The sequence below is a fragment of the Candidimonas nitroreducens genome (assembly GCF_002209565.1).
In the GTDB taxonomy this organism is placed as follows: Bacteria; Pseudomonadota; Gammaproteobacteria; order Burkholderiales; family Burkholderiaceae_B; genus Candidimonas; species Candidimonas nitroreducens.
On sequence record NZ_NJIH01000003.1, the window covers coordinates 686,576 to 742,441 of the forward strand.

Annotated in this window: 56 protein-coding genes (2 of these 56 only partly in view); 29 read left to right on the forward strand and 27 right to left on the reverse strand. The window is 61.9% G+C overall.

Annotated elements, in window-relative coordinates:
- The 5 genes from accC to CEY11_RS06800 form a co-directional block, all read right to left on the reverse strand.
- On the reverse strand, positions 1-1,206 hold the 5' portion of the coding sequence (accC, locus tag CEY11_RS06780) for an acetyl-CoA carboxylase biotin carboxylase subunit (RefSeq protein ID WP_088602577.1). Its footprint begins 171 nt before the window's first position; 1,206 of the gene's 1,377 nt are visible here — the first part of the coding sequence; it begins with the start codon at positions 1,204-1,206; the stop codon falls past the left edge of the window.
- Between the two features lie 69 nt (positions 1,207-1,275).
- On the reverse strand, positions 1,276-2,772 hold the full coding sequence (locus CEY11_RS06785; protein WP_088602578.1) for a CoA-binding protein: 1,497 nt from the start codon (positions 2,770-2,772) through the stop codon (positions 1,276-1,278).
- A gap of 4 nt (positions 2,773-2,776) precedes the next feature.
- Positions 2,777-3,493, reverse strand: coding sequence for an acetate--CoA ligase family protein (locus CEY11_RS06790; RefSeq protein WP_158215218.1), 717 nt, complete (start codon positions 3,491-3,493; stop codon positions 2,777-2,779).
- Positions 3,494-3,531: 38 nt separating this feature from the next.
- Positions 3,532-3,753 (reverse strand): acetyl-CoA carboxylase biotin carboxyl carrier protein subunit, encoded by a 222-nt coding sequence (locus CEY11_RS06795; protein WP_088602580.1) that lies wholly within the window; start codon positions 3,751-3,753, stop codon positions 3,532-3,534.
- Positions 3,754-3,803: 50 nt separating this feature from the next.
- Positions 3,804-5,339 carry an acyl-CoA carboxylase subunit beta gene (locus CEY11_RS06800; protein WP_088602581.1) on the reverse strand — a complete coding sequence of 512 codons (1,536 nt, stop codon included), beginning with the start codon at positions 5,337-5,339 and terminating at the stop codon, positions 3,804-3,806.
- A gap of 192 nt (positions 5,340-5,531) precedes the next feature.
- Between CEY11_RS06800 and CEY11_RS06805 the strand changes: the two genes are divergently transcribed.
- Positions 5,532-6,452, forward strand: a complete 921-nt coding sequence (locus CEY11_RS06805; protein ID WP_088602582.1) for a TrmB family transcriptional regulator — start codon at positions 5,532-5,534, stop codon at positions 6,450-6,452.
- A gap of 376 nt (positions 6,453-6,828) precedes the next feature.
- Positions 6,829-7,809 (forward strand): tripartite tricarboxylate transporter substrate binding protein, encoded by a 981-nt coding sequence (locus tag CEY11_RS06810; protein ID WP_088602583.1) that lies wholly within the window; start codon positions 6,829-6,831, stop codon positions 7,807-7,809.
- A 143-nt stretch (positions 7,810-7,952) separates the two neighbouring features.
- Here the strand turns inward: CEY11_RS06810 and CEY11_RS06815 are convergent, their stop codons facing one another.
- The 7 genes from CEY11_RS06815 to CEY11_RS06845 all read right to left on the reverse strand — a co-directional run bounded on the left by CEY11_RS06815 (position 7,953) and on the right by CEY11_RS06845 (position 14,964).
- The gene (locus CEY11_RS06815; protein ID WP_158215219.1) at positions 7,953-8,918 is read right to left on the reverse strand and encodes a Bug family tripartite tricarboxylate transporter substrate binding protein; all 966 of its coding nucleotides are present in this window, start codon (positions 8,916-8,918) and stop codon (positions 7,953-7,955) included.
- A 197-nt stretch (positions 8,919-9,115) separates the two neighbouring features.
- A complete protein-coding gene (locus CEY11_RS06820) occupies positions 9,116-9,715 on the reverse strand; it encodes a thiamine pyrophosphate-dependent enzyme (protein WP_088602585.1) in 600 nt (199 codons plus the stop codon).
- Positions 9,716-9,719: 4 nt separating this feature from the next.
- Positions 9,720-10,259 (reverse strand): thiamine pyrophosphate-binding protein, encoded by a 540-nt coding sequence (locus tag CEY11_RS06825; RefSeq protein ID WP_088602586.1) that lies wholly within the window; start codon positions 10,257-10,259, stop codon positions 9,720-9,722.
- 25 nt (positions 10,260-10,284) lie between these two features.
- Positions 10,285-11,730 (reverse strand): aldehyde dehydrogenase family protein, encoded by a 1,446-nt coding sequence (locus tag CEY11_RS06830; RefSeq protein WP_088602587.1) that lies wholly within the window; start codon positions 11,728-11,730, stop codon positions 10,285-10,287.
- Positions 11,731-11,891: 161 nt separating this feature from the next.
- Positions 11,892-12,272, reverse strand: coding sequence for a citrate synthase family protein (locus CEY11_RS06835; RefSeq protein WP_143322720.1), 381 nt, complete (start codon positions 12,270-12,272; stop codon positions 11,892-11,894).
- A gap of 26 nt (positions 12,273-12,298) precedes the next feature.
- Positions 12,299-13,894 carry a class I adenylate-forming enzyme family protein gene (locus CEY11_RS06840; RefSeq protein ID WP_088602588.1) on the reverse strand — a complete coding sequence of 532 codons (1,596 nt, stop codon included), beginning with the start codon at positions 13,892-13,894 and terminating at the stop codon, positions 12,299-12,301.
- Between the two features lie 92 nt (positions 13,895-13,986).
- The gene (locus CEY11_RS06845) at positions 13,987-14,964 is read right to left on the reverse strand and encodes a Bug family tripartite tricarboxylate transporter substrate binding protein (protein ID WP_088602589.1); all 978 of its coding nucleotides are present in this window, start codon (positions 14,962-14,964) and stop codon (positions 13,987-13,989) included.
- A gap of 282 nt (positions 14,965-15,246) precedes the next feature.
- Between CEY11_RS06845 and CEY11_RS06850 the strand changes: the two genes are divergently transcribed.
- Positions 15,247-16,791: a DHA2 family efflux MFS transporter permease subunit gene (locus CEY11_RS06850; protein ID WP_088602590.1), complete on the forward strand. Its 1,545-nt coding sequence runs from the start codon at positions 15,247-15,249 to the stop codon at positions 16,789-16,791.
- 75 nt (positions 16,792-16,866) lie between these two features.
- On the opposite strand, the gene CEY11_RS06855 is transcribed toward CEY11_RS06850, so the two are convergent.
- The gene (locus tag CEY11_RS06855) at positions 16,867-17,637 is read right to left on the reverse strand and encodes a GntR family transcriptional regulator (protein ID WP_198958844.1); all 771 of its coding nucleotides are present in this window, start codon (positions 17,635-17,637) and stop codon (positions 16,867-16,869) included.
- A 180-nt stretch (positions 17,638-17,817) separates the two neighbouring features.
- Between CEY11_RS06855 and CEY11_RS06860 the strand changes: the two genes are divergently transcribed.
- The 4 genes from CEY11_RS06860 (at position 17,818) to CEY11_RS06875 (ending at position 20,960) form a co-directional block, all read left to right on the forward strand.
- A complete protein-coding gene (locus tag CEY11_RS06860; protein WP_088602764.1) occupies positions 17,818-18,678 on the forward strand; it encodes a fumarylacetoacetate hydrolase family protein in 861 nt (286 codons plus the stop codon).
- Between the two features lie 43 nt (positions 18,679-18,721).
- Positions 18,722-19,300, forward strand: a complete 579-nt coding sequence (locus tag CEY11_RS06865) for an amino acid synthesis family protein (protein WP_088602592.1) — start codon at positions 18,722-18,724, stop codon at positions 19,298-19,300.
- Positions 19,301-19,326: 26 nt separating this feature from the next.
- Positions 19,327-19,875, forward strand: coding sequence for a VOC family protein (locus CEY11_RS06870; RefSeq protein ID WP_088602593.1), 549 nt, complete (start codon positions 19,327-19,329; stop codon positions 19,873-19,875).
- A gap of 119 nt (positions 19,876-19,994) precedes the next feature.
- Complete coding sequence (locus CEY11_RS06875; protein ID WP_088602594.1) at positions 19,995-20,960, forward strand: tripartite tricarboxylate transporter substrate binding protein; 966 nt, start codon at positions 19,995-19,997, stop codon at positions 20,958-20,960.
- A 271-nt stretch (positions 20,961-21,231) separates the two neighbouring features.
- On the opposite strand, the gene CEY11_RS25685 is transcribed toward CEY11_RS06875, so the two are convergent.
- From CEY11_RS25685 to CEY11_RS06895, 4 genes are all read right to left on the reverse strand, one after another.
- Positions 21,232-21,441: a PIN domain-containing protein gene (locus CEY11_RS25685; protein WP_233154745.1), complete on the reverse strand. Its 210-nt coding sequence runs from the start codon at positions 21,439-21,441 to the stop codon at positions 21,232-21,234.
- On the reverse strand, positions 21,441-21,674 hold the full coding sequence (gene vapB, locus CEY11_RS06885; protein WP_088602595.1) for a type II toxin-antitoxin system VapB family antitoxin: 234 nt from the start codon (positions 21,672-21,674) through the stop codon (positions 21,441-21,443). Before vapB ends, CEY11_RS25685 begins: the two co-directional genes overlap by 1 nt.
- A gap of 122 nt (positions 21,675-21,796) precedes the next feature.
- Entirely contained in the window at positions 21,797-22,669 is an 873-nt protein-coding gene (yghU, locus tag CEY11_RS06890) for a glutathione-dependent disulfide-bond oxidoreductase (protein WP_088602596.1), read from the reverse strand.
- 92 nt (positions 22,670-22,761) lie between these two features.
- Positions 22,762-23,937: a M20 aminoacylase family protein gene (locus CEY11_RS06895; RefSeq protein ID WP_088602765.1), complete on the reverse strand. Its 1,176-nt coding sequence runs from the start codon at positions 23,935-23,937 to the stop codon at positions 22,762-22,764.
- A gap of 271 nt (positions 23,938-24,208) precedes the next feature.
- Here CEY11_RS06895 and CEY11_RS06900 point away from each other — a divergent pair, with 271 nt between their 5' ends.
- Entirely contained in the window at positions 24,209-25,036 is an 828-nt protein-coding gene (locus CEY11_RS06900) for a LysR family transcriptional regulator (protein ID WP_233154746.1), read from the forward strand.
- A gap of 154 nt (positions 25,037-25,190) precedes the next feature.
- Positions 25,191-26,204 carry a tripartite tricarboxylate transporter substrate binding protein gene (locus CEY11_RS06905; protein ID WP_088602598.1) on the forward strand — a complete coding sequence of 338 codons (1,014 nt, stop codon included), beginning with the start codon at positions 25,191-25,193 and terminating at the stop codon, positions 26,202-26,204.
- Positions 26,205-26,270: 66 nt separating this feature from the next.
- Here the strand turns inward: CEY11_RS06905 and CEY11_RS06910 are convergent, their stop codons facing one another.
- Genes CEY11_RS06910 through CEY11_RS06920 form a run of 3 tightly spaced genes read right to left on the reverse strand, consistent with a single transcriptional unit; the run spans position 26,271 to position 28,844 of the window.
- Positions 26,271-27,245 carry a Bug family tripartite tricarboxylate transporter substrate binding protein gene (locus tag CEY11_RS06910; protein WP_088602599.1) on the reverse strand — a complete coding sequence of 325 codons (975 nt, stop codon included), beginning with the start codon at positions 27,243-27,245 and terminating at the stop codon, positions 26,271-26,273.
- A 52-nt stretch (positions 27,246-27,297) separates the two neighbouring features.
- A complete protein-coding gene (locus CEY11_RS06915) occupies positions 27,298-27,660 on the reverse strand; it encodes a DUF4387 domain-containing protein (RefSeq protein WP_088602600.1) in 363 nt (120 codons plus the stop codon).
- Entirely contained in the window at positions 27,657-28,844 is a 1,188-nt protein-coding gene (locus CEY11_RS06920; RefSeq protein WP_233154769.1) for an acyclic terpene utilization AtuA family protein, read from the reverse strand. The genes CEY11_RS06915 and CEY11_RS06920 overlap by 4 nt, the downstream gene beginning before the upstream one ends.
- A gap of 22 nt (positions 28,845-28,866) precedes the next feature.
- Here CEY11_RS06920 and CEY11_RS25690 point away from each other — a divergent pair, with 22 nt between their 5' ends.
- From CEY11_RS25690 to CEY11_RS06990, 15 genes are all read left to right on the forward strand, one after another.
- Positions 28,867-29,052 (forward strand): hypothetical protein, encoded by a 186-nt coding sequence (locus tag CEY11_RS25690; protein ID WP_233154774.1) that lies wholly within the window; start codon positions 28,867-28,869, stop codon positions 29,050-29,052.
- 122 nt (positions 29,053-29,174) lie between these two features.
- A complete protein-coding gene (locus CEY11_RS06925; RefSeq protein WP_158215221.1) occupies positions 29,175-29,843 on the forward strand; it encodes a GntR family transcriptional regulator in 669 nt (222 codons plus the stop codon).
- Between the two features lie 118 nt (positions 29,844-29,961).
- A complete protein-coding gene (locus CEY11_RS06930; RefSeq protein WP_158215222.1) occupies positions 29,962-31,014 on the forward strand; it encodes a TauD/TfdA family dioxygenase in 1,053 nt (350 codons plus the stop codon).
- A gap of 2 nt (positions 31,015-31,016) precedes the next feature.
- Complete coding sequence (locus CEY11_RS06935; RefSeq protein ID WP_088602603.1) at positions 31,017-32,414, forward strand: MmgE/PrpD family protein; 1,398 nt, start codon at positions 31,017-31,019, stop codon at positions 32,412-32,414.
- Between the two features lie 139 nt (positions 32,415-32,553).
- On the forward strand, positions 32,554-33,618 hold the full coding sequence (locus CEY11_RS06940) for an ABC transporter substrate-binding protein (RefSeq protein WP_088602767.1): 1,065 nt from the start codon (positions 32,554-32,556) through the stop codon (positions 33,616-33,618).
- Positions 33,615-34,385 (forward strand): ABC transporter ATP-binding protein, encoded by a 771-nt coding sequence (locus CEY11_RS06945; RefSeq protein WP_088602604.1) that lies wholly within the window; start codon positions 33,615-33,617, stop codon positions 34,383-34,385. Before CEY11_RS06940 ends, CEY11_RS06945 begins: the two co-directional genes overlap by 4 nt.
- A 61-nt stretch (positions 34,386-34,446) precedes the next feature.
- Complete coding sequence (locus CEY11_RS06950; RefSeq protein WP_088602605.1) at positions 34,447-35,364, forward strand: ABC transporter permease; 918 nt, start codon at positions 34,447-34,449, stop codon at positions 35,362-35,364.
- Between the two features lie 358 nt (positions 35,365-35,722).
- Entirely contained in the window at positions 35,723-37,033 is a 1,311-nt protein-coding gene (locus CEY11_RS06955) for an ABC transporter substrate-binding protein (protein ID WP_233154747.1), read from the forward strand.
- A gap of 129 nt (positions 37,034-37,162) precedes the next feature.
- Positions 37,163-37,906: an SDR family NAD(P)-dependent oxidoreductase gene (locus CEY11_RS06960; protein WP_088602607.1), complete on the forward strand. Its 744-nt coding sequence runs from the start codon at positions 37,163-37,165 to the stop codon at positions 37,904-37,906.
- Positions 37,907-37,981: 75 nt separating this feature from the next.
- Positions 37,982-38,851, forward strand: coding sequence for a carbohydrate ABC transporter permease (locus tag CEY11_RS06965; protein WP_088602608.1), 870 nt, complete (start codon positions 37,982-37,984; stop codon positions 38,849-38,851).
- Positions 38,852-38,860: 9 nt separating this feature from the next.
- Positions 38,861-39,673 (forward strand): carbohydrate ABC transporter permease, encoded by an 813-nt coding sequence (locus tag CEY11_RS06970; protein WP_088602609.1) that lies wholly within the window; start codon positions 38,861-38,863, stop codon positions 39,671-39,673.
- Between the two features lie 17 nt (positions 39,674-39,690).
- Positions 39,691-40,665 carry an alcohol dehydrogenase catalytic domain-containing protein gene (locus CEY11_RS06975; RefSeq protein WP_088602610.1) on the forward strand — a complete coding sequence of 325 codons (975 nt, stop codon included), beginning with the start codon at positions 39,691-39,693 and terminating at the stop codon, positions 40,663-40,665.
- Positions 40,666-40,674: 9 nt separating this feature from the next.
- Complete coding sequence (locus tag CEY11_RS06980) at positions 40,675-41,751, forward strand: ABC transporter ATP-binding protein (RefSeq protein ID WP_088602611.1); 1,077 nt, start codon at positions 40,675-40,677, stop codon at positions 41,749-41,751.
- Positions 41,752-41,853: 102 nt separating this feature from the next.
- On the forward strand, positions 41,854-42,807 hold the full coding sequence (locus CEY11_RS06985; protein WP_233154748.1) for a PfkB family carbohydrate kinase: 954 nt from the start codon (positions 41,854-41,856) through the stop codon (positions 42,805-42,807).
- Positions 42,804-43,856, forward strand: a complete 1,053-nt coding sequence (locus tag CEY11_RS06990; protein ID WP_088602613.1) for a tagatose 1,6-diphosphate aldolase — start codon at positions 42,804-42,806, stop codon at positions 43,854-43,856. Before CEY11_RS06985 ends, CEY11_RS06990 begins: the two co-directional genes overlap by 4 nt.
- Here the strand turns inward: CEY11_RS06990 and CEY11_RS06995 are convergent.
- The gene (locus CEY11_RS06995) at positions 43,844-44,872 is read right to left on the reverse strand and encodes a LacI family DNA-binding transcriptional regulator (protein WP_088602768.1); all 1,029 of its coding nucleotides are present in this window, start codon (positions 44,870-44,872) and stop codon (positions 43,844-43,846) included. The two genes, CEY11_RS06990 and CEY11_RS06995, sit on opposite strands and share 13 nt — an antisense overlap.
- Before the next feature lie 48 nt (positions 44,873-44,920).
- Positions 44,921-45,826 (reverse strand): LysR family transcriptional regulator, encoded by a 906-nt coding sequence (locus CEY11_RS07000; RefSeq protein ID WP_088602614.1) that lies wholly within the window; start codon positions 45,824-45,826, stop codon positions 44,921-44,923.
- Between the two features lie 236 nt (positions 45,827-46,062).
- Here CEY11_RS07000 and CEY11_RS07005 point away from each other — a divergent pair, with 236 nt between their 5' ends.
- Positions 46,063-47,055 (forward strand): Bug family tripartite tricarboxylate transporter substrate binding protein, encoded by a 993-nt coding sequence (locus CEY11_RS07005; protein WP_088602615.1) that lies wholly within the window; start codon positions 46,063-46,065, stop codon positions 47,053-47,055.
- A gap of 107 nt (positions 47,056-47,162) precedes the next feature.
- Here CEY11_RS07005 and CEY11_RS07010 read toward each other — a convergent pair whose 3' ends face one another.
- The gene (locus CEY11_RS07010; protein ID WP_088602616.1) at positions 47,163-47,951 is read right to left on the reverse strand and encodes an SDR family NAD(P)-dependent oxidoreductase; all 789 of its coding nucleotides are present in this window, start codon (positions 47,949-47,951) and stop codon (positions 47,163-47,165) included.
- A gap of 195 nt (positions 47,952-48,146) precedes the next feature.
- Positions 48,147-49,076 carry a LysR family transcriptional regulator gene (locus tag CEY11_RS07015; RefSeq protein ID WP_088602617.1) on the reverse strand — a complete coding sequence of 310 codons (930 nt, stop codon included), beginning with the start codon at positions 49,074-49,076 and terminating at the stop codon, positions 48,147-48,149.
- A 150-nt stretch (positions 49,077-49,226) separates the two neighbouring features.
- On the opposite strand from CEY11_RS07015, the gene CEY11_RS07020 reads away from it, so the two are divergent.
- From CEY11_RS07020 to CEY11_RS07035, 4 genes are all read left to right on the forward strand, one after another.
- Complete coding sequence (locus CEY11_RS07020; RefSeq protein WP_088602618.1) at positions 49,227-50,315, forward strand: Ldh family oxidoreductase; 1,089 nt, start codon at positions 49,227-49,229, stop codon at positions 50,313-50,315.
- A 72-nt stretch (positions 50,316-50,387) separates the two neighbouring features.
- On the forward strand, positions 50,388-50,798 hold the full coding sequence (locus CEY11_RS07025) for a cupin domain-containing protein (RefSeq protein WP_088602619.1): 411 nt from the start codon (positions 50,388-50,390) through the stop codon (positions 50,796-50,798).
- A 90-nt stretch (positions 50,799-50,888) separates the two neighbouring features.
- Entirely contained in the window at positions 50,889-51,854 is a 966-nt protein-coding gene (locus CEY11_RS07030; RefSeq protein WP_233154749.1) for a Bug family tripartite tricarboxylate transporter substrate binding protein, read from the forward strand.
- 183 nt (positions 51,855-52,037) lie between these two features.
- Positions 52,038-53,249 (forward strand): MFS transporter, encoded by a 1,212-nt coding sequence (locus CEY11_RS07035; RefSeq protein WP_088602620.1) that lies wholly within the window; start codon positions 52,038-52,040, stop codon positions 53,247-53,249.
- Between the two features lie 174 nt (positions 53,250-53,423).
- On the opposite strand, the gene CEY11_RS07040 is transcribed toward CEY11_RS07035, so the two are convergent.
- From CEY11_RS07040 to CEY11_RS07050, 3 genes are all read right to left on the reverse strand, one after another.
- Positions 53,424-53,705 (reverse strand): peptidylprolyl isomerase, encoded by a 282-nt coding sequence (locus CEY11_RS07040; protein ID WP_088602621.1) that lies wholly within the window; start codon positions 53,703-53,705, stop codon positions 53,424-53,426.
- 71 nt (positions 53,706-53,776) lie between these two features.
- The gene (locus tag CEY11_RS07045; protein WP_088602622.1) at positions 53,777-55,237 is read right to left on the reverse strand and encodes an amidase; all 1,461 of its coding nucleotides are present in this window, start codon (positions 55,235-55,237) and stop codon (positions 53,777-53,779) included.
- On the reverse strand, positions 55,227-55,866 hold the 3' portion of the coding sequence (locus CEY11_RS07050) for a D-amino acid dehydrogenase (RefSeq protein ID WP_088602623.1). The gene runs 620 nt beyond the window's last position; the window shows 640 of its 1,260 coding nt (coding positions 621-1,260); its start codon lies beyond the right edge, outside the window; it ends in the stop codon at positions 55,227-55,229. Before CEY11_RS07050 ends, CEY11_RS07045 begins: the two co-directional genes overlap by 11 nt.

A 55,866-nucleotide genomic window follows, 5' to 3' on the forward strand; every position in this document is an offset into this window, starting at 1 on the left:
GGCCTGGTTGCGATCCTTACCCCAGACGATCAGCTTGGCCAGCAACGAGTCATAGTTGGTAGGCAGATCGTAGCCTGGATATACATGAGTATCTACCCGGACACCGGGGCCGGATGGCATATGGAATTGTGTGATAGTCCCTGCGCGAGGTATGAAGGCCTTGTTGGGATCTTCGGCGTTGATCCTGACTTCGATGGCATGCCCGCGTAGTTTGACGTCATCCTGTTTGAGCGAGAGGCGTTCGCCCGCCGCAATCGCCAGTTGCATCGCTACCAGGTCGGTGCTGGTCAGAAGCTCGGTGACGGGATGCTCGACCTGAATGCGCGTATTCATTTCAATAAAGTAGAACTCGCGCGTGCGGGGATCGACGATGAACTCGACCGTTCCGGCGCTGCGGTAGCCCAGGGACTGGCCCAGTTGTCTTGCTGCGTTGCGGATGTGTTCGCGTGTTTCGGGATCGAGCACGCTTGCGGGGCCTTCTTCGAGCAGTTTCTGATGCCTTCTCTGGATCGAACAGTCGCGATCCCCCAGATGAATGACTTCATTACCGTCGCCGAAAATCTGCACTTCTATGTGGCGAATACGTTCGAGGAACTTCTCGATATACACCGCGCCCGAACCGAAGGCGGTCTCCGCTTCTTTTATGGCGCGGCCTATATTGTCTTTGAGTTCCGCCTCGTTGCGCGCCACGCGCATACCGCGGCCGCCGCCGCCAGCCGCGGCCTTGATCAGCACCGGGTAGCCTATGCGGTTTGCGATGTCGATCGCCTGCTCATCCGATTCAATCGTGTCTGGTGAGCCCATGCTGACAGGAACGCCGGCTTCTTGTGCGCATTGGCGCGCCTTCACCTTGTCGCCCATCATCCGTATGATTTCGGGCTGGGGGCCGATATATACCAGGCCGGCTGCTTCGACCGCCTGGGCGAAGTCGGCGTTTTCGGAAAGAAAGCCATAGCCGGGATGCACCGCATCAGCGCCGCTGTGCCGGGCCGCGTCGATCAGGGCGGTGGCGTTCAGATAACTGTCGGAGGGCTTGGGGCCTCCGATGCAAATGGATTCGTCGGCCATATGGACGGCGCTGGTTTCGCTGTCTGCGGTCGAATAGGCCTGCACCGTCTGAATACCTGCATCGCGGCAGGCGCGGATGATGCGTACGGCGATTTCTCCACGGCTTGCAATGAATACTTTGTTCAAGGGCTTTGTCATGCTACGAGATCGAATGAGTCGGGTTGCGGATAGAGGATGGGAGCGGAGCCGTGGGGCCATGGAAAGGCTTTATGGCTTGGGGGCGCCTGTGCCTGACAGGCCGCGATGGCGCAGGAACCTGCCGTGTTTTTTCAACGCCCCCAATGCGCGAGCTGCCGAGCTCAAGTCGGGAAACGTGGGTATGCCGCGAGCCATGGCCAGGCTGACACATTCCTGTCTCTTGGCTTCATAGACCGTTCTGCCTGAAGATCGCAATACAAGGAATAATCGCGTGCCCTGCGGCAGTGAGTCGTTCAGGTCGAGCGCCATGTGCATGAGCTCGTCCATCAGCGCCCCATTGCGATACGGCAGGATAACCGGGAGATTGATATGCAGGAGAACGATCTCGGGGCGTTCGCCTGCCACAGTAGTTCTCAATACTCGTTCCGGCAGCCGCTCTTGATTACGGTTCAGGATATTGGCCGGGAAGTCCAACGGGTTGTCGAGGCTGGCGCCGGGCGGGATACCCAAGGTTTTCAGTGCCTGTACGGTAGAGGGCTTGATGGCCGGAAGCTCTATGTCCTGGCGCCCCAGTGCGTCCGAGGCCAGGACGCTGGCGCCGCCGCCATTGCCGAACAGCAGTACTCGTCCATCGAAGGGAGGCTGTGTAGGGTTCCAGCTTTGGAACGCGACGAGGGTGTCGATGAAGTCTTCCAGGCTGTTGGCCAGAACCGATCCGGTCTGGGCCGTAAGTGCCTTCCAGATTCTGTCGTTTCCAGCAAGCGAGCCCGTATGAGACGCGGCCGCACGTTGTCCTTGAGCCGTGCGCCCACCTTTGAGAATCACAACGGGCTTTTGGGCGCGCGCCGCGCGCAGGGCTTCGAAGAAGCGGCGCCCTTCGTTGACCGTTTCCAGATAGGCGCCGATGACCCGGGTCTGCGGGTCGGACAAGTAATATTCGAGCAACTCGCAGGGCCCGATGTCGAGGCAATTGCCCAGGGAGACAACGCCGCTGAAGCGCAGGCCGCGGTATTCGCCATTGTTGATTATGTCTACCGACAAACCGCCGCTTTGAGAGAAAATACCTACCGAGCCGGCTGTTCCCATCGGGCTGTCGACGAAGGTGATGCCTGCTGAGGGGGAATATATACCCAGGCAGTTGGGGCCGAGCAGGCGCACGCCGCCGGTGCCCAAGGCATGGATCAACGCTGTCTGCAGCGTCTGGCCGCGGCCGCCTTCGCCAAAGCCACTGGACATGACTTGGGCGAACTTTACATGGCCGCCCGCCTGGGCCAGGAGATCCGGCACCCCCTGCGCGGGAATCGCGATGAAGGCATAGTCGATGGGCTCGGGCGTTTGCGCCAGCCCGGGGTAGGCGGGCAGGCCTTCCAGCTCGGCCTCATGTGGGTGAATTGGGTAGATGTTTCCTTGGTATCCGCCTTGACGCAGCCGGCGGATGAATTTGTTCCCTTGTCCATCGGCCTTGCTTGACACGCCGGCCACGGCGATGGCGCGGGGGTGAAACAGGGCATGAAGTTCAGCCGCGCTCAGGGTGTTTTGTACGGCCGGCCTGGCTGTGGTGCTCATACCTTTAATCCCCTGCGAAAACGATGCGAGCGTCTAGAGCCGTCACCCCTTGCGCGCCGGCAAGCAGCGGGTTGATGTCTAGCTCTTTGACCAGATCCGCCAGTTCGACTAGCAGCCCGTGCTGGCCGCCGACCGCCAGCAGTGCATTGACGAGAATCTGGCCGGGAACGGCTATACCGCCGCGGGCGCCTTGCAGCAGGGGCGCGCCGCGCAGCTCTTCAATCATTTCCTTGGCATCGATTTCGGTGATGGGGCAGATGCGGAAAGTGACATCTTGCAAGATTTCAACGAATACGCCGCCCAGACCGAACATGATGACGGGTCCAAAAGCGTCGTCCCGGTATCCGCCTATGACGATCTCGTGGCCATGGCCGATGGTTTCTTCGAGCAGAAAACCATCGACTTCATAGCCATGTTCCAGGCATCGCTGTGAGATGTCCCGCATGGCGCCGGCAATTGCCGGCGCATCGCTGAGGCCCAGTATAACGGCACTAAAGTCCGACTTGTGCAGGACGTCCGGTGATATCAGCTTGAGTACCACCGGTGTCGTGAGGCCTTGCAATGCTTTATCGATGTCGTCGGCCGATTGGATGACCGCTGAACTGGGTGTCTTTATGCCGAAGGCTTGCAGTACGCGCTTGGCTGCCGGCTCGTCGAGTGCGTCGCGTTTGGCGGCCTTGGCCTGTTCTATCAAATGGCGTGCTGTCTTGACAGCGTCCATGCTGGCTCCGGGTAGGTTGCAGAGGCCAATGGCCGTGGTCATATCTTGAGCTTAACCACTGCGTCGCCTTCGGAAATGGCCTGTCCTTCCGTCACCAGGACTTCTTCGACCACGGCTGCCTCGGTCGCGGTGACGGGGATTTCCATTTTCATTGATTCCAGTATGACGAGTTCGGTGTCTTCTTCCACTGCGTCGCCAGGCTTGACCAGGACTTTCCAGACAGTGCCTGTGATGTCGCTGGGAATAGAGATTGTGGCCATGAAAAACTCCGTGAGATCGTGCGTCGTAGGTGGCTGGTGTAGAGGGCGATTCAATAGCTGGTCGGCCAGTTGGACAGTCGATGTTGTCCTATGCCGCCCGTAGGCGCTCTGGAGTTTATGGCCAATATGGACTTCAGATAGTCACGTGTTTCCAGCGGGGTGATGACGTCCTGAATCTCATATAGTGCCGCAAGCGCCCATGGCGCATTGTCCTGGGTGACACTGTCGGCCAGTTGCTTGAAACGCTCGGGCTCGTCTTCGTAGCGTATCCCGTGCAGCACGTTTACTGCGGTGCCGGCGTCCATGAATCCATAGTCTGCTTCGGGCCACGCTGCAGCTACGTTGCTATTGCGCCCGCCTCCCATGTTCAGGTAGGCCTGCCCATAGTTTTTCCGCAGGGTAATAGTGATTTTCGGGACGGTTACTTGCGTCAGTGCGTTCATCCAATTCATGATGCGTCCGGGCGCACCACGCTTTTCGCCGTCGATGCCGATGAGAAACCCCGGTTGATCTACCAGAAAAACCAGTGGAACGTTGAACGAGTCGCATAGCACCAGAAAACTGGTGGCCTTGGCGCAAGCGTCCACGTCGATGGAGCCACCTTTGAATTTTGGGTTGTTGGCTATGATGCCAACTGTTTTGCCGTCGATGCGGCCCAGCGCGGTGACTAGCGATTTACCGAATCTGGGCTTGAGTTCGAACAGTGAATCTTTATCGAGTATCCGACAGATAGCTTCACGGATGTCGTAGGTTTTTGTGCGAGACTGCGGCACAATGTCCAGAATGTCTTTGATCGCATCGTCAGAGCCCGCGGGCACAGGCGCTACCGGAGGGGCTTCGCCATTATGGCTGGGCAGATAGCTGAGAAAGCGTTTGACTTGTTCGAGTGCTTCTTCGTCCGTATCGACCGCGACGTCGACGAGCCCGGTGGTGCTGGTGTGCAGCTTCCAGCCGCCTAGTTCTTCGGGGTCGACACTTTGCTTGATGGCAAGTGCGGTAACTCGGCTGCTCGCCACAGCCATGGTTGCTCCTTTTCGCATCACCACGAAGTCGGACAAGCATGAATACCAAGTCGATGAGCCGTAGCAACTGCCCAGCAGCGCCGATACCCAGGGCGTGCGGCGATCACGCAGATACTCGATCGGATCCTGTCCCAAGATGGCACGGCCTTCCGCACCCATGCGGTCAGGCATGCGTGCGCCGGCCGATTCGCCAAGCAAGATGAGCGGCATGCCGGAATCTTTGGCTATGGCGCGGATGTGCTTGATTTTTTTACCATTGACTACGCTGCTCGAGGCCCCCAGAACGGTGAAATCGTTTGAAACCACGGCGACGGGGCGCTTTTTTATCGTGCCGAACCCGGCGATTTTGCCGTCGGCCGGAGTCTTGTCGCGTACCGCAGGGCGGTACGAGGCAGATAGCAGCCCGAATTCGCGAAAGCTGTCCTGGTCGAGCAATAGGTCGAGTCGTTCGCGTGCGTTCAGCACGTTTTGAGTGCGCCGCTTTGCGAGACGTTCCGCGCCGCCCATGGCCAGCGCCTTGGCGCGCCGTTGTTGCAGTTCGGTATAGTGTGAGTCTTGGCTCATGGTCGTTGCTTGCCGGTGGTCAATTTTTATACAATAAATTGTAGTAGTGATTGCTACTACTGTCAATTTGTGAAATGCCCCTGGCGGCTTGCTCGGTGCGGGGGCCAGCAGCTTTCGTTGGCATCCGGTTTACGATGGAATCACCTTCTGTTTACACGGTGATCTGGCATATAGAATGGAAGAAATACTCTTATGGCAAAACAGCGTGTTGTAACGAAAACCAGTCTGAGAAAACGCAATGGCGAAGCTGTAGATCCGGTGCATGATTTGCAGCGTCTTGGTTTTTCCGAGTACGAGGCATGTACCTATCTGAGCTTGTTGCGCGGTAGCCCGGCTACGGCGTACGAGGTGAGCAAGAATGCAGGCCTGCCGCGCGCCAATACTTATGCTGCGCTTGAAAGCCTTGCAAAGCAGCAAGCTGTTCAGCCCGTTAGCGAGAATCCTGTGCGCTACGTGCCGGTCGAGCCGGGCGTACTGTTGCAAAGAATCTCTTCCGACGTCAGCGATCTGTGTGATCGCCTGCAGAAGCAGTTCGAGGAGCTGGAGCCACAAGAGAGTTCCGATGTGGTGTGGAGCCTGGAGGGGGATGACAGAATCACGGCGAAAATTGATGAGTTGATCGACACGGCAACTCGCCATGTCTGGATCAAAGCTTCGACGGAAGTTCTGCGTAAACATGCGCCACGCATGAAGAAGGCTGCGGCGCGAGGCGTCAAGCTGGTATTCGTGGTTTTCGGCGATGACGTCAAATTCCTGCGCTTTGGGAAAAACAGCAAGGTTTACCTGCACGAAGGTAACGGCCTGCGAGTTGGGGGTGCAGACAATCTTTTCACGCTTGCCATCGATTATCACGTGGCTTTAATGGCGAGTCTGGGGCCTGTGTTGACGGGCGCTTACACCACTAATCCAGCTGTGGTGCGTATGGCTGAAACTTTGATCCGCCATGACGTCTACATGGCTGAAATGATGTCGTTCCTCGGCGATCAGATTGAGTCGCGCTTTGGACGTGGCCTGGTGGAATTGAGGAAAGATCTGTTCTCCCCCGATCAGATGGCGCTTTTGTCGGCCAACCTGGGCAAAGACGCCGGGAAGCCCGCTAAGGGCGCTGACTGAAGCAGCCTCCGAGTGGCTTGCTGCTTGTTTGCGTCGGTGCCTGCGTAGCGGTTTCCCCTCTGTAGGCATATAGCCATATAGTCGCGTTTGTGGGCCGGTCAGGCATGGGCGCCGCGATCGAGCCGCGCCTGCGACGGCAAGCCAAAATTGTGCACGAAACTCTTTGGGCATGGCATCGATGTTTGTTCTGATTGACTAGTAGCAGCTATAAGAACTACGATAAAAAACTATAAGAAAAGTGGCGGTGATTGCGCTGCGATGTTGTGGTTCTGTCGCGAAGGCATAGCCGCTTTCACAGAGTGGGGGCGTATGGATACCTTGGCCCTGGTGCGAGCCAATTCGAAGTAGCCCCATACTTCAATCCTGGAGACATGTGATGCGAAAGCTTATCCTTTTGAGTCTGGCTGCTTTTTTTTCTGTTCTGTGCTTGAGAAATGCTGTTGCGGAACCACAGCAGCCGGGACGGGATACGCAATTCATTGTTCCTGCCGGGCCCGGGGGCTCTTTGGATATCGTTGCTAGAAAGCTTCAGGAGCTGTTGCTGAAGAAGAAACTGGTCAGCAGTTTTGTCGTGCTCAACAAACCTGGCGCGGGGGCTCAGCTCGCTTTGAATGTGTTGGATCAGAACTTGGGTAACCCCAACTTTCTGATGACTTTGCCCACTGCCATCATCAACAATAGCTATCTGGGGGTGATCAAGACCACGTACAAGAATTACACGCCGATCGCTATGTTGCTTGATGGCTATATTGGTGTGCTGGTGCGCAGCGATTCCCCTTTCAAGACGGCTAAAGACTTGATCGACCAGCTCAAGAAGGATCCGGACAGCCTGAACATTGCCATTGCCGCCAGCCTGGGCAACGATATTCATGTGGGCGTGGCCAAAGCTTTGATGCTCGCCGGCGTCGATATTTCAAAGCTGACGTTTGTGCCGTTCAAGTCGTCGGGCGTATCCATTACCAATCTCATCGGCGGCAACGTGGACGTCGTCGGGGCGACAACGCCAACCATTATTCCGGCTTTGCAAACGGGCAAGGTTCGTGTGTTGGCCATCGGTTCGCCTGAACGCCTGAAAGGCCCCTTGAGTAATGTTCCGACTTGGAAAGAACTGGGTATCGATACGATTACCTCGTCACCGCAGGGCGTGCTGGCTCCCAAAGGCATTACGCCCGAACAGGTGAAGTTCTGGGAATCGAACTTCAGGCAAGTAACCGAAACTCAGGAGTGGCACGACTTCCTGGAGCAAAACCAGTGGGCGCCCCGCTTCATGGGGGCATCACAAACGGTGGACATGCTTGCTTCGGAAACCAAGTCCATCGAAGAAGTGCTGGACAAGCTGCATCTGAAGAAACAGTGAAAGTAGCCGGCCGGCCGTCGTCCGGGACGAAAGGCTGGCCGGGTAAACTTCAAAGAATTTGCGTTGTCAATGCAAAGGATCGACGTTAATTTCCCGGCCCTGCTGTGTTTTGTCGGATGAGTAGTCGGTGTGGCTTGGTTTCGTTATTGGATCAGGTGCAATTTCTTCACCATGCCACCCCACTTACGCATGCCTTCTTCCACCGACTTCCTGGCCTGCGCGAGCGAGCCCCCCGTGGGCACCGTTCCCTCACTGGCGAGAATGTGTTTGACTTCGTCGTTCTTGAGCGCGGCGTTAATGTCTTTGTTCAAGCGTTCGAGCAAAGGTTTGGGGATGCCCGCTGGCGCCGCCACGCCGAACCAGCTAATGGCCTCATAGCCGGGCAGGCCGGCTTCGGCAATGGTAGGTATCGAAGGCGCCACCGGAGAACGGTGGGCGGATGTAACGCCCAGAACCTTGATGCGGGGGCTGCCGATATATCCCTTGATCAAAGGGAATGGGGCGAAATTGAGGTCGATGATGCCGGACAAGGTATCGGTCACGGACGGGCCACTGCCTTTGTAGGGAACGTGGATCATGGAAATGCCAGCCATCGATGCAAACAGCTCTCCGAATAAATGGTTGGATGAGCCTGTTCCTGAAGATCCGTAATGTAGCTTGTCCGGGTGCGCCTTGGCATAGGCGATCAGGCCTTTGACGTCGCTGTATGGCTGCTTGGCATTGGCGATCAGGTATAGGGGTGGAGCCGCGAGCTGGATGACCGGAACCAGGTCGGTCAATGGTTTGTAGCGCAGTTGGGGGCGTATGGCGTTGGCCACCAACATATTGCCGAATGTGGCGATCCCCAGGGTGTAGCCATCGGGCGGGGATGTCGCGACTGTCTCCAGGCCTATCGTCCCGGTCGCTCCTGGTCGATTTTCAACAACTACGCTTTGATGCCATTTTTTCGATAGCTCAGTGGCGAGTACTCGGGCCAGCGAATCGGTGGTGCCTCCGGGCGAGTACGGAACAATTATCTTGACTGGGTGTGAGGGAAAGATGTCTTGCTTCGCGCCGTGCGCCGGGGCCGGTGTGGAACAAGAAAAAATGCCCAACAGCCCCGCCAGCATCACGGCGGGCCCAGAGGCTTTACGGTTTTGTCGCAAGAAGTGCATAGGTATCCTCCGTTTCAACAGAGCGTCATGCCTTCGAGCCGGTTATGCGTGGCTTTGCAAGACATGCGCTTACACAAAAGCATCTCTTTCAATGCACGCACGGAACCAAGCCGGCCCCGTACAGGGCCGAACGACATCCGTGTGGCGGGTTTTTAGTGTTGGCTTAGAAGGGCATTGCGAAAGCGCAGCTTCATGAGTACACCATCGCGTGTTTTTGCCAGGTGTCCGGGATGCTTGGGTGAAACCTTGAAATTGATTACCACTGGCCCGACACCATGCAGCAAGTCTTTAATGGCCTCGTCCACCTGGCCTTCTTGGTCTACCGTGCGGGCTATTGGTATGCCGCAAGATGCGGCGACTTCACCCAGCTCGACACTCTGGGATGTGGCGGTCAGTTGATCCCCTGTCTCGCCATAAATGCCATTGTCGAAAATGGCCAGCGACAGATTCTTGGCGCCGGATATGGCGCAAGTGGCCAAGGATCCCAGACCGCACAGGACATCGCCGTCGCCCATGAGCACCATGATCCGCTTGTCCGGCTGGGCCAGGGCCAGCCCTAGGCCGACCATGGTCGCGCCGCCGAGCGCGCCATGAAGATTGAATATCAGCGGGTGGTCGGCGCCACGTGCCGCGACGGAGTCATAGGAGGCGCTACTCAGTCCGGTAATCACCGGCATTTTGTCCTGATCCTTGAGAAGCTTCTTGACGATTTCGCGTCGATCCAGGGTGTATGAAGTATGTCGGCTATTCATGTTCTTACCTAAGGAAGCGTTTGACGCCCATCACTCGTTGGCTGAAAAAAACGCCGACGCCGTTCAGGGTATTGAAGGCCTGTTCGGCTGCCGCGGCGACGCTCGGCCCAGCGTCCTGCACATCGCTCACCCGCATGGTGTGAAACCCGGCCATCTTGAAGTAGTCCTGGCAGCGCTGACCCATGGGAACCTGCCAGCGATTCCCTTCCGCCCAACTGGAGCGCCACGAGACCAGAGCCAGCAAGGGGAATTGGCAGACTTCGGACATTGACGCGGTATTGATAATGTTGCCGACCCCAGTGCTTTGCATTATCAGGCAGCCCTTGGCGCCACCCAGCCAACAGCCAGCGAGTAGAGTCGGGCCTTCGGATTCGTTGGTAAGCGGAATGGTCTTCATGTCTTTGTCCGCCAGGCACAAATCAATAATTTCCTTCATGCCGCCGTCCGGCACGAAGGCAACCACGGTTACACCCTGGCTCTTTAAGGCGTTATAGACGTCTTGCGACCAATTGCCGGCCGTGCCGTCCGAAACTTCGCTTGCCATAGTTTTGTTCCTCTTGTTGCTTGCTTTATTGGAATACGATGAGTCGTTCGCGGGTCATGGCTCGAACCGAGTCCGCCGGGCTTTCGCGCCCATACCCTGACAGGCGGTCTCCGCCGTAGGGGATTTGGTCGGGGCGAAAGGTCGACGTACCATTGACGATGATGGCGCCCGCTATGACGCTGCGATGTGCTTGCAGCGCTATGGAAACAGATTCGGTAAACAGTCCGAAGTTGATGCCGTACCCGGTGGCATTCACCCAATCGAACGTCTGCTGGATATTGCAGTATTCATGCACGATCACGACCGGGCCGAAGATTTCCTCGCACACTACTTGGGAGTCGAGAGAGGCTTTGACCAGCACGGTAGGCTCTACCATGGTGCCGTCTCTGTGGCCGCCGGTCAGGCACCGCGCCCCTGCTCGAACAGCAGCTTCGATCCGCTCTACGATGCGCTGCGCTGCGGCCAGGTTGATGACGGGGCCAAGGTCGGTCTGCGGATCGAGCGGATCGCCGACTTTGAGCGCTTCGACTCGCGCGACTAACATTTTTTTGAAGGCAGTGGCGACATCAGTGTGCACGAAGATATTCTGTACCGATGCGCAACTTTGCCCCGCGAGGCGGAAGCCCGACGTGGCGCAGGCGGATGCGGCAAGCTCTAAATTAGCGTCCGAGTGCACGACTGTCGGCCCGAGTCCGCCGAGTTCGAGCGTACACGGGCGCATGCCGGCGGCCTCTTTGACCGCCTTGCCGGCGCGCAGAGAGCCAGTGAATGAAAGAAAGCCGAGCCGCTCGTCGGCAAAAAGCGCTTGCCCTGTCTGAGCCCGCCCTTGCAGCAAGTTGATGGCGCCGTCAGGAAAGCCTGCTTGAAGGAAGTGCCCCACCAAGCGGTCGACCGTTCCCGCTGCCTCGGGAGGGGCCTTGAGAACGCAGGTATTGCCCGCGGCCAGTGCGGGCGACAATTTGTGGCAAGACAGGTTGACTGGCGCGTTGAACGGCACGACCATGCCCACTGTTCCTATGGGGAAACGCTGGGACACTGCGAGCTTGCCTGCGCCGACTGGGCTGGCGTCCAGAGGTATTTGGCGCCCGGCGATGCGCGTAGCTTCTTCTGCGCTCAGGCTGATCACGTCTGCCGCGCGAGCCATCTCCACCCGGCTTTCGCGTATGGCCTTGCCGGTTTCGCGGCTGAGCAGAGCGGCCAATTCTGCAGAGTCGCGCCGCAGGCTTTCGGCCGCGGCGCGTAGACGCCGAGCCCTTTCGAAGCCGGGCAGTTCGGCCATTGCCGGCTGTGCAGCACAGGCCCTGGCCACGGCTTCTTGAACTTCTTTGACGCTTGCCTCGTGTACGCACGTGACTATGGTGCCGTCATAGGGCGAAATAACATCCAGCCTCGAGGCGTCGAGCGCCGACGCGACGGCGGTGTTGTGGCCGACGTAGCCAGAGCTTTGAGAAAGGGAAGGTTTGTCTACCATCGCTGCACCATAGCTTGCAATGAATGCGTGGCTTTAATTGCAAAATATAGTAGCAGCAATGACAACTACTGTCAACGAATTGCTGATGTGCGCCGTCGGCGTAGTAACGACACTGCGGCTTCAACGATGGTGCGCCGTTGCCTGCTCTTCCACCATGGTTTTTATTTCGCGCGCGGATCCACGGGCTTGTGGATGTGGTGGCCGATTCCGGGAATAGAGCGGCCGCCCTTTATGAGCTCGGCAACCACGCGGTGCGCCAGCGCTTCGACATCGGGTGCCGCGGAGGGATCGGGTACGGCTTCTTGCAGCATGCGCGTGGCGATGGCGCTGGGCGTCATGCCGTGTTCGACCAGAATGACCGTCAAGGCGTTGAACATGCGCGATTCGCGCGGGCTGGGCAGGCGATCGGTCAATTCCAGAAAGGCCATGTCCCCGAGGGACACCTTGCCCATGATGTCCCGGCAAAGATCCAGGCCTTTGATCGTGATTTTGTCTTCGGTGCTCCAGCCGATGTCTGTTCTGAGCTGCTTGCGTCTAGCCACGAGTTGTCCTTGGGGTTTGCTGGCGATCAGTGTTGGAAGTCAACGGCCTTGGCGCGAATCTGGGGGTCGTCACGCAGCGCGGCCTTGGCGATCTTGTGCGTGGCCGTGTAGGGCAGGGAATCCAGCAGCACGACGTATCGGGGCACTTTGACCGCAGCCAGCCGGCGCGCGCACCACGCAACGATGTCCGATTCGGTCAGGCTGGCCTGCGGACGGGCTGCTACCGCCACGAATATATCGTCTTCCCCCAATTCGGAGGGCACGGCGAGTGCCGCCGCCTGGAATACGCCGGGGTGTTCGCCGATCACCATTTCCAGTTCGGCGGCGGCAATGTTTTCCCCGCGGCGCCGGATAATGTCTTTCTTGCGCGATACATGAAAGTAGAAGCCGTCGGCATCGCATTTGACCAGATCCCCGGTCTTCAGCCAGCCGTTGTCGAATGCCTTCCGGGTCTGTTCGGGGTCGCGGAAATAGCCTTGCATGACGATGGGTGATTTGACCCACAGCTCGCCGATGGCGCCGGCCGCGACGTCGCGGCCCTCGTCGTCCACTACACGGCATTGCGCCCATGGCCTCGACGGATCCGGATGGCTGCCGACAGTTCCCATGCTGCCTTCCTTGTCGGGCCCGTCATAGGGGTTGCAGGTTACGCCGGGGATCTCGGTCATGCCGAAGCCCGAGAAGAGCTGCGGCACGCCGAAGTCTTTGCGGAACACGGGGGCGGATTTTCTGCGTACGCCGTAGACCGCGCGCAGGCGATGATCCGGCCGGTATTCACTGCGGTCGCGCGCACACAGGATGGTGCCGATCGCTTCGATGATATTGACCACGGTGGCGCCGTTGTCCGCAACCGTGTCCCAGAAGCGGGAGGCCGAGAAGCGCGGCTCGACGATCAGGCTTGCCCCGGCGGCCAGAGTGCCGCCCACGGAGTAGAACAGCGCGTTCATGTGAAAGAACGGCAGGATGACCATTGCCCGGTCTTCGGGCTGCAGATGCACGCGGGCCACGTTTGCCTCGCCGGCGGTTACCAGGTTTTCCTGGCTGTGCATCACGCCTTTGGGGAAGCCGGTAGTGCCCGAGGTGTAAATGATGACGCAGGTATCCCCGGCCGCTGCGTCGGTGGCGGGTGTTTCATCGGGGGCGCTGTCGATGGCGGCGGCCAGTGAGTCCGGCCCTTGGGAATCGGCCTGTCCCCACGTCAGCATCCAGGGCTCTTGGGTGAGACGGGGCGTGCATTGTTCGAGCAGGCCCTGCAAGCTGTCGTGCGCAATGATCCCCTGCACCTGCGCGTGACCCAGCACGTAATCGAGTTCGCGCGTTCCGAAGCCGGGGTTGACCGGCACCATGATGGCGCCCAATTGCGCCAGTGCGAACAATGCCAGCACGTGCACCACGTCGTTCGGGCCGATGACTGCGACGCGATCGCCGTGGCCGACGCCCCGTGCCGCGAGGGCGCTCGCCAGCTTTTTGTAGCGAGCCCCGAATTCACGCCAGCTCAGCTGCACGTTGCCCTGGATGATAAAGCTGACATCGCCCTTGCGGGCGCAGCGGCTGGCGAAGGCATCGTCCAGGGTGCCATTGTGGGGACGATAGCTGCGCAGTACCTCGAGCGGGCTTTTCACGGAAACGGATCCTTGATTATGGGTTGCGTGGGCTTACTTGCAAATGAAGAAGCACGGCCGGCTGAAGCCGGCGCAGCCTGTTGCGCGTTGTGTCACGATGCCGGCGCCTTGACGGGCTTCGGCGCCGACAAGGTGCTCCATCTGGAAATTTCGTCATGCAAGAAACTGCCGAACTCGGCCGGAGATGTCACCTGGACTTCTCCATCGATGACTTCCAGGCGTTGCACGACCTTGGGGTCGGACAGGCTTTGCCGCAGGGCCTTGTTCACCTTGAGAATGATATCGTCGGGAGTGCCCGCCGGCGCCAGAATGCCCCACCATACGAATGCGGCGAAGTCCTTGACCCCTTGCTCCGCAATGGTTTTCGTGTCGGGGGCGGACTTGAGGCGATGCTGGCCGGAGGTGCCCAGCAATTTGACGCGCCGGCTGGCGAGCAGGGGTTTTATCTGAGAGAACCCCGTGAAGGCCAGATCCACATTTCCGCCCGCCACATCCAGCATGGCGGGGCCGGCGCCCCGATAAGAAACGTTGAGCAGATCCAGGCCCGTGGCCTTGCCGAACAACTCCGAAGCGAGGTAGGACGCCGAGCCCAGGCCCGATGTCGCCACGGTAAATGGATGATGGCTTTTCTTGCCCAGAGCCAGCAGTTGCGGGATATTGTCGGCCTGCAGCGATGATCGGGCGGCCAGGCCCATTGCGTAAGTCAGGATCAATCCGACCGGTGTGAAATCGTCGGGCGTCTTGTAGGGCAGATGCGGCTGCAGTGCGGGGTTGGTCGCGAAGCTGGGATTGACAAGTAACAATGTATAGCCGTTGGCCGGGGCCTTGGCGACGACTTCGGTGCCGATGACCGTGTTGCCGCCTCCGCGATTGTCTACGATCACGGGCTGCTTCATGATTTCCGAGAATTTCCCCGCCCAGGAGCGCGCGATGAAGTCGCCGCCGCCTCCGGCTGCGAAGGGGACGACGATGTGGATGGGCCGGTTTGGATAACTGCTGCTGTCGGCGGCTTTCGGCACGCCTGGGAAAACGCAGGCCAGGAACAGGCTGGCCAATATCATCGATTTCATTTTGTCTCCCTATCTTGCTTGGTGTTTTACCAGGTGGTGGAACCTGCGCGGCTTGCACGATATGGTTCCGAAAAGCCGCATGCGGCGGTGATTTCCAGTATTGCCCTTGTCAGGGAATATCATGCTGCACCGGCGGTATTTTTGGAATTGCAACTTTCTGAATATTTATTGCGTTAGGTGCATTAATCGGCAGCAGGCCGCATGCAGATTTGCTTGCGACTCGATACTGATTAAACTGAATGCCGGGATTACTATATCGACACGTGCAAGTACGCTACAGCCATGGAAATCACGCCTGCCACGACAAGCCAGGCAACTGACGCATTCAAGCCCTCAAGTCTAGTGCTGGCGACGCTCGGCCTGTCGCTCGGAACCTTCATGCAGGTTCTGGACATCAGTATTGCAAATGTATCGCTGCCCACCATTGCGGGCAACCTGGCGGCCAGCCAGGATCAGTCGACGTGGGTGATTACTTCGTTCACGGTGTGCCAGGCGATCACGCTGCCCATGACGGGTTTTCTTTCGCGGCGCTTCGGCGAGGTGAAGGTGTTCATCTGGGCGGTGCTGCTGTTTTCCCTGTTTTCGCTGGCCTGCGGGCTGGCGACCAGCCTGCCGATGCTGGTGGCGTTTCGCGCGATGCAGGGCGCGGTCTGCGGGCCCATGTATCCGATCACGCAAAGCCTGATGGTGTCGATCTATCCGCGCGAGAAGCGGGCCATGGCGCTGGCCATCATCAGCATGATCACGGTGGTGGCGCCGATCGTGGGGCCGGTCGCGGGCGGCTGGATCACGGATTCGTACTCATGGCGCTGGATCTTCTTCATCAACGTGCCCATCGGGCTGTTTGCGGCTGGGCTGGTGCTGGTTCAGATGCGTGCGCGTATGGAGCAATTGCGGCGCGAGCGCATCGATTGGGTGGGGGCCGCCACCCTGATATTGGGCGTGGGTTCGCTGCAGGTCATGCTGGATCGCGGCAATGAGCTCGACTGGTTCGGGTCGAGCACCATTGTCGCCCTGGCGGCCGTGGCCGTGGTTTCGCTGACGGTCTTCGTGATCTGGGAATTGACCGACCAGCGGCCCATCGTCGATCTGCGCCTGTTCCGGCACCGCAATTTCGCGGCCGGCACGCTGGCCCTGGTGCTGGCCTTCGGGCTGTTTTTTTCGGTGGCGCTGATGCTGCCGCTGTGGCTGCAGAATACGCTGGGGTACACGGCGATGTGGTCGGGCCTGGCCGTGGCGCCCATGGGCGTGATCCCAATTCTATTGACCTTTTGGGTCGGCAAGTATGCCGCCCGCTTCGATCTGCGCTGGCTGACGGCAGCTTCCTTCATCGTGATGAGCTTCGTCTGCTTCCGCTTCGGCAGCTTCAATACGGAAGTCGATTTCGTGCATATCGCGCTGACCGAACTGGCGTTGGGGCTGGGCATTGCCTTGTTCTTCATGCCGATATTGACCATTCTGCTTTCGGATCTGGACGGCCCCGAGGTTGCCGAAGGGTCGGGTTCGGCGACGTTCCTGCGTACGGTCGGCGCCAGTTTCGCGGTGTCGATCACGACCTATTTGTGGACTCGCGGCGCCGCCGAAAGCCATGCACGCCTGGCCGAGTTCATTACCTTGTCGAATGCCGAAGTGCGCCGCGGCATCGCCGCCAGCGGCGGCTCGCTGCAGCACTATGCGGCCGGCATCAACCAGGCCATTACCCAGCAGGCCATGCAGATTTCCTTCAATCAGATATTCGATGCGCTGGGCTTCTGCTTTCTTGCCCTGATCGCGATTGTCTGGCTGTCCAAGCCGCCTTTCGTCAGGGCGCAGGCGCGCGGCCGGTAGCGCGTGTGCTTTCGCTCTCGTCGTGGGCTTTCCGCCGACAGTGCGGCGGGCCTCGGGCGGTGTACCCGGATGGCCCTAGTGCGCCGGCTTGCCCGCCGCCATTTTCTGCAATGCCTGCGTGACGTTGCGTTCGGTCGCCTGGATATGTTCGCGCAGCAGGGCAATTGAATTGTCCACGTTGCGCTCGAGTATGGACTTCATCAGCACCTGGTGCTCGGAATGCTTGCGCCGCTGGGCCTGCCGGTGCCTGGCCGAATAGCGGCGATAGCGGTCGGCGCGGTCGAACAATTCCATGACCATTGCGTCCAGCAATGGAGATGCGCAGTTCGCGTAGGTGGCCTGGTGGAAGTCGCGGTGCCGTTGCGACCACTCGTCATCGAGGATGACAGCCTGGTCGCCCAGGCGCTGTTCGATGCGCGCCAGGGAATGCGCCGCCGATACGATGCGGGCCTCCCAGGCATCGTCGCCGTGGGAAATCGAGTCGCGTAGCGCCTCGCATTCGATCAGCAGCCGTACGCGCGTCAGGTCGGCGATGCCGGCGATGGTCAGCGGCGCGACGCGAAACCCTTTGTTGTCGATGGAGCGCACGAACCCTTGTTCGGACAGGCGGCTGAGCGCCTCGCGCACCGGGCTGCTGCTGATTTCGAATTGTTTACTTAATGTTTCTACGCGCAGCCTTTGCTCGGGCGCGAATTCGCAGCGAAGTATGGCCAGGCGTATATGCCGGTACGCACGCTCGGCCAGCGGCAAGTCTGCTTGAAGAAGGGTGTCCATTGTTGATCGGTGGGTAACGGCGGGCATAGGCTGGGTTTCCTGGCTGGCCAGCCCATGGGCTGCCAGTGCCATGCCTTACCTTGCAAATTGGCGCTTCCTGGGCATGGCGCTGATACTCGTGCGGGTAGTGTAAGCGCAGACTGAGCTTTGGACTCCTGGGGTTTACACCTATGCATATTCTATTTATTTATGCATTATTATACTTTTTATGCACAAAATGGCGACGCGCCAGAATCGATAGAGGAAACGAAAATGAAACTGATCTCGTATGTCCACAATGGTAAAGAAGCATGGGGGGCCGTGGTGGACGGCAAGGTAATCGACTTGGCGGGCGTCGCCGGCCTGCCGACGCTGGCCGATTTCGTCGGCAGCGATCTTTATGCGCAAAGAGACGACCTGGCCAAGCGCGGCAAGGCGGTTGCAGCGCTTGGCGATGTGACGCTGTTGCCGGTGATCCCGCGTCCGGAAAAGATCGTGTGCGCGGTGCGCAACTACATGGATCACCATAAAGAAGTGCTGGCCGCGGGCATGCAGCGCGAGCTGTCGCAAGAGCCGCCGATTTTCCTGCGCGTATGGCGCTCGCAGTGCGCGCATGATGCGCCCATCGTCTGCCCGAACGTCTCGGACTCGCTGGACTGGGAAGGCGAGCTTGCCGTGATCATAGGCAAGGGCGGCCGCAATATTGCGGAAGACCAGGCCTACGAGCACGTGGCGGGCTATTCCTGCTACAACGACGGCAGCGTGCGCGAATGGCAGTTCCATGCCAAGCAGATCGCCTCGGGCAAGAACTTCGAGTCCACCGGGGGCTTCGGGCCCTGGCTGGTCACGGCCGACGAAATCCAGCCCGGCCAGAAATTGAAGATCGAAACGCGCCTGAACGGCGAGACGGTGCAGTCCAGCGACACCAGCCATATGATCTTCAGCATCCCCAAGCTGATCAACTACGCTTCCACCATCTTCACGCTGGTGCCGGGCGACGTCATTGCCACCGGCACGCCGGCCGGGGTGGGCTGGAGCCGCAAGCCGCCGCGCTTCATGAAACCGGGTGACGTATGTGAAGTGGAAATCGAGGGCGTCGGCGTGCTGCGCAATCCGATCGTGGCGCAGAGCTGATCCCTGCGCCCTGGATTCAATTCATCCATCTTTCGGAATCGACATGTCCCTGATCGAAGTGCGCAAGCGCAGCCTTACCATCGAGACCATTTATCACGAAGGGGGCCCGGTAGCGGATGCCCCGCTCAAGCTGGCCACCGCGGCAGCGGTGGTGCGTAATCCCTATGCGGGGCGCTACGAGCCCGATCTTTTGCCCTTCATGGCCGAGCTGCGCACGCTGGGTGCTGCCTTGGCGCAAGACCTCGTCGACGCCCTGGGCGCCGACAACATCGAGGTCTACGGCAAGGCGGCCATTGTCGGCGTCAACGGCGAACTCGAACACGCCGCGGTCTGGCACGAGGCGGGCGGCTGGGCCATGCGGGCGGTGCTGGGCGAGCCCAAGGCCATGGTGCCGGCGGCCAAGGCGGTGGCTGTCGCGGGTTTTCGCCTGATGATCCCCTTGCACTACATCCATGCCTCGTATGTGCGCAGCCACTACAACACGGTAGAAATCAGCATCCAGGACGCCCCGCGCCCGAACGAGATTCTGTTCGGCCTGGCCATGGGCACGGGGGGGCGTGTGCATGCGCGCCTGGGCGGGCTCGCCAAAGAGCAGGTGTCCGTCCATGATGGGCAGCGCTAAGCGTGCCGACGCAGGAAGGAGTCGCCATGGAGCCGCGTTTTGAGCCCAATCTTTCGCACGTCGGGGTGTGCTGCATCGACCTGGACAAGATGATCGATTTTTATACGCAGGTGTTCGGCCTGCGGGTCACGGACAAGGGGCGCGGGCATACCTTCCCGTACATGCTGGCTTTCCTGAGCGGCAAGGCCGACCAGCATCACCAGCTGGCGCTGTCCCAGAACCGGCCGGCCGATGCGCCCAGCACCGTGATGCAGCTGTCGTTCAAGGTGCAGAGCATCGGGCACCTGCGCGAAGCCCGCAGCCGGGCCCTGCGCCACGGCGCGACGCGGATGCGCGGACTGAACCACGGCAATGCCCTGTCCATTTACTTTGCGGATCCGGAAGACAACACGGTCGAGGTGTATCTGGATACGCCCTGGTACGTGGGGCAGCCGCATGGCGACCCGCTGGATCTGGATCGGCCCGACCAAGAGATCTGGGCCGAAACGGAAGCCCTGTGCAGGAAGGATCCGAGCTTCAAGCCCGTGGCGCAATGGAGCGCGGAGTTCGCGCGCAGGTTGGCGCCGCCGGGCTGAGCAAGCATTACCGCAGTTTCATTATTTTTCACTAAAGGAGAAGGGCCGCATAGCGCGGGCCTGGGGCCGAATACGCATGTAATCGGCGGCCGCGCCCATGCCGCCCAAATGACAAAGCCATGAACGGAAAATTCCTTACCACATGTTTTGCCGCGGCCTGCACGCTTTCGGCGGCGGCCTTCGCCCAAACCTATCCTGATCGCCCGGTACGCATCATCCAGGGCTACGCGGCCGGAGGCAATGCGGACACGATTGCCCGAGTCGTCGGCACCGAGATGTCCAAAGAGCTCAAGCAGTCTTTCATCGTGGAGTCCCAGTCTGGGGCGGGCGGAACGATTGCTGCCGGCTATGTGGCGCGCAGCAAGCCCGACGGCTATACCTTGCTGCTGGCCACGGGCGGCCACGCCGTGGCCGACGCGCTATACAAAAAGCTCAGCTACCACACGGTGGACGGCTTCCACATGATCTCGACGATCACCTTCTTCCCGTTCCTTTGGGTGGTGCCGGCCGATTCGAAGTATTCGACGCTGGCCGAGGTGCTGAAGGCGGCCCGCAGCGGGGGGCAAAGCATCACGTACGGCACCGCGGGGGTCGGGACGACGCACCACCTGGCGGGCGAGCTGCTGAACAAGTCGGCCCAGGTCAAGATGGTACATGTTCCGTACCGCGGCGATGCCGCGTCGGTCGTTGCGCTCTTGGGCCATCAGGTCGATATGATTATTGCGCCGCCCACCGCGGTCATCGGCTACATACAGTCTGGCAGGCTCAAGGCCCTGGCCACCACCGGCCCCGAACGCTGGCCCACGCTGCCCAAGGTGCCCACGGTCGCCGAGCAGGGCGTGCCCGGCTACGACGTCAGATCCTGGGCCGGGCTCATGGCCCCCGCGGGTACGCCGGATTCGGTGGTCAAAGTGCTGAATACCGCGGTACAGAACGCCTTGAAGGTGCCGGCGGTGAAAACCCGGCTCGAAGCCATGGGCGGCGAAGCCAAGGGCAGCACCCCCGAAGAAATGACCACGATGGTGCGCAACGAGGTAAAGAAGTGGGGCACCGTTGCCGCCGGGGCCGGGATCGTCAAGCAGTAGCGGCTTGATGCCAATGGCTGGAGGACTGCGGATATGCGGCAGAATACAAGGATGTGTTCGCCGCTACGCCCAGCCTTCCAGCAACAGCCCTGGTACCTGGGCCAATTCGCGTGAATTGTTCGTTACCAGTACGTAGCCGATGGCCAAGGCGTGTCCGGCAATTGCAGCATCGTTATTACTGATAGGCGTGCCCTTTGCGGCCAATAGGGTACGCAAGCGAGCGGTTTCATCGACCGCATGCGCATCCCGGGGCAAGATGCGCATCCAGGCGCTACACACAAGCGTCTACTATTGTTGCTACTTTCGGAGATGCTTTCGGACTAATTGCGCCGAAGCGCAGCTCGGAATAGGTAATAGCGAACACGACGATCCGCTGCCGTTTGCCTACAGCCTGTTCCAGGCGAACCAATACCGACTGCGGCCTTTCGCGCATTATGAAAGAGCAGATGTTGGTATCGAGCATATAGACGGCCCGGTTCATCAGGAATCACCTGGGAACCGGCCGTCGTCTATCACATCCTGGCGTTGCGCCAGGAAGTCTTCGTCGGCTGCCGGCGTGTCGTGCAGGGAACCCCATGAGGGGCGGACGGGCTGCAGGATCAGTGCGTCGCCCTTGCGTAGGATTTCGAGCTCGGTCACCCCCTGGAATTCCATGTCGCGAGGAATGCGGATAGCCTGATTGCTGTTGTTCCGGAAGATGGATACGGTACGCATGCTAGAGGCTCCTGCCCGGTAGATTCAAGGCACAGTAAGCGTTTCAGCGTAGTTTGGCATATGGTCTGGCATATGTTTTGGCGTGCGCCTGCATATGCCGGTTTTCAGCCTCTGATTCGGGTCTATTTCGCGTCCAGCTTGTCCTGCGTCTTGGTGTCGAAGTCGCTGGCGTCGTGGCGTTCGTGCAGCTGGTCGGCAGGGTCGCCGGACAGGCGGTTGACCTTGCGGCCGCGCACTACCGCCGGCCGCGCCAGGATCTGGTCGGCCCAGCGCTGCACGTTCTTGTAGTCCTGCACCGACAGGAATTCCGCCGCGCCATACTGCCAGCCCTTGGCCAGGCCGCCGTACCAGGGGAACACCGCGATGTCGGCGATCGTGTAGTCGGCGCCGCCCAGATATTCGCTTTCGGCCAGGCGGCGATCCAGCACGTCGAGCTGGCGCTTGACTTCCATGGCGTAGCGGTCGATGGCGTATTCGTACTTGACCGGCGCATAGGCATAGAAGTGGCCGAAGCCCCCGCCCAGGTAGGGCGCGCTGCCCATCTGCCAGAACAGCCAGGACAGGCATTCGGCGCGCGCCGGCTGTTCGGTCGGCAACAGGGCGCCGAACTTCTCGGCCAGGTAGAGCAGAATGGAGCCGGACTCGAACACGCGTATGGGTTCGGGGCCCGAGCGATCCATCAGCGCCGGTATCTTGGAGTTCGGGTTCACGGCAACGAAACCGCTGCCGAACTGGTCGCCGTCGCGGATGCGGATCATCCAGGCGTCGTATTCCGCCCCGCTATGGCCCAGCGCCAGCAATTCTTCCAGCATGATCGTGACCTTCTGGCCGTTGGGCGTGCCCAGAGAGTACAACTGCAGCGGATGGCGCCCGATGGGCAGTTCCTGGTCGTGCGTGGGGCCGGCGATGGGCCGGTTGATCTCGGCGAAGCGTCCGCCGCTGGGCTTGTGCCATGTCCAGACTTTGGGAGGGATGTAGTCGGGGGTGTCGGCCATGAATGAGTCTCCGTGAGTGCTAGTTTGCCATGGTGGCGGCAGAACAGACAGTTTATGCTGTTTGCGTGGCGCCTTCGGCGGCTGGCACCATTTCAGGCCTGGCTTTGGGGCAGAAGCTGCTGGGCCAGTGTTATCCAATAGGCGGCCCCAAATGGCAATGCGTCGTCATTGAAGTCGTAGTATGGGTTGTGCAGCGGAGGGTCGTTGTCGCTGCGCGCGGTGCCCAGCATGATGTAGGCGCCCGGGCGCGCCTGCTGCATGAAACTGAAGTCTTCGGATCCGACGCGCGGGCGGCAGTGGGTATCGACGTTGGCTTTGCCGGCGACGGCTTGCGCGGCGCGTATCGCGGCCTGCGTGGGCGCGGCGGGATTGACCACGGCGGGGTAGCCTTCCCGGTAATCGAGTTCGATACGAGTCGCGCTGCTGAGTGCGATGCCGTCGCAAATCTGGCCGATGCGTTCCTGCGCCAGTTTGCGCACCGGGGCGGCAAATGATCTGCAAGTGCCGCGGATCAGCGCCTCTTGGGGCAGCACGTTCCAGGTGTCGCCAGCCTTGATCTGCGTGACGCTGAGTATCAATGATTCCAAGGGGTCGACATTGCGGCTGACCACGTTCTGCAACGCCGCCACCACATAGGCGGCTGCAACGATCGCATCGGTTCCGGTGTGTGGTGCGGCCGCATGGGCACCCTTGCCGGTGATCTTTATTTCGAAGAAGTCGGACGCCGAGAACATGGCGCCCTCGCGGATTGCGAAAGTGCCCAGCGGAAATTGCGGGAAGTTGTGCAGCCCGTAAACGGCGTCGCAGGGGAAACGCTCGAACAAGCCCTGTTCCACCATGCGCCGGCCACCGCCTTCGTTTTCTTCGGCCGGCTGGAAGATGAAGTGCAGGGTGCCGCGAAATGGCTTGTGCTCGCTGAGATAAGCGGCGGCCCCCAGCAGCATGGCGGTATGGCCGTCGTGGCCGCAGGCGTGCATTTTTCCGGAATACGCCGAAGCGTGCGGACAATCGCCTTTTTCCTGCATGTTCAAAGCGTCCATGTCTGCCCGCAAGCCCAGGCTCGGGCCCGCGCCATTGTGCAAGGTGCCGACGACCCCGGTGCCGGCCAGCCCGCGATCCACTGCCATGCCCATGGCGCCCAGCGCCGCCGCGACCATGTCCGAGGTGCGGTGTTCTTCGAAGGCAGTTTCGGGGTGGCTGTGCAGGTCGTGGCGCCACTCGGCCATTTGTAGGCGCAGCGGCTGGGAAATCAGTTGCAATGGATCCATGGGCGTGCTCGGTGTCATAGTGAATAGACGGTAGGCTGACGGGATGCCTGCCCTGGATTTTCCCGATTGTTCTGGATTGCAACAATGACAATTGAAAATTAATATTGTTGTGAATTCTGAAACAAAGGCATCATGGCTTCGTAAGGGACATTTATGCAGAAGTTGTTCAATGCCCAGCGCCTGCAGTATTTTCTGCAGGTCACCGTGTCGGGCTCGGTGCGCGGGCGCCGCCGAAACGCTGGGCGTGGATCCCTCGTCGATCAGTCGGGCCGTGTCCCAGCTCGAGGAGGAGACGGGTTTGTGCCTGATGGAGCGCAAGGGGCGTGGGGTGGTTCCGTCGGAGGCGGGCAAGATTCTTGCGCGCTATGCTCGGCGCCAGCTCGACATATTGGAAGATTTCCACGAAGAGGTCAGGCAGTCGAGGAATGCCGACCGCGGCCATGTCGACCTGGCCTTGGGGGAAGGGATGCTGGATCTGTTCTTTTACCCGATGATCACGAACTACATGCGCGAGCACGAGAACATTACATTGAGCCTGGCCGTCTCCAGCGTGGATCGGCACGTCATCGACATCGTCGAAGACAAGGTGGACATCGGCTTGCTGTATGGCGAATTCCATGACGTGCGCCTGCGCCATCACGTAAGCCTGCCAGCGCTGCCCATCCAGGCCATCGTGCACCGGTCTCATCCGCTGGCACGCATCGAGCGGCCGCTGATGCTGGCGGATCTGGCCGCCTACAATTCGGCCACGCTGCACGAGGGCTTCGGCCTGCGGCAGTATGTGCGTGCGGCTGAAATCAGCGAGCAAGCGCAATTGCGGCACACGCTGTCCACCTCGTCCTTCCGAGCCTTGTTCCAGTTCGCCAACGCCGGCCTCGGCTATGTCTTGTGCACGCGGGCCTTCATCACCTGGTTCAATATGCCCGAACTCGTGGCGCTGCCCATGAACAATCCGATTTTCAACCAGTGCGGTATTGCCGTCGTCACCCGGGCCGGCCGGCACCTTTCGGCGGCCGCCAAGTCGCTGCTGGAATACCTGGTCAAACATGTTCCGCAAAACACGCCGCCGCCGGGGCAGACCGTGGGCGTTGCGCAATAAGCAAAGTGTCGCGCCGTAATTGTTGCGTAAACCGCATGCATTGATGCTTGCGGCTGTCATTGTTCCCCGGCTGAGCGGCTAATAAGCTGATGATCCGGATCGGGCGTTTGCCGTTCGAGCGTTCCGTTCATCTTGCTTATCAAAGGAAAAGAGCATGGTCAGGAGATATTCCCGCGTTGTGCGGGCCACATTGGCGCTCGCGCTTGCCGCGGGCGCCTGTCTGCTGTCGCCCTTGTCGGCGGCGAGTGCGGCCGAAACATACCCAAGCGCCGGCCCGGTGACGCTGATCGTCCCGTATCCCGCGGGTGGGCCGAGCGACACCACGGCGCGGATATTCGCCGACCCGATCGGCAAGACCCTGCATCAGAAAGTCATAGTGGACAACATCGGCGGCGCAACGGGCACCATCGCCGCGAACCGCGTGCTGAACGCGAAGGCTGATGGCTACCTGTTTTTCCAGGGCTCGCCGAACGAGTTGATTCTGCCCACGCTGGTCAACAAAGCGGTGACTTTCAAGCCCGAAGACTTCGATATGGTGCAGCCGATCGCCAGGGCCACGATCGTGCTCGTGGCGCGCTCGAACCTGGGCGTCGACAGCCTGGATGATTTCATACGCCTGGCCCGCAAGAGAAAGGACGCGCCACTGAGCTTCGGCAGCGTGGGCATGGGCTCTATGTACCACTTGATTACCGAGCGCATGGCCAAGGAAATGGGCTTCAAGGTGCAGCATGTGCCCTATCGGGGTTCTTCTCCGGCCCTGATCGACCTGGCTGGCGGGCGCATCGATTTTGCCGTGCTGCCGTTCCAGACTTCCATGCTCAGCCTGCAGCATGAGGGCCGGCTGAAAATCATTTCCACGCTCGGCAGCAAGGCGCCGCCGGCGCTGAACGAGATTCCCAAGGTCACCGACAGCAAGCTGCTGAAGAATTTCGACTATGGAATCACGGGGGCTTACTTCGTGAAGAAGGGCACCCCGCAGAAGACTATGGACGCGCTGCACCAGGCCATCGATTATGCGTTGCAGCAGCCGGCCGTGCGCCAGAGTATGGAAGAAGAAGGGCGCTCTGTCTTCGATCCCATGAGCGCCGATGCGAGCCGGGCATACTGGAAAAAGGAAATCCAGGACTTGCGCGGACTGGTTGAAATAGTGGGCTACCAGGCGCAATAGCTGCGGGCCGGCGCGCGGCGTTCATGAACGCCCATGAACGCCGCGCATCGTCTCGCGGCATGGATTTCAGTTGTCTGTTTTAGGTACCCTGCGCCACTTTTCTACTTCGGAATCAATATATGCCTGGAATTTTTCCGGAGGGAGGCTGCTTGCCTGCAGCCCTTGTGCGTCGATCGCCTTGATGACGCCGGGATCTTTCAAGGCTACGCTGATGTGTTGCCTGAGCCACGACAAGGCGTCCGCCGGGATGCCGGCCGGGGCGACTATGCCCAGCCAGCCTTCGACGACGTAGCCCGGCAGGCCGGCCTCGGCGAATGTGGGCACGTCGGGCAGAAGCGGCGAGCGTTCGGTGCTGGTGACTGCCAGTGCGCGGACATCGCCGTGCTTGATATGTGGCACGGAATTCGCAATCGACGAGAACATCAGCTGTATGTTGCCGCTGATCAGGTCTATCATCGCGGGGCCGGCGCCGCGGTATGGAACGTGCGTCATTTTCACGTGGGTCATTTGCTTGAACAGCTCGCCCGCGACGTGGGGTGAGGTTCCATTTCCGGCCGATCCGAAATTAAGCGCCGTCTTTCCCGATTGGCCAAGTTTGATTAGCTCCGCTACGGAATGCACCGGCAGCTTGGGGTTCACCAGCAGTACATTGCTGGCTTTGCACAGCATGCTCACTGCGGTCAAATCTTTGGTCACGTCATAGTTGGGCTTTTCGGGCATGCTCATGTTGATGGCATGGGATGTGACGATCATTCCTATCGTGTAGCCATCGGCCGGAGAGTGAACCATCGTGCTCATGCCTATGTTGCCGCCCGCTCCGGGGCGGTTTTCTATGACAAAGGTGGCTTTCGTTTTCTGTGCGATGTTTTCAGCTACTATGCGTGCGACCACATCTGTTGCGCCCGCTGGGGTAAACGGTACTATGAAGCGGATGGGCTTGTCGGGATAGGCAGCCGAAGCGGGGGCGGCTGTGAATGCCAGAGTGGTGCCGATGGCCAGGGCGCTTGCGATCAGAGATGTGATGCGTGGTTTCCAGTTCATATTGTCTCCTGTTGAAATAGGTGATGCCACGGGGTTTGGGCACACCGCGGTGTCATTCGTTGGGTGATTGGGTGTCGAATTGGTTTTGCGGCGTGCCGGGGATCTGGACTTCCGCCAACGGGATATGCTGCTGGCAGCAGTGCATGTCGGTTTCGCCGATGCTGCCTTGGGGGCGCGGGCGCGGCAGGGTGATTTTGATTGATTGGATCCGATCAAAGAATCCCAAGGTAATGATCTTTTCGGGCGTCACTTTGTACAAACGGCAAATCAGCGTTTCGTTGATGACACCGCTGTCCCGTACGTGCTCGTAGGTTTCTCTCTGTGCGAAGATGACGTCGAAAGTTACTTCGAAGGGCCCGGCGTTTTTGCTTCGAACTACTTTGGCCAGGCTGCTGAGCGGCTTCGAGCCAGTCATGGTTTGATCTCCAAAAATTTAATTGGAAAGCATTCGGTAGGAGACTCCAGCTCCATCAGGTGATAGATATTGAAAGCGCACACTTCACCCAGGGGGATCTCGAGGGGAGTGAAGGGCATGGCGAGATTTCCTGCCGTCGCCTGTTTACCCTCATAGGGCGCATGCAGGATGGAGGTGCGCAATCGTCCGCAGATGGCGTTGGCCATTTCTTGTGTGGTCGCGGCCACTTCGCCGATGATGCACAGTTCTTTACCTACCAGGTCGGGTCTGGGTTCCAGATGGCCCATGACGCCGTTTTTTCCATATATATGAAATTCGATGCGATAGTCGTCGGGGCTGATATCGTTGAAGTACTTGCGTACATCCTGTTGGATGCGTTCGATGACCGGGTCGATTTGGGCGATGAATTTCGGGTCTCGGGCACCGCCTATGAAAATGCTGCGATATCCCAATCGTTTGGCGCCTTCCAGTTTTACGGTGTAGGCCTGCGAGGGAACAAAGCGGCTGCCGCTGACGCGAACGCGGCGATCTGTAATCTGTTCGAAGGTGCATTCCGACACATCGAGCATGCCGCCCGGGCCATACAGAAAATAAGGATGTGACTTTTCGTATAGGGTATGGGCGGAGACTGAAGCGGTAGTACAGCGCTCGGAAGGGTTCAGGGGCTCCAGTTCGAAATAGTCGCGGTGCATGTAGCCCATGATGTTGCGCCCGTTTGGTTCTGCGCACATGGCTCCGCATTCCATGATTTTTCCCATGTGCCATGACAGCGCGGGGTCGAAACCATGATGCATGCATACGGCGGCCAATGGGGCTGGATCGTAGGCGCGGCCGGCAATGACGAGGCTCGGCGCCGAGTTTGACCGCATGGCGCCCAGAAAGGGCTCGGCGCCCATTTGAGCGACTACATTCGTAGCCGCGGAGATTTCACTGGCGGTCAGTTCTGGTACGGGGCCCAATGGCCGGACTCTTCCCGATTGCAGGCGACCGGCTACCAGATCTTTCGGGATGTCGCTATAGATGGCCGCGGCATTAAATGTCAGCTTGTGAGCCGTGGCTATTTCACGCGCAATGTCCAGGAAATAGTCGACATGTGCGTTGGTGCCGTCTCCGCCGGCCGAGCTGATGTAAATGGGAATTCCGTGTTTATGGCCTGCTTCGAGCACTACGGTCAAGTCGCGCACATAAGCCTGTCGGCTGCACGTCGTGCTGCCCAAGCCCAGTTTTTGCGGGCCGCTGTCCGTCGAGCCGGCGTCGATGGTGATGGCATGCGGCTTGAGCGCCAACCCGCGTTCGAACCCGTCGATGACCAAGCCGTATCCGAGCATGCCGGTGGGTGTGAGGATGCGTAATTCGCTCTCCAATTTTTTTCTCCCTGAAATGCCGCTTTGAATTTCAATGCCCCGGATTATGGTTGGAATTCACGTTGAATGCAAGTGGTATACCAATGGTGCACAAAAAAGAAATCCAGCGTATACTTTAGTCTCGATAGCTAGAACGCTCCGAGTATGTCAATGGAAACAGTCGAAGAAATTACGTTGGAAGAGGCATCGGATATTTCACGTTCCGACATGGCGCATCGAACTCTCATGAAGATGTTGCTGGCGGGGGAGCTCGAGCCGAATGAAGTCCTGACCGAAAGGCAAATTGCGCTGCGCCTGGGTATGTCGCGCACGCCGGTTCGAGAGGCGGTGCGCCGGCTGGAAGGCGAGCGCCTGCTAGAACGCCAGCGCAGCGGCGCATTAGTCGTGCGCGCCCTGCCGGTGGAAGAATTCATGCACATTCTGGCTGTCAGGCGTTTGCTCGAGGGTGAGGCCGCCAGCCGGGCAGCGGGCAAGATCCCCGCGGCCAAGCTCGAAGTTCTCATGACGCGGATCGAGGGCATTCTGGCTTTGCCAGAAGACGTCATCACTCCCGATCCTACAGATGGCGTCGATCTTCATATGCTGATTGTGAACGCCTGCGGCAACCCGGTTCTGCAGCAAATGATTGCCGATCTTCGAACTCGCACTGCCATGTTCAGGCTGGGCCGCCTGCCGATGCGCCGCCACGCGGTTTGCGCGGAACACCTGGCTATCATCGAAGCCATTATGCAAGGCGACGCGGAGCGTGCCCGGCAAGCCATGCAGCATCATATCGATCAGGTCAGGGTAACCATACTTGCCCGTCTGGGCGAAAAGTAGATCAAGTCAACACGGCGTAGGTAACGCGACACGGCGCGCAGGTTCTGCCTGGCGTGCAAGGGGTTCGTGCGCCCCGATTCTATCGATTCATCACACCATGCGTTCATTGGAGACGAGCATGAAAGATGCCTACCATGGCAATTCGAACTGGACTTCCGACACAATGGCGGATCCCCTGGAGTGGGTAATCCGGCTTTCCGGCCATCAGATTGCGGCAGTTGACCATGCGCTGCGCTCTGCTCAAAAAGCCGGCGTGGAAATTCAGGACATTACGAAAGAGAGTTTTCCGTTGCAGGGGTTCGACGCACTGGTTCCAGAGGTGCATGATCGGCTGGAAAATGGGCGCGGCGTGGTGGTGCTAAGAGGTTTGCCTGCGTTGAAATACAACAAAGACGAATTACGGCTGATGTATTGGGGCTTGGGGCTGCATCTCGGCACCGCCGTGTCCCAAAGCAGCAAAGGCGATCTGTTGGGCGATGTGATGAATTTTGGCAGTGATGTCAATAGCGCCACGGGCCGCGGCTATATGTCCAGGCAGGGCCTTGGCTTTCATACCGACAGCGCGGATGTGGTGACGCTCATGGTGCTGCGCACGGCTAAAAGCGGCGGGGTCAGCATGATTTGCAGCTCGGTGGCCATACGCAACGAGATAGCCCGGACGCGCTCGGATCTGCTCGATGTGTTGTATCAGCCTTTTTATTGGAGCTGGAAGGGGCAGGAGGCGTCGGGAGAGCTGCCTTACTACCAGCAGCCGATATATTCCGAATATGCGGGAAAATTCAGCTCGCGCTACATTCGGCCGCATATTCTGGCTGCGCATGAGAATTTCAAGGAATTGCCGCCACTTTCGGAGGCACAGCGCGAAGCCATATCGGTGGTACAGGCCCATGCCAACGATCCACGGTTCCACTTCGGCATGTTGTTCGAGCCTGGTGATATCCAGTTGCTGAACAATCACGTAACTTATCACGCTCGGACGGGATTCGTGGATTTTGACGAACCGGATCGTAAGCGCCATTTACTGCGCATGTGGCTGTCGGTGCCAAACAGCAGGGAATTGAGCCCGCAGATGGGCGCCTTGTATCGTGATCGAAGTGTCGGAGCTGTACGTGGCGGCTTCCCGTCACGCACAGGCACTCATAGTTTCGAAACCGTGGCCGCCCAGGATTGATCATGAGCACACAACGGTCGGATGCACTGACGCTGGCGGAAAAGCTGGCCGAAATCAGAATCGACAATATATCGCCTCGAGCATTAAAAGTGGCGCGAGCCGGCATCATCGACACGATAGGCGTGACGCTGCTCGGCTCTTTGGAGCCGCCGACGGTCGTTCTGAAAAAAGCGCTGGCCGGCGGCATTTCGCCCGGTGAAGCGCTGATGTTCGGCACGGATCGCCGAGTTGGAATGCTGGATGCAGCCTTGGTCAACGGAACCGCATCGCATGCGGCCGATTATGACGATATGGCGCACGCCATGGGCGGCCATCCTTCTGTCACCCTGGTTCCAGTAATTATGGCATTGGGAGAAACGCTGGGTTCATCGGGCCGCCAGGCGCTTGAAGCCTATGTGGTCGGGTTCGAGGCGGAGTGCAGGGTGGGGCGCGTGGTGAATCCCCATCATTATGAAAAGGGCTGGCACCCTACCTCTACTATCGGGGTGTTCGGTGCCGCCATGGCCGCGGCACGCATGTTGCAGCTGGATGTCCAGCATACCGCGACCGCTCTCGCAATTGCCGCGTCCTTGGCCAATGGCGTAAAGGCGAATTTTGGAACGATGACCAAGCCCTTGCATGTGGGGCATTGTGCCAGGAACGGGCTATTCGCCGCCCAGCTGGCCAATAGCGGATTCACGGCAAATCTCGATGCCTTGGAAAGCAAGCAGGGTTTTTTTGCAGCTTTTGATGGCCTTGAAAATGTGGATCGGGGGCGCATGCTCGACGATTGGGGTGTGCTGCTGGAGGCCGAGCAAGAGTCTGTCGGCTTGAAACAGTACCCGTGCTGTGGCAGCACGCACGCTGCCATCCGGGCGATGCTGGAACTGGTTGGCCGCGGTCTGAAGCCAGAAAATGTTGCATCCATCGAAATCAAGGCCAATCGGCGGCGCTTGCCTCACACCAACAATCCCGATCCGCAATCGCCGCTGGCGGCGAAGTTCAGTATTCAATATGTTACTGCCAGGTCCTTGGTCGATGGCGCGGTGCGATTGCACCATTTCGAGAATGACGCCTACGTGGAGCCCAAGGTGCGGGAATTGATCGCAAGAACGTCTTTGGCTGCATTCCCGAAGACCGCGAACGCAGGCACCCATGAGGAAGAAAATGAATTCGCGGCTGACGTCACGGTAGTGACCAAGGACGGGAGAACGATGGTCGGTAGTGTGCCGCATGCCTTGGGGCGTGGCGGTGCGAACCCGATGTCCGATCATGAAATGTGGGAAAAATTCAGCGACTGCGCCACGCGGCTGTTGCCCGCGGCGCAGGTGGCCGATGGCTTCGAGGCATTGCAGCGCATAGACCAATGCGCGAACTTGAGCGAGATCACGAAAATGCTGGAAGCCGGATCCCGCTCATAGGTAGTGCACGCCGCAGTTTGGAAATAGAATGGCGCAGTAGGCACTGCGCAGGGAACGTATGCTGTTGCTGTCGCGGATGCCCAAGGTTCCGCCGGCGCCTTGGCCGGCCATCGGCGATTCACACCGGAGACAAACAGACATGACGCAACCGATTCCTTCCCCGCGCCGCCGCAGCATCCTGATCGCCGCCGGGGGGCTGGCTGGCGCCGGCCTTCTGGGGGCAGGTGCCGCCCGGGCTGCGGCCAAGCTGGGCAATGTGCTGTATGGCCAAGGCAGTATCGACCCGATCTTCACCGCCGGCTACGTCGCGCTGAAAAAGGGCTACTTCGGCCAGGAAGGGCTCGAAGTCAAGTACATCAATTCCCAGAGCGGCCCGCGCACCAACCAGATGCTGGCGGCGCGGCAGATTCTGTTCGGCGCCACGGCGGCCACGGCCGCGCCGGCGCTGGCGCTGGCGGGCAAGCCTGCGGCCCTGGTGTTCGGCTTCGACCGCCGCATGACCTACGCCAATGTGTTGGTGCGCAAGACGGACTACGAAAGCGGCAAGTTCAAGACCCTGAAAGACCTGGCCGGCCAGCGTATCGGCGCGACCCAGCCGGGCTCGGTGACCGCGCTGATGGCGATCTATCTGATGCAGCGCGCGGGTATTTCCAAGACCGTGGACATCCGCCCGCTGGGCGATCTGGCCACCATGCTGGGCGCCCTGAAGACGGGCGCCGTGGCGGCCACCATGGCCACGGCCTCGATGATGGAGCAGGCCGAGCAGGAAGGCTGGGGCGTGTCGATCTTCGACGGCACCAACGATACGGCCTGGAACCAGTATGTGGGCGGCGACGTGCCGGGCATTGCCGCGTATACGCTGCGCGACACCATACAAAGCCACCCCGATCAGGTGCAGGCCTTCGTGACCGCCATGGTCAAGGCGCAAGACCTGATCAATGCCAGCTCGGCGCAGGCCATCACCGACCTGATCTACGACGACTACCTGAGCTCGCTGTCCAAGTCCAGCGTGCTCAAGGCGATAGACTTGTACAAGAACAAGGTCTGGCTCAAGGACAACATCATTACGCAGGAGGCCTACGACCGCATGACGCGCATCATGGGCGACGGGCGGCAGTTCAGCAACGAGCAGATCAAGACCGTGCCGTATTCCCAGTGCGTCGACATGAGTTTCGTGCGCAAGGCGCGGGGTATGGCGTCGTGATCGAGCTGCGGCATGTCAGCAAGACATACCAGACCGACAAGGCCAGCACCCATGCCATAGGCGATGTGTCGCTGCAGATCGACAGCGGCGAGTTCGTGTCCATCGTCGGCCCGTCGGGCTGCGGCAAGAGCACCTTGCTGCATATGATGGCGGGCTTTCTCATGCCCAGCTCGGGCAGCATCGTCATCGACGGCCAGCCCGTGGAAGGCAGGCTGCATCCGTCGCTGGGCTATATATTCCAGAAAGATACGCTGCTGCCCTGGTATACGGTGCAGAAGAACGTGGCGCTGGGCCTGCGCTTCCATTCCATGTCGCCGCAGCAGATCCAGAGCCGGGTGGCTGCGCTGCTGGAGCTGGGCCACCTGAGCGAATTCGCCAACGCCTACCCGCACCAGCTTTCGGGCGGCATGCGGCGGCGCGTGGCGCTTTTGATGAGCCTGGCCGTGGAGCCGCGCATCTTGTTGCTGGACGAGCCTTTCGGGGCGCTGGATACGCACACCAAGACGCACTTGCACCGGGAACTGATGGACATCTGGCGCAAGCTGGGGCAGACCGTGGTGCTGGTCACGCACGATCTGGACGAGGCCATCACCCTGTCGAGCCGGGTCGTGGTCTTGTCGTCGCCCCCTAGCGGTGTGCTGCTGGATGAGCATATCGATATTGAATATCCAAGAGATGTCTTCAGCGTGCGGGAAAGCGCCCAGTTCCTGAATCATTTCCAAAGCATATGGGGCGTGCTGGGGCAGCAGTTCCGCGCCACTGCCTAGCCTGGCGCCCACTTGTCCATTAGTGCGGCTCCTCTTTTAGTGTGAACAGGCCCTAACCGCCATGACGCTGCCATCTTCTTCCGATCAGGCCTCTGCCCGCGACGCGGACGCCGTGCGGCAAAGCGATTCGTTCCCGAGCCATGCCGAATACCTGGCGCGCAGCCGGCGTGCCGCCAGGACGCGCCGCGTGCGCATCACTGCCTGGCAAGTCGTCATCCTGGCCGTGATCATCGGTTCGTGGGAGCTGTTGACCCGCATACCCTGGTTCGTGCACAACACGATTTTCGACCCGTTCTTCATCAGCCGCCCGTCCCTGATCGCGGTGCGGCTCTGGCAGTGGATGCTGCCCGGCCCGCATTCGGTCTGGCCGCATTTGTGGCAGACCTTGCAGGCGACCTTCCTGGGCCTGATCGTGGGCGTGGGTAGCGGCTTCGTGGTGGGCATGGCGCTGAGCCGCAATCGCACCCTGGCCGATGTCTTCAACCCTTTCATCGTGGCCTTCAATTCCATGCCGCGCATCGCCTTCGTGCCGCTGATCACCATGTTCTTCGGCCTGGGCATCGCCTCGAAGGTGGCGACCTCGTGGTTCGTGGTGTTCTTCCTGGTGTTCTTCAATACCTACAAGGGCGGGCGCAGCGTCGAGCCCGAGCTGCTGGATTTTTGCCGCACGCTGGGCGGGTCGCCGCGCCAGATCCTGTGGCGTGTGCGCATACCTTCGGCGGCGGTGTGGACTTTCGCCTCGCTGCCCAATGCCATCAGCTTCGCGCTGATCGGCGTGGTGCTGGCGGAATTCGTCGGCTCTACCACTGGCATGGGCTACCTGATGATCACGGCGCTGGCCACGCTCAATGCCACCGACATGTTCGCGGCGATCACACTGCTGTCCATCGTCGGCGTAGGGCTGGTGTATTGCGTGACCTGGTTCGAGCAGCGGCTGCTGCACTGGCTGCCGGAATTCCGCGAGCAGCGCGAGCCGTGACGCCGGCGCCGGCGCGCATAGGCTTGGAGCGCCGGGGTTTTAGTAGGCCGTGACCAGTGTCTCGCTGCTTGGTGCGTATGCCGCCGGCGTGCGCCGGGCGTGCCGGTATTTCGAACTTTCGCTGCAATCCTCCTCGAGTTGAATCGCCCGTCCACCGCCTTGATTTGTTTTGTAACGGGTTTCATGAAACTGTCTAATACATATATATCTGTTTACCACCTGGGGCTGGAATATCCAGATCCCACTCTTTGTTCATAACGAAAAAAACATTGACACTCAAAAACTACAGCCATAGAATCATGTGCAAACGGTTACAAGAATAATAAAACCAGGCTAGTTGCTTCTACCAGGAGACAATATGAAAACCGGTGTAAAAAGAGCAGTTCTAGGTGTTGCCGCGGGTTTCGTGGCAGCCGGCTGCATGACGGTTCAGGCCGCCGATGCGCAGGCCTTCAACTGGAAAAAGTTCCAGGGTACGACACTGTCGATACTCGCCAACAACAACCCCATTGCCAATACGCTGATGAAGCATCGGCACGAGTTCGAGCAGCTCACCGGCATGAAGCTCAAGGTCGATACCTACCAAGAGCAGCAGATGCGCCAGCGCTTGATGACGGTGATGAATGCGGGCAGTGACGAAATCGATGTGTTCATGTCCCTGCCTTCGCGCGAGGGCTTGCAGTTCGCCAAGGCGGGCTGGTATGCGGACATGTCGTCTTATGTGAAGAATGATGCGGCGCCCGGCTACGATTTTGCGGGCCTCAGCCCCGGGCTGGTGAAAGATGCCACCGTAGACGGCAAGCTCAACGGCATCCCCTTGAATATCGAGGGCCCGGTGCTGTATTACCGCAAAGACGTTTTTGCCAAGTGCAAGGTGGCGGTGCCGAAGTCGCTCGACCAGCTTCCCGGCGTGGCGAAGCAGCTCAAGACCTGCGAGCCCGGCATGACGCCGTTCGTTTCGCGCGGCCTGAAGCCGGCCTTGCCCTTTACTTTCAGCGTGTTCCTGCACAATGAGGGCGGCGAATACATGAAGGACGGCAAGTCGCAGCTGTGCTCGGCCCCCGGCAAAGCCGCGCTGAGCCTGTATTCGAGCCTGTTGAAGGACTATGGCCCTCCGGGCGTCGTGAACTACAGCTTCTATCAGATTTCTTCGCTGTACAAGGACGGCCGCGCGGCCATGGCCTTCGAATCATCCAACGAGCTGCGCAACATGATGGCGGGCGGCGCGCGCTTGAAGGATACGGCCATTACCCTGTTGCCGCCCGGGCCCGGAGGCCTGCATCCGACGGTATTGGGATGGACGGCTGCCATTTCGTCCCATAGCAAGAAGAAAGAGGCGGCCTGGTATTTCATTCAATGGGCCACCAGCCCCAAGACGCAGGCCGAACTCGCCGTGGACGGCATCGTGTCGCCGCGCGCGTCGGTCGCCGACAGCCCGGGGTTCCGCAAGTGGGTCGACGCGCAGCCGGTGCGCAAGGAATGGATCGACGCGGTCAACCAGGTCGGCAAGCTGGGTGAATCGAAGATCGGTTATCCCATTGTTGCCAATGCCGAGTCGCGTGAATACATAGGCCAGGCCGTCACCGCCATGATCCTGGGCCAGAAGACGGTGCAGCAGGCGTGCAGCGACGCCGACGCCAAGCTCGACAAGCTGATCGCCGGAAACTGACGCGCGGCCCACATGCTTGCCGAAGCCGGCCCGGCCATGTCCGCAATGCCATGTAGGGCGCAAGCCGCGCTTTACATGGCGGCCGAGCAAGATGGTTTTTCCCTTTTTATATGTTGACCTGAGTCCGACATGTCTCTGTTCGCGTTCCAGCCTGGGTATCGGGTATTAGTCGTCGGCGGCGCCGGAGACATCGGAGCGGCGATTTCCCGGGCTTTCCTGCAGGCGGGATGCGAAGTCGTCGCCACGGGCGTGAACGACGCTGCCCTGGCCAACAGCATGTTGCAGCCAGGCCAGGGCCTGACGCTGGCAGCCCTGGATGTCACCGACGACGGGCAGATTGCCCAGTTCATGAAAGAGGTCGATCGCCTGGACGCCCTGGTCAATTGCGCCGGGATTCTGGCGCGCTTCGACGAGTTCCAGCTTGCGACCTTCCAGCGCGTGCTGGACGTCAATCTTACCGGCACGTTCCGCATGTGCAGCGCGTGCCGGCCCTTGCTGGAAAGGGCCGCGGGCCAGCGGCCGGGCAGCATCGTCAACATCGCATCCATGAACGCCTTTGCGGCGCTGCCTACCATACCGGCCTATTGCGCCAGCAAGGGCGGGGTGGTGATGCTGACGAAATCGCTGGCCCTGGCATGGGCCGATGCGGGCATACGCGTGAACGCCGTGGCCCCCGGCTACGTAGAAACTTCGATCAATGCCCAGGGGCGCAAAGACGCGGCCCACTACCAGCGCATCGCGGCGCGCATTCCGCAAGGGCGCTGGGCGCAGCCGGACGATATCGCGGGCAGCGTGGTGTACTTGTGCTCGCCCGCGGCAGACTATATGACCGGCTCGGTGACCACGGTCGACGGCGGCTTCCTGGCGGGCTGAGGGGATTATGCGATATTCGTTCCAGCAAGGCGATGGCCGGCGCGCTGCGGCGCGCATGGGCAAAGAGAGGCAGGAATGAGCCAGTCGATAGGCACGCGGCGGCAGTTGTTGGCCATGTCCCTGCCCGCCACGGCCTTCACCGTGCTGATGATCGCATTTCCGTTCATGTATGCGATCTGGCTCAGTTTCGAGCACTTCAGCGTCGGCATGCCGGCCACCTTCAACGGCGGCAGCAATTACGTGGCAATGGTGCAAGACCCGGAATTCTGGAACGGGCTGGAAGTCACCATCGAGCTGTATCTGCTGTCTTTGATCCTGCAGCTGCTGCTGGGCACATACATTGCCGTGCTGCTGCACAGCGCCAAGCACATCTGGGGCAGCCTGCGCACGCTGCTGATTTCCCCGTTCGTGCTGCCGCCCGTGGTGGTGGGCATGATGTGGCTGGTGATCCTGGATCCATCCATCGGGGCGGCCAACTGGATACTCGGCGAGTTCGGCCTGCCGCCGTCGAGCTGGCTGGCTTCGCCGCAGTGGGTCATCCCCACGGTGGCCATGATCGACTCGTGGCAGTGGACGCCCTTTGTTGCGCTGATCGTGCTGGGCGGACTGCAATCGCTGCCGCCCAGCGTCTACGAGGCGGCGCAGCTGGACGGAGCCTCGCGCTGGCAGACGTTTCGCCGCATCACGCTGCCGCTGCTGATGCCCACGCTGGTCACCGCGACGATACTGCGCAGCGTGGACTTATTGCGCTTTTTCGACATTATCTACATCACCACGCACGGCGGCCCCGGGAATGCCTCCAACACCTTGAACATCTACGGGTTTCGCAAGGGGTTCGAGTTCTTCGACATGGGCTACGCGAGCGCGCTGATGATCACCTTGTCGGCGATCGTGTTCGGTGCGGTGCTGGTATTGACGCGCCTGCGCAAGCATGCCGCATTGTAAGAGGCGACGATGAATTCACGGGTCTTGCGCTATCTGACGGTTCTGCAGCTGCTGGCCGTGGCATGTGTCATCTTGCTGCCCGTGGCGTGGATGGTGCTGTCTTCGTTCAAGCCTTCGGCGGACGTGACCGCCTACCCGCCCACGCTGGTGTTCTCGCCGACGCTGGAAAACTATGTACGGCTGTTCGAGACCACGCCCTTCGGCCTGTACGCCTGGAACAGCCTCGTCACCACTTGCGGATCGACGCTGATCGGTATTGCGCTGGGGGTGCCCGCCGCATTCGCCGTGTCTTGGACGCGAGTCAGCTGGCCGGCCACGCTGACGCTGCTGGCGCGCATGGCGCCCGGCACGCTGTTTCTGCTGCCCTGGTATGCCATGTTCCGCGCACTGGGCCTGATCGGCTCTTATTGGGCGCTGATCCTGACGCACGCGGTCATTACCATGCCTATCGTGATGTGGGTGCTGCTGCCGTACTTCGACGGCATCCCGCGCAGCGTCCTGGAAAGCGCGCAGGTCGACGGCTGCAATGCCTGGGTCATTCTACGGCGCATTGCGCTGCCTTTCGTGATGCCCGGGCTGACCGTGGCCGCCATCCTGGCCTTCGTGTTTTCGTGGAACTACTTTCTGTTCGCGCTGATTCTTTCCAACAGCGATACGAAGACCTTGATCGCGGCTTCGTTCAATTTCATCGGTGAAGGCGCCACCGATTGGGGCGCGCTGATGGCCGCCGCGACATTGATCGCGCTGCCGCCGCTGGTGCTGGCCTTCTGCGTACAGCGCCGGCTGGTGTCGGGGCTGGCGCTGGGCGCCGTCAAAGGATAGAGGGATAAAGGTTCGATATGCATGCTGCCAAATTCCACGGAAACAAAGAAATCTCCATCGAGGACGTCGCCAAGCCGACGGCCGCGGCCGGCGAGCTGCTGCTCAAGGTCAAGCGCACCGCCTTGTGCGGTTCGGACACGAAGCTCTGGATCAAGGGCGCGCAGTACACGCCAGGCCATGAAATCTTCGGTGTCGTCGAGGCGCCCGGGCATGCGCTGGATGGGCGGCGCTGCCTGGTGTACATCCCCGTGCATTGCGGCCACTGCGAGATGTGCCGGGCCGGCAATACGCAGATGTGCCTGAACGAATCGGTGCTGGTCGGCTGGAACCGGCCCGGCGGCTACGCCGAGTACCTGACCGTGCCCGAGCAGTGCCTGCTGCCGGTGCCCGACGATATCGACGACGACCTGGCGCCGCTGCTGCTGGACACCATAGGCACGTCGGCGCACGCCGTGCGCTTCATCCGGCCGCTGGTGCCGCCCGAAAGTTCCGGGCCGGTGCTGGTGACGGGGGCCGGGCCGGTGGGCCTGGGGGCCGTCATCGCCCTGCAGAACCTCGGATACCGCGACATTTATATTTCCGACCCCAAGGCCGAGCGCCTGGCGGTGGCCGAATCCTTCGGTGCGCGGCCTCATCCGCCGCAAGACATGGACAAGCGCTTCAAGCTGATCGTCGAGTGCAGCGGCGCCCACGCGGCGCGCACGCGCGCGATCGAAATCGTCCTGCCCAACGGCGCCGTGATGCTGGTCGGAGAAAACGACAACCCCTGGCCCTTGCAAGAGAACAAGGCCATCCGACGCAAGGACTTCTACATGGTGCGCACCTTTTATTTCCCCAAGGGCGATCTGGCCGCCAATATCGAGCTGCTGCGCGGCGACGAGGCCAAGTACCGCAGGCTGGTGGACACCACATTCGGCATCGACCGGCTGCCGGAAATGTATGGCCGCTTTGCCGCCGGCGAGCTGATCAAACCATTGCTCGCATTCGCGTAAGGGGCGCCTATGGCCGCGATACATATGAAGCAGCTGGTCAAGCGGTATGGCGATACCGTGGTCATACCCAGCCTCGACCTGGAGATCCGCGACCAGGAGTTCATGGTTTTTGTCGGGCCCTCGGGCTGCGGCAAGTCCACGCTGCTGCGCATCGTGGCGGGGCTGGAGCCGATCGATGGCGGCGAGCTGTATATCGGCGAAGAGTGTGTCAACGATGTGCCGCCGGCCAAGCGCGACATCGCGATGGTGTTCCAGGACTACGCCTTGTATCCGCACATGAGCGTCTACGACAATATGGCCTTCGGCCTGGAAATGCGCGGCACTGCGCGTGCCGAGATAGACCGCCGCGTCAAGCGGGCCGCGGATCTGCTGCATATCGAGCCCTACCTGAAGCGCAAGCCCGGGGCGCTGTCCGGCGGCCAGCGGCAACGCGTGGCGATGGGCCGCGCCATGGTGCGCAACCCCCAGGTGTTCCTGTTCGACGAGCCTTTGTCCAATCTCGATGCCAAGCTGCGCACCGAGGTGCGCACCGAGATCAAGGCTTTGTCGCAGGAACTCAAGACCACCATGATCTTCGTCACGCACGACCAGGTCGAAGCCATGACCATGGCCGATCGCATCGTGGTGCTGAACAAGGGCGTCATCCAGCAGGTGGGCACCCCGGATCAGGTGTACCGCGAACCGGCCAACCAATTCGTGGCCTCGTTCATCGGCTCGCCCACCATGAATTTTTTCGATGTGGCGGTCGAGCGCGACACCTTGCGCCTGAAGACTGGCGCAGCCTTGCCCGTGCCGCCCAGGCTGCTGCAGGTTCTGGCGCGCGACGGCGCACGCACGGCCGTGGCCGGCATACGCCCCGAACACTTGCAGATCGGGCCGTCCGGCGGTGCCGGCATCGGCATCACGCTAAGCGTGGTCGAACCGCTGGGCTCCGACACCTTGCTGTATTTCAATTGCGAAGGCGGCCGCCATGTGGCGCGGGTTCCTCCCGATTTCAAGGCCAGGGCCGGCGACAGTGCGACCCTGCAACTGCCCGGCGAAAAAATTCATCTGTTCCGCAGCAGCGACGGCACGGCGCTGCGCTGAACGGCACATCTCTATGGAGCAGGCATACATGCGCGTTGCGTCGCAAGAATCGACCGGGATGGCCCCGCGGGCGCCGTGTCCGGACGTGGCCGGCAGGGCGGCATGAGTATGAATTGGTGCGATCCGGATCGGCCGCCGCGGCCGCGCGTGATCTGCCTGGGCCTGTCGGCCTACGACTGCACCTGGGTGGTGGGCGATCTGCCGTCGGGCGATGGCAAGACGCGCGCCCTGGATCATCGCGAAGGCGGGGGTGGCATGGCCGCCAACGCCGCGGTGACCGTTGCCAGGCTGGGCGGCCGGGCGGAGTTCTGGGGGCGTGCCGGCGATGATGCGGCGGGCCAAGGCATGCGCGCCGAGCTGGGTGCCTTCGGTATCGATGTCGACCACTTCCGGCTGTTTCCGGGCGCGCGTTCGTCGGTCTCGGGCATTGTGGTCGACGAGCGCGGCGAGCGGATGATTTTCAATTTTCGCGGCGCGGGCCTGCCTGCCGAAGCCGGCTGGCTGCCGCTGGGCGGCCTGGCCGGCAGCGGAGCCGTACTGGCGGATCCGCGCTGGCCCGAAGGCGCCCTGGCGCTGTTCGTCGCCGCGCGCCGTGCGGGGGTGCCGACCGTCCTGGACGGCGACGTGGCCGACCCGGAGGTCTTCGATCTGCTGCTGCCGCATACGGATTTTGCGGTGTTTTCCGAGCCGGGCCTGGCGGGCTATGCGGGCGCGGCGGCCAAAGACGACGCCGGCCGCCTGGCATACGCCCGTAGCCGCGGCTGCGGGCTGGCCGCCGTGACGCTGGGCGCGCGCGGCCTGGTGTGGGACACGGGCCAGGGCGCCCGCCATTTGCCCGCGTTCCCGGTGCTTGCGGTCGATACCACCGGGGCGGGCGACGCGCTGCACGGCGCGCTGGCTTTCGCACTGGCGGCGGGCGCCGCGGCCGAAGATGCGCTGCGCTTCTCGGCGGCGGTGGCGGCCCTCAAGTGCCGCCACGCCGGCGGCAGGGCGGGTTGTCCGGATTTGCGGGAAGCCGTGGAGTTCCTGCACCATTTCAACAGGAGTAGAAATTGACATACACGCTTCGTCTGGGGAAAGAGCGGGGCCTGCGCCGCCTGGCCGACGACCAGGGGCATTTTTCCATGGTCGCGCTCGACCAAAGGCCCCCCATCATCAATCTGATCGCCAAACGGCGCGGCATCGAGCCGGCGCAAGTGGCCTACGCGGACATCGTGGCGGCCAAGAGACTGCTGGTAGAGGTGCTGGGCTCGCAGGCCAGCGCCATGCTGTTCGATCCCAACTACGCCTTGCCGGCGGGCATCGACTTGCTGCCGGCGCGCACCGGCCTGGTCATGACGCTGGAAGATCACCGCGCGCAAGATACGCCGGGCGGGCGCCTGTCCCATTCCATCAAGGACTGGAACGTGGAGAAGATCAAGGCCTGCGGGGCTGACGCCGTGAAGGTGCTGGCCTGGTACCGGCCCGATGCGGCCGCGCAGGTGCTCGAGCATCAGCGCAATTACGTGCTGGAGATCGGCAAGGAATGCCGCAGGCACGATATTCCCTATGTGCTCGAACTGCTGGTCTATCCGCTGACGGGCAGCGTGGCGCCGGCGGACGACTATGTCGAAGCGCCGCAGAAGCTGCCCGAGCTCGTCATCGACAGCGTGCGCGAGTTCTGCGATCCGCGCTACGGCGTGGACATGCTCAAGCTGGAAAGCCCCTTGCCGGGCGCCACTTTACCGGCGCGCGACGGCGGTGCAGAGCAGCAGCGGGTGCAGGCCTTGTTCGATGCGATGGGGGATGTCTGCCGCGCCGCGTCCATGCCCTGGGTCATGCTTTCGGCAGGGGTCACCGGCGAGCAGTTCGTGCGTGTCATGGAGTACGCGTTCGCGGCCGGAGCCCATGGCTTTCTTGCCGGCCGTGCGATCTGGGGACATGCCCTGCAGCAATTCCCCGACCTGCAGGCCTGCCGCGATACCTTGCGCAGCGACGGGCTGCAGACCTTGCGGCGCCTGGAAGACCTGGCGCGCGGGCATGCCGGCACCTGGTCGGCGAATTATGCCGGCCTGACCCGGGGCATCGAGGCCGAGGGCGATTTCTGCGCCGCCTACGCGCCTTGATCGGAGCGCGGGGCCGCCGTCGATTCCCGTACGACCAGCGACACTTCCACCTCGTGGTGCAGTGATACCGGCTGGTTGGCCAGGGTGTGCACGACGTATTCCCCCGCGCGCGTCCAGATGTCGTCGGTGGGCACGTGGATGGTGGTCAGGCTGGGCCGCAGGTGGCGGCTCCATTCCAGATCGTCGAAGCCCATTACCGACAGGTCTTGCGGCACCGAGAAGCCGCGCCGTTCGGCTTCGAGCATGGCCCCGTAGGCGATGACGTCGTTGCCGCAGATGAGGGCCGTGGGCTTTTCCCCGTCGCGCAGCATGATGTTGCGCAAGCCCTGGCGCGCGTCGTCCAGGTGATAGGGGATCTCGACATACCACTCGTCCCGCATGGCCAGGCCATGTTCGGCCAGCGCCTGGCGTACGCCCAGCACGCGGCCGGAGGCGCGGTCGTTGCGGCCGGTCAGGGCCGCGATCATGCCTATGCGCTTGTGCCCCAGGCCGATCAGGTACTCGCATGCCATGCGCCCGGCCGCGACGTTGTCGATGCCGACGCTGGCATAGGACTTGTCGGGATGGTAGACCCCGACATTGACGACGGGCATGCGCTGGTGCCGCAGCAACTGGCGCAGTTCGTCGGAATGAATGTCGCCGCGCAGGATCAGGCCGTCGATGCCGCGGCTGACCAGGTTCTGCACCTGGCGGAATTCGACCTCGGGGTCGTAGTCGTTGGTGGCCAGCAGGAACAGATAGCCCTGGGAGGAAAGGTATTTCTGCAGGGCCTCGATGCCGCGCGCGAACATGGCGTTGTCTACGGTAGGCAGTATGGCGCCCACGGTCTGGGTGCGGCGCGACGACAGCGCGCGCGCCGCGGCATCGGGAATGTAGCCGAGTTCCCGTACCGCGGCGTCGATGCGGGCGCGCACTTCCGGCCGCACCGCATTGGGGTTGTTCAGCGCGCGCGACACGGTTGCCGTCGAGGTATTGGCCTTCAGCGCAACTTGGCGTATTCCTACATGGTTGCCCATTTTCTTATGGCGGCTGTTGAGGTAGCGCAAGACGATGCGAAGCAGGTTTCATGATACCTGCAAGCGCAGCTTGTTGGAATCCACCTCTGCCACGCGCTGCAAGAACGCGCTGAGCGCGGGGTTGTCGTGCGCGGCGCGCCAGGCCAGGTAGATTTCGGCATGCAGGCCCTTGTGCTGCAATGGGCGGAAGACGACTTCGTCGAAGCGCAGTTCTTGGGCGGAGTCGGGAACGATGCCGGCTCCTATGCCGGATCTGACCAGCGCCAGCAAGGTGTGCGTCTGGCCCGCATACTGCACCACTCTCGGCGCCGCACCGGCCAGTTCCAGCGCGCCGACGATGCGGTCGTGGAAGTATTTGCCTTCCTTGGGCGCATAAAAAATGAATGGCTGCTGGTGCAGCGCGCGTAGTGGCACGGTTTGCAGCTGGGCCAAAGGAGAATCCTGGTGCAGGGCCAGCACCAGGGGTTGGCGCTCGATCAGGTGATGGGCGAAGCCGGGCTGCAGCGGCACGTGGCGGGTCAGCGCCACATCGAGTTCGCCGGCGACCAGCAGGCTGTTGAGGTCGGTCGACACCATTTCCCGCAGCTGTATGTCGACGTCGGGCAGCAACAGGCGAGTGCGCTTGATGAGTGCGGGCATCAGGCGGTAAGCCGCGACCGCCGTGAAGCCCAGTGCGATATTGCCGGCTTCGCCGCCGGACATGCGCCTTGCCGCCAGGGCGGCGCGCGCCGCCAGATCCAGCAGATGACGGGCGTCCCGCAGCAGGCTGCGACCTGCGGGGGTCAGCTCCACTTGGCGGCTGCTGCGCGCGAACAGCGCGGTGCCGACGTCCTGTTCCAGCAATTGGATCTGGCGGCTCAAGGGCGGCTGTGTCATGCACAGGCGCGCCGCAGCGCGGCCGAAGTGCAATTCTTCGGCCACGGCCACGAAGCATTCAAGTTGGCGCAGTTCCATCAATTTAATAGTTGAATTGATCGATGTTATTTATAGCTTGAACGGTCATAGATCGCAATTCATCCCTATACTTCGCCGACCCAAGGAATGGACTGCATGACGCAGGGCTCACGGTGCGTCAACCGGGCCCGGCGTGCGCACCCCGGACTGCGGCGCGTACGATGCGGCCCGGCCTTTGCGGGCTGACCCGTGCGGCCCGACCCCTATCACTATCCGCAAGAAAAGGCATGGAACTCATGGAGACTACAAATAAATTCCGCATCCGGGCGCGCTTGATCGGCGCCGCCGCTGCCGTGGCGGCACTGCTACCGCTGGCCGGCCACGCCGCCGACTCTTTTCCGTCGCGGCCCATCAATCTGATCGTGCCTTTCGCTCCGGGCGGCGGCACCGATATTTCCGCCCGCCTGCTGGCTTCGGAGCTGGGCCGCAAGCTGAACGTCAGCATCGTGGTCGACAACCGGCCGGGTGCGGGCGGCCAGATCGCCGCCGATTATGTGGCGCGCGCCAAAGCGGACGGCTACACCTTGTTGTTCGCAAATTCGGGCATGATGGCCATCAACCCCTGGCTGTACAAGCTGCGCAATGATCCCGCCAAGGCGTTCGAGCCCGTGTCGATGTTCTCGGATCTGCCGTTCGTGCTGGTGGTGTCGAATAACCTGAAGGCCAAGAATGTGCAGGAACTGGTCGCGCTGGCCAAGGCCGAGCCGGGCAAGCACACCTTTGCCAGTTCAGGCATAGGCGGGGCGCCGCACCTGGCGGGCGAAATCTTCCAGGAAGCCACCGGCGTGAAGCTGGCGCATATTCCCTACAAAGGGGGCGGCCCGGCCATGACGGACTTGATCGCCGGCCGTGTCGACATGTTGTTCGCGTCGGTACTGGAAACCGTGTCTTACGTAAAGGGCGGCAAGCTCAGGGCTTTCGCGGTAACCGGCGACAAGCGTGCGCCGGTGCTGCAGGGCGTACCTACGCTGGATGAGGCCGGCATACACAATGCGCAGACGGGCTCCTGGACGGCGGTGCTGGTGCCCAAGGGGACGCCCAAGGACATCGTCGACAAGTTGTCGCGAACCATACGTGAAGTGGCCGGTTCCAAAGACATCGAGGACAAGCTGACTTCGCAGGGGGCCGTGGCGCACGGCTCGACACCCGAAGAGCTGGCGCAGATCGCGGCCGACGCGCGCGCCCGCTATGGGAAGGTCATCAGGGAACGCCACCTTAGCCTGAATTGATCCGTCGCCATGGTGGCCGCGGGCGGCATTCCTGCTGCGCATAGGCAGCCGTGGCCGGCCCGCCGCAGCCCGGGGCTGCGCAGCGGGTGGGGTGAAACCAGGTTCGCCTATACCACCATGGGTGTCGCGGCGCCATCCATGCACAGGACGACGCCCGAAATGTAGCTGGCCCTGGGTGAGCACAGGAACAGCACGGCATTGGCGATTTCTTCGGGCGAGGCGATGTGGCCCAGCGGCATTTTGGCCTGCGCGCGTTGCAGGGCGGCTTCTTCCGTGATGTTGCGGGCCCGCGCCTCGGCCTTCAGGCCCTCGCTCATGCGGTCTGTCAGGGTGACTGTCGGGTTGACTGCATTCACGCGCACGCCCAGCGGGCCATACGCGGCAGCCAGGCCGGCGCTGGCCAGCATCAGCGCCGCGTTGGCGGCGCCTCCGGATATGTGCACGGTACTGGCCACCTTGCCGCCCATGCCCACGACATTTACCACGGCGCCGCTCTTGCGCTGGCCCATGCGCTTGATCAAGGGGTCGATCACATTGATGTAGGAGAAGAACTTCGCCTGCATCGAGTTCTGCCAGACTTGCGGCGTCAGCTCGGGAAACGGCACGCGGCGAGCCGCGCCCGCCGAATTGACCAGGATGTCCACAGGGCCGCCCGCCGCCTCTGCCGCCTCGATCATCTGCAGTGCCGCGGCCGCGTCGGTCAGGTCGGCGCGATAGCCCGTGGCCTCGATGCCCGCGTCGCGCAGCCTGGCGACGGCGGCATCCAGCCTGGCCGCATCGCGCCCGACTATGCTGATTCTGGCGCCTTCGCGCCCGAAGCCCTCGGCGCAGGCCAAGCCGATGCCGCGGCTGCCGCCCGTGATAAGTACGTGTTTGCCTGCAAGTTCGAGATCCATGGGGTTTTCTCTGGGTGGTGTGATGAGGGTGGAAACAGAATGCGTGACACACTATAGCGCCGGTCGGGCTGCTTGGGCCGCGAGGCTTTGTATCGTTGGCCCTGCTTCCCGTTGCCGGATTCGGCGGCGCCGCGCTGTCCGCCAGTGCGGCTCCCTTTCACTTTCAGGCTCTTGGGGCAAGCAGGCCTCAATGGCTCAATAGCGCGTCCGAGGCGGGCTGCCCAGGCTGAACATGCCCAGCCGCGACAGGCGGGTGGACTCTTCCAGTATCAGGTCTTTCAGCATCGAGACCGAGGGATCCTGGTTACGCCGGATCCGGGTGGCGATCAGCAATTGCCTGTTCAACTGGACACCGGAGATTTCCGATAGCGTGATTTTCGACCCTGATTCGAGCGGCTTGAATACGGATATGGGCATCAGCGTCGACCAATGCCCATGCACCACGAGTTCGCGAATGGAATCGACCGAGTCCATTTCCACGGGGATGTTCAGAGTGATGCCCAGCGGCGCGAGCTGCGGCTCGACGATGCCGCGGTGCAGGGTGGTCATCAGCAGGGGAATGCGCCGCAGGTCGGCCGCCTGGATGACGGGCCTGATCTCGCGTGATTTCTGCGTGACCAGCACGAAGGGCTCACCGAGCAGCGGCTGCAGGGTGACCGGCATGCCGGGTGCGTTGTCGGTCTTGGTGATGACTGCAATGTCGATAATGCCCTTCACCAGCCAGTCGAGCAGGGCCGGAGTGAAGGCCTCGCGTACGGACAGGTGCATGCCGGGCAGAATGCGCCGGCAGGTGTCGAAGACTCCCGGGACGATGATCCGGGCCAGCGTCGGCGATGCGCCCAGGGCGGCTCGGGACTGCGACGGACTACGCGGGGCCTCGAGCTGCTTTCTGACCCGATCGGCCTCGGCCAGCATGCGCTGCGCCGCCGTGTAGAGGGTTACGCCCGCAGGGGTGAGGTGCACACCGCGCGAGGTGCGCAGCAGCAGCTCGACCCCCAGATCCTGCTCGAGCTGGCGGATCTGGCGGGTGATGGCCGGCTGGGCGATAGAGATTGCCGCGGACGCGGCATTCAGGCTGCCGGCGTCGGCCGCGGCGACGAAGTATCGCAATGCGCGCAGATCCATGGGCTGGCCCGGTGGTGATCCAGATCGATGCGGGGTTGATACGCCAGGATTGGCCTTGCTATATCAAATTGATATGGCCGAGCCAATATACAGTATTGGACACCCCACAACAAGGTTCATACACTGCTTTCGAGTCCCTGTGAATCCGACATGACCAGACCAGACAATCAATTCGTGCGGGCAGAGGTGTCCGAATTGGCGCGCTTCATCGGCTGCGCGCTGGAACGCGCGGGCCTGCCCGCGGCGGACGCTGCCACGGTCGGCGGCCTGATGGCCGAGGCCGACCTGCAGGGCTCCGACGGCCACGGGGTCATACGCCTGCCCCAGTACGTGAAGCGCATCCGGGCCGGGGGCATCAATGTCCGCCCCGATATCCGCGTCGCCACCGAACAGGCGGCGATGGCGGTGCTGGACGGCGACAACGGCATGGGCCATCTGGTGGTGACACGCGCGGTGGAACTGGCGGTGGAAAAGGCCAGGGCCTGCGGCATAGGCTGGGTCAGCGTTCGGGCCAGCAATCATGCCGGCCCGGCATCGCTGTATGTGCGCAAGGTCATGCAGCACGATATGGTGGGCCTGTATTTCGCGGTGGGCAATGCCAATCACCTCCCGCCGTGGGGCGGGCTGGAAATGCTGCTGTCTACCAATCCGATCGCCGTGGCCGTGCCGGCCGGCACAGAACCTCCCATCGTGCTGGACATGGCCACCACGGTGGCCGCGTACGGCAAGGTCAAAGCGCTGGCCAAGCGCGGCGAGACGATGCCCGAAGGCTGGATGATGGATCGCGAGGGCCGGCCCCTGCTGGATCCGGCCAGGGCCGCCGAGGGCTTCCTGCTGCCCATCGGCGGCTACAAGGGTTACGGCCTGGCGCTGGTGGCGGGGCTGCTCGCGGGCACCCTGGGTGGCGGCGCCATGGGCCGCGACGTGGTCGATTTCAATCAGAATCACGTCACCCCCACCAATACCGGCCAGGCGATTCTGGCGCTCGACCTCAAGGCGTTCCGCGATCCGGACGTGTTCAAGGCCGACGTCGACCGTTTGATCCGCGACATCCGCAACAGCGAGCGCCTGCCGGGCGTGGAGCATATCCGGCTGCCCGGCGAGCAGAGCCATGCGAAGCGAAAACTGTATTCCGAGACGGGGATTCCGATCGCGGCCGCCCTGGCGCGCGACCTCGACGACCTGGCCTCGGATCTGGGCATCGAGCCCTTGCAACTGATGAGTCCGGTGCATCCGTGACGCTGCCGTCCCGGCCTGTCGCGGGGCGGGTTGCGCATGGATCGTGTATGTCCTTGTACAGGAGTCCGAATCATGAATGAACAGCACACGCCGGCGGTCATGTATCCCGACCGGATCAAGAGCCATGACCGCGGGGGCGGAGCCCGCACCACGCCGCTGGTCACACCGGCCGTCGGCGCCAAATCCTTCATCAACGGCATTACCGAATTCGCCCCGGGCACGGCCATACCTTTCCACAGCCACAATTGCGAGGAAAGCGTGATGCTGCTGGAGGGCGACGCCATCCTGGACATCCAGGGCAAGGAATACCGGCTCAAGCCCCTGGACACGACCTGGATTCCGCCCAACATTCCTCACCGGTTCCGCAACATGTCGCCGGATCAGGGCATGAAGATCCTGTGGATCTACGCCTCTCCCAACGCGACGCGCACGCTGCTCGAAACCGGCGAGACGCGGCCGATTACAGCCGAGCATCGCCAGTAGCCGCAGGCGTCGCTCGTCGGTGCGCGGGGAATGCGGCGCACCGACGGCCGGCGTCCCGGCGATAAAAAGTAAATCATCGAGGAGACTAAAATGCTGCGAATAGTTTGTGCCCTGTCCTGTGTAGCCGCGCTTGCCGCGGCAATGCCCGCGCATGCCGCGTATCCGGACAAACCCATACGCATGATCATCCCGCTGGCGGCCGGCAGCTCGGTGGACAACGCCGCGCGCGTATTGGCCAAGAAAATGGCCGAGAACATGGGCGCGTCGATCGTGATCGAAAACATACCCGGCGCGTCCGGCCAGATCGGCGCCGGCCAGGTCGCGCGTGCAGCGCCGGACGGCTACACCCTCGGCGGCTTCAACGACAGCATCATGACCATGCTGCCCAACATACAGGCGCGCCTGCCCTGGGACATTCTGAAGGACTTCGAACCGGTTTCGCTGGTGGCGACGATCGAATGGGGCCTGGTGGCCTCTCCGAAGACTCCCTATCATTCGGCGGCCGATCTCATCAAGGCAGCCAAAGCCCACCCCGGAGCAATCAATTACGGATCCGGCGGCGTTGGCAGCCCGCAGCACATTGCCATGGAGCTGTTCGATTCCGAAGCCGGAATCAAGATGCGCCATGTTCCTTATAAGGGCGCATCGCAGGCGGCGGTCGGCATAGCCGGCAATGAAGTATCGGTGGGGTTCCAGGGGCTGGCCGCCGCCACTGGTCTGGTGGAAGGGGGCAAGCTGCGGCTGATCGGCGTAACTACGCCCCAGCGCATGCCTCAATTTCCCGACGTGCCCACGGTGTCCGAATCGGGCCTGAAGGGGTTCAAGTTCAATTCCTGGTTCACCATCGTCGCCCCGGCCGGCACGCCCAAGCCCATCGTCGATCGCCTGAACGCGGAAATCGTGAAGGCCTTGAAGGATCCCGAAGTGATCGAGCGCTACAAGCACTATGGCCTGACACCGCGCGGCTCGACGGCGCAAGAACTGGGAACAGATACGCGCACGCAGCTGGCGCGCTACCATAAGCTGATCAAAGACGCGGGCATCCAGCCGCGCTAGGCAGGCCTTATAGGGGATTCGGTGTTGGGCCGGCCGGCCATGGCCGGCCGTGAAGCAAGGAGGCGGTAAAGGCCGCCGCGCCGAAGTAGGGCGCGCTGCAGCGGAATAAAATACGAGTTTATCCGCCTGCAGGTGCAAGGCGCCGTTGGCAGCACCGCGCGCCGGCGCAAGCCTCATTATTCAATGACTCGTTTCCCTTCCCGGCCCAAGGCCGCGGCGCGTTCGCCCGGCCTGGTTCTGTTCGCGCTTGCCATCGGCGCATTCGCCATCGGCACCACGGAATTCGCCACGATGAGCCTGCTGCCGTATTTCGCGGCGGATCTGCACGTGGATGCGCCGACTGCCGGCCACGTCATCAGCGCCTATGCGCTGGGCGTGGTGGTCGGCGCGCCGATACTGACGGTGCTGGCCGCGCGCATGGCGCGGCGCACGCTGCTGCTGTGGCTGATGGGCCTGTTTTCCCTGTTCAACGGCTTGTGCGCGTTTGCGCCCTCGTATCATTGGCTGCTGTTGCTGCGCTTTCTCAGCGGCCTGCCGCACGGCGCGTACTTCGGCATCGCCGCTCTGGTCGCGGTGTCGCTGGTGCCGCTGAACAAGCGCAGCCAGGCCGTGGGGCGGATGTTCCTGGGGCTGACGGTCGCCACCATCATCGGCGTGCCGTTCGCCAACTGGCTCGGGCACGCCGTGGGCTGGCGCTGGGGGTTTGCGCTGGTGGCCCTGGCGGGCGTACTGACAGTGATCCTGGTGGCGCTGCTGGCGCCCCGTGCGCCGGCCGAGCCGGGCTCCAGCCCTTTGCGCGAGCTGGGCGCGCTGCGCCAGACACAGGTCTGGCTGACGCTGGCCACGGGCGCCATCGGCTTCGGCGGCCTGTTCGCGGTCTACACCTACCTGGCCGACACGCTGATGCAGGTTACGCATGCCTCGCCACAAACCATACCCATAGTATTGGGGGTCTTCGGCGTGGGCATGACCGTCGGCAATATCGTGGTTCCCTGGTTCGCCGATCGCGCGCTAATGCGCACGGCCGCCGGCCTACTGGTCTGGAGCGCGATTGCCACGGCGCTGTTGCCGCTGACGGCGGGCAATATCTGGGCCGTAAGCGCGAATGTCTTCCTGATCGGCATCGGCGGCGCGCTGGGCACGGTGCTGCAGACCCGGCTGATGGACGTGGCCCGCGATGCGCAGGGCCTGGCCGCGGCCTTGAATCATTCCGCGTTCAATTTCGCCAATGCGCTGGGGCCGCTGCTGGGCGGCATGGCGATTGCGCACGGCCTGGGCTGGACGTCCACCGGCCCGGTGGGCAGCTTGCTTGCCCTGGGAGGACTGGCCCTGCTGTTGGCTTCGGTACGGCTGGATCGGTCGCGGCGCGGGCCGCTGCGCCCGGCGCGCGCATAGGGCGGTAGGCTTGTTTGCTGATCTGGGCTCGGCTCGCCGCGAGCCCCAAGCAGGCTTGGAAAAGCCCCTGCGAGAGGGGCCTTCGTCGCCTTCGTGCGTGGTTCGTACGCAGTACGGGCTGCTACGCGGCACCGGCCGGGTGAGGCTTGGCTACCGCGGCCAGTTGCGCCGGGTTCAGTCCTGGCGGCTGGTGACTTCCACCAAGTGGTAGCCGAACTGGGTCTTTACCGGGCCTTGCACCACGCCGACGGGGGCGCTGAACACGACTTCGTCGAATTCCCGAACCATCTGGCCGCGGCCGAAGGTGCCGAGGTTGCCGCCGTCGCGGCTGGAGGGGCAGCTGGAATTTTCTTTGGCGACTTGGGCGAAGTCGGCGCCGTTTTCAATGGCGGTCTTGAGTTCCTGGCACTTGGCTTCGGTATCGACGAGGATATGGCGGGCGGAGGCTTGGGCCATGAGGGCTCCTTGTATATAGAGGGTTGAATCCGACAGCATAACCTGTTTGAGCCGCGGCTACGCGCCGCGGCTCAACCCAGCGCCGGCGTGTATGGGGGCGGGCGCCGCCTGCCGCCTGCCAGTTCCCAGTGAGCCGCGTAATTCAGCAGGCTTTGTTCGCCGTAGGCGCGGCCCAGCAGCTCGAGGCCGACGGGCAGGCCCAGGCGCGTGTAGCCCGCCGGTATGGCGATAGCCGGCAAGCCGGTGCCGGGGCTCAGCTGGCTGTTGGGCCCGCTCATGGGCGTGCCGATCGCAACGGGTGCGGTGCGCAGCACGGGGTAGGCCAATGCGTCGAGCCGGTGCTGCTGCATGCAGGCAGTGACTGCCGCGCGCAAGGCGTGGCGGGCGGCTTGCGCCGCATCGTAGGCTGGGCTGTCGGGGGTTTGCGGGAGGTCGCGCAGGCGCAATACGGCGTCGAGTTGTTCATGGTGCCGCTGCTGCCGCAGGATTTCGGCCAGTGATTTCACCGGTGCGTGCGGCTGGCCGGACAAGTAGGCCGCCAGAGCGAATTTGAATTCGTGGGCAATGACATTGCTGTTGCGCATCATGTCCGCCAGCCCCGCGATGTGCACGTCCACGATCCGGGCGCCCAGGTCGCGCATGGCGGCGAGGGCCTGGCGCACGATGTCCGAAATTTCCAGTTCCTCGGGCTGCGCGCCGAACAAGTCGGGCAGCACGCCGATGCGTGCGCCGCCAAGAGCATCGGGCTCGAGCTGCGCCAGGTAAGAGGGCGGAATGTGATCCGCCGCGGCCAGCGTTGCCGGGTCGTCGGGATCGGGGCCCACGGTGGCGTCGAGCATGATTGCGAGGTCGCGAACCGTGCGGGCAAGGGGGCCGCCCACGTCCTGGGACGGGGACAGGGGCATGATCCCGCTACGGCTGGCCAGGCCCGGCGTGATGCGCAGCCCCACCAGGCTCTGGCACGCGGCGGGAATGCGGATCGAGCCGCAGGTGTCGCTGCCCATGCCGGCGGCGGCGAAGGAGGCGGCGACGGCGACGGCCGTGCCCCCGCTGGAGCCGCCCGGCACGTGCCCGGGGTCGTATGGGTTGCGGGTGGCGCCTGTCAGCGCCGATATATTGGTGATGCCGCAGGCCAGCTCATGCATGGTGGTCTTGCCCAGGATGACGGCCCCGGCCTGGCGCAGGCGCCGCACCTGGAAGGCGTCGCGTTCGGGCTGCAGCCCGGCCAAGGCCGGCGTGCCGCCGCTGGTGGGCATGTCGGCGGTATCGTAATTGTCTTTCAGCAGGATGGGTATGCCGTGCAGCGGCCCGCGCAGGCGGCCGCTGCGGCGCTCATGGTCGAGCGCTTCGGCCTGCGCCGCGGCGGCCGGGTTCAGCGTGATGATCGAATTGACGGCCGGCCCGTGCTGGTCGTAGGCCGCGATGCGGCGCAGGTAGGCCTGCACCAGTGCATGCGACGTGCTGCGGCCGGAGGACATTGCGTCCTGCAGTTCGGCGATCGAGCGCTCGAAAACGAAATCCTCAGGCTGCATTCAGGCGGAAGGGGGTCGGGTCTATGGGCGGGCGCCGGCCCGCCATCTGGGCCGCCAGCAGTGCGGCGCTGCCGCAGGCCAGCGTGAAGCCGAGTCCGCCCTGGCCAATATTCAACCACAAATTCTTGGCCGCGGGGCTGGCGCCGATGATGGGCTTGCCCGTGGGGGTGGCCGGGCGCAGTCCGGCCCAGGGCAGGGCCCGGCCCAGATCCAGGTGCGCAAAGGCTTCGCGCACCTGCCGCAGCAGCCCGCCGATGCGGTCGGGGCTGGGGCGCGTGTCTTCATAGCCCATGTCGACCATGGCGGCGGCCCGCAGCGTGGCGCCGATACGCGCGTAGACAATGCGCCGCTGGTAGTCGGTGACGCTGATGACAGGGGCCGTGTCGCCGCCGCTTTCCGGCAAAGGGATGCTGAGGCTGTAGCCTTTCAGGGCGTAGATGGGCACGTCGTGGCCGAGCGGGCGCAGCAGTGCGCGGCTGCCCATGCCGCTGGCGACCACATAAGCATCGGCCTCGATGTCGCCGGCGGCGCTGCGGGCCGCGACGATGCGCCCGCTTTCGCGCCGCAGGCCCAGCACCCGGGTATCGAGCATGCGCGTCGTGCCGGGGAACTGTTGCAGCCGTTCGAAC

Excerpts from the sequence above, each read along its gene's own strand:
- CEY11_RS06785 (WP_088602578.1), bottom strand. The coding sequence starts at position 2,772 with ATGAGCACCACAGCCAGGCCGGCCGTACAAAACACCCTGAGCGCGGCT.
- CEY11_RS06790 (WP_158215218.1), bottom strand. The coding sequence starts at position 3,493 with ATGGACGCTGTCAAGACAGCACGCCATTTGATAGAACAGGCCAAGGCC.
- CEY11_RS06795 (WP_088602580.1), bottom strand. The coding sequence starts at position 3,753 with ATGGCCACAATCTCTATTCCCAGCGACATCACAGGCACTGTCTGGAAA.
- CEY11_RS06800 (WP_088602581.1), bottom strand. The coding sequence starts at position 5,339 with ATGAGCCAAGACTCACACTATACCGAACTGCAACAACGGCGCGCCAAG.
- CEY11_RS06805 (WP_088602582.1), top strand. The coding sequence starts at position 5,532 with ATGGCAAAACAGCGTGTTGTAACGAAAACCAGTCTGAGAAAACGCAAT.
- CEY11_RS06810 (WP_088602583.1), top strand. The coding sequence starts at position 6,829 with ATGCGAAAGCTTATCCTTTTGAGTCTGGCTGCTTTTTTTTCTGTTCTG.
- CEY11_RS06815 (WP_158215219.1), bottom strand. The coding sequence starts at position 8,918 with ATGCTGGCGGGGCTGTTGGGCATTTTTTCTTGTTCCACACCGGCCCCG.
- CEY11_RS06820 (WP_088602585.1), bottom strand. The coding sequence starts at position 9,715 with ATGAATAGCCGACATACTTCATACACCCTGGATCGACGCGAAATCGTC.
- CEY11_RS06825 (WP_088602586.1), bottom strand. The coding sequence starts at position 10,259 with ATGGCAAGCGAAGTTTCGGACGGCACGGCCGGCAATTGGTCGCAAGAC.
- CEY11_RS06830 (WP_088602587.1), bottom strand. The coding sequence starts at position 11,730 with ATGGTAGACAAACCTTCCCTTTCTCAAAGCTCTGGCTACGTCGGCCAC.
- CEY11_RS06845 (WP_088602589.1), bottom strand. The coding sequence starts at position 14,964 with ATGAAATCGATGATATTGGCCAGCCTGTTCCTGGCCTGCGTTTTCCCA.
- CEY11_RS06850 (WP_088602590.1), top strand. The coding sequence starts at position 15,247 with ATGGAAATCACGCCTGCCACGACAAGCCAGGCAACTGACGCATTCAAG.
- CEY11_RS06855 (WP_198958844.1), bottom strand. The coding sequence starts at position 17,637 with ATGGCACTGGCAGCCCATGGGCTGGCCAGCCAGGAAACCCAGCCTATG.
- CEY11_RS06860 (WP_088602764.1), top strand. The coding sequence starts at position 17,818 with ATGAAACTGATCTCGTATGTCCACAATGGTAAAGAAGCATGGGGGGCC.
- CEY11_RS06865 (WP_088602592.1), top strand. The coding sequence starts at position 18,722 with ATGTCCCTGATCGAAGTGCGCAAGCGCAGCCTTACCATCGAGACCATT.
- CEY11_RS06870 (WP_088602593.1), top strand. The coding sequence starts at position 19,327 with ATGGAGCCGCGTTTTGAGCCCAATCTTTCGCACGTCGGGGTGTGCTGC.
- CEY11_RS06875 (WP_088602594.1), top strand. The coding sequence starts at position 19,995 with ATGAACGGAAAATTCCTTACCACATGTTTTGCCGCGGCCTGCACGCTT.
- CEY11_RS25685 (WP_233154745.1), bottom strand. The coding sequence starts at position 21,441 with ATGAACCGGGCCGTCTATATGCTCGATACCAACATCTGCTCTTTCATA.
- vapB (WP_088602595.1), bottom strand. The coding sequence starts at position 21,674 with ATGCGTACCGTATCCATCTTCCGGAACAACAGCAATCAGGCTATCCGC.
- yghU (WP_088602596.1), bottom strand. The coding sequence starts at position 22,669 with ATGGCCGACACCCCCGACTACATCCCTCCCAAAGTCTGGACATGGCAC.
- CEY11_RS06895 (WP_088602765.1), bottom strand. The coding sequence starts at position 23,937 with ATGGATCCATTGCAACTGATTTCCCAGCCGCTGCGCCTACAAATGGCC.
- CEY11_RS06905 (WP_088602598.1), top strand. The coding sequence starts at position 25,191 with ATGGTCAGGAGATATTCCCGCGTTGTGCGGGCCACATTGGCGCTCGCG.
- CEY11_RS06910 (WP_088602599.1), bottom strand. The coding sequence starts at position 27,245 with ATGAACTGGAAACCACGCATCACATCTCTGATCGCAAGCGCCCTGGCC.
- CEY11_RS06915 (WP_088602600.1), bottom strand. The coding sequence starts at position 27,660 with ATGACTGGCTCGAAGCCGCTCAGCAGCCTGGCCAAAGTAGTTCGAAGC.
- CEY11_RS06925 (WP_158215221.1), top strand. The coding sequence starts at position 29,175 with ATGGAAACAGTCGAAGAAATTACGTTGGAAGAGGCATCGGATATTTCA.
- CEY11_RS06930 (WP_158215222.1), top strand. The coding sequence starts at position 29,962 with ATGAAAGATGCCTACCATGGCAATTCGAACTGGACTTCCGACACAATG.
- CEY11_RS06935 (WP_088602603.1), top strand. The coding sequence starts at position 31,017 with ATGAGCACACAACGGTCGGATGCACTGACGCTGGCGGAAAAGCTGGCC.
- CEY11_RS06940 (WP_088602767.1), top strand. The coding sequence starts at position 32,554 with ATGACGCAACCGATTCCTTCCCCGCGCCGCCGCAGCATCCTGATCGCC.
- CEY11_RS06950 (WP_088602605.1), top strand. The coding sequence starts at position 34,447 with ATGACGCTGCCATCTTCTTCCGATCAGGCCTCTGCCCGCGACGCGGAC.
- CEY11_RS06955 (WP_233154747.1), top strand. The coding sequence starts at position 35,723 with ATGAAAACCGGTGTAAAAAGAGCAGTTCTAGGTGTTGCCGCGGGTTTC.
- CEY11_RS06960 (WP_088602607.1), top strand. The coding sequence starts at position 37,163 with ATGTCTCTGTTCGCGTTCCAGCCTGGGTATCGGGTATTAGTCGTCGGC.
- CEY11_RS06965 (WP_088602608.1), top strand. The coding sequence starts at position 37,982 with ATGAGCCAGTCGATAGGCACGCGGCGGCAGTTGTTGGCCATGTCCCTG.
- CEY11_RS06970 (WP_088602609.1), top strand. The coding sequence starts at position 38,861 with ATGAATTCACGGGTCTTGCGCTATCTGACGGTTCTGCAGCTGCTGGCC.
- CEY11_RS06975 (WP_088602610.1), top strand. The coding sequence starts at position 39,691 with ATGCATGCTGCCAAATTCCACGGAAACAAAGAAATCTCCATCGAGGAC.
- CEY11_RS06980 (WP_088602611.1), top strand. The coding sequence starts at position 40,675 with ATGGCCGCGATACATATGAAGCAGCTGGTCAAGCGGTATGGCGATACC.
- CEY11_RS06985 (WP_233154748.1), top strand. The coding sequence starts at position 41,854 with ATGAGTATGAATTGGTGCGATCCGGATCGGCCGCCGCGGCCGCGCGTG.
- CEY11_RS06995 (WP_088602768.1), bottom strand. The coding sequence starts at position 44,872 with ATGGGCAACCATGTAGGAATACGCCAAGTTGCGCTGAAGGCCAATACC.
- CEY11_RS07000 (WP_088602614.1), bottom strand. The coding sequence starts at position 45,826 with ATGGAACTGCGCCAACTTGAATGCTTCGTGGCCGTGGCCGAAGAATTG.
- CEY11_RS07005 (WP_088602615.1), top strand. The coding sequence starts at position 46,063 with ATGGAGACTACAAATAAATTCCGCATCCGGGCGCGCTTGATCGGCGCC.
- CEY11_RS07010 (WP_088602616.1), bottom strand. The coding sequence starts at position 47,951 with ATGGATCTCGAACTTGCAGGCAAACACGTACTTATCACGGGCGGCAGC.
- CEY11_RS07015 (WP_088602617.1), bottom strand. The coding sequence starts at position 49,076 with ATGGATCTGCGCGCATTGCGATACTTCGTCGCCGCGGCCGACGCCGGC.
- CEY11_RS07020 (WP_088602618.1), top strand. The coding sequence starts at position 49,227 with ATGACCAGACCAGACAATCAATTCGTGCGGGCAGAGGTGTCCGAATTG.
- CEY11_RS07025 (WP_088602619.1), top strand. The coding sequence starts at position 50,388 with ATGAATGAACAGCACACGCCGGCGGTCATGTATCCCGACCGGATCAAG.
- CEY11_RS07030 (WP_233154749.1), top strand. The coding sequence starts at position 50,889 with ATGCTGCGAATAGTTTGTGCCCTGTCCTGTGTAGCCGCGCTTGCCGCG.
- CEY11_RS07035 (WP_088602620.1), top strand. The coding sequence starts at position 52,038 with ATGACTCGTTTCCCTTCCCGGCCCAAGGCCGCGGCGCGTTCGCCCGGC.
- CEY11_RS07040 (WP_088602621.1), bottom strand. The coding sequence starts at position 53,705 with ATGGCCCAAGCCTCCGCCCGCCATATCCTCGTCGATACCGAAGCCAAG.
- CEY11_RS07045 (WP_088602622.1), bottom strand. The coding sequence starts at position 55,237 with ATGCAGCCTGAGGATTTCGTTTTCGAGCGCTCGATCGCCGAACTGCAG.